This is a genomic window from Glutamicibacter sp. 363, from assembly GCF_052379505.1.
Lineage (GTDB): Bacteria > Actinomycetota > Actinomycetes > Actinomycetales > Micrococcaceae > Glutamicibacter.
In genome coordinates, this window is sequence record NZ_JBQSYR010000001.1 from 113,328 (window position 1) to 170,535 (window position 57,208).

Genomic DNA, 57,208 nt, shown 5'->3' on the forward strand with positions numbered 1-57,208 from the left:
CCCGGCCGACCCGTACAACACCGCGCTGGGCAAGCTGGCGCACCGGCGGATCACCGACTCCAACGAGACCAAGGATCCCACCGAGGCGCTCTTCCAGCGTGCGAGCACCTACCGGGCCGGGGACACCGACCTGGCGTGGACCCGCATCACCCTCTGGCGCGCCCAGCTGGCCAGCATTATCGATTTGATCGGCACCGAGGGCCTGAGCGGAATCACCGTGAAGGGTTCGGAGAACTCTCCGTCCACCTCGCTGCTGGCAGCCTGGCTGACCATGGCCTTGGACGTCCCGGTGACCATCGCGGCGGATAAGTCCACCGGCGGGCTCTCCAGCGTGCGTCTGGCTCGTGAGGATGGCGACGTGGAGCTTTCCCGTCCCTCCGGAGCCGTGGCCCACCTCTACCTGCCGGGCAGCGCGCCGCAGCGCATCTCGCTGCCGCGCCGCTCGGTGGCCGAATGCCTGGCCGAGGAGATGCGCCGCCTGGACGCGGACGATGTCTTCGGCGAGGTCATCACCCGCGGGCTGAACCTGACCAACCTAAGGAGCATCATTCCCAGTGATCGCTAGACAGATTGTCATCCATGAAGACACCGCCGCCACCGCGCACGGGGTCGCAGCCCGGCTGATCACCTCCATCGCCGATGCGATCGCCGCCCGCGGGGTCGCCCACGTGGTGGTGACCGGCGGCACGCTGGGCATCGCGGCGCTGGTGGCCGTGGCGCAGAACCCGGCGAAGGCTTCGGTGAATTGGTCCCAGGTGCACTTCTGGTGGGGAGATGAGCGCTTCGTCGCCGCCGGCAGCACCGATCGCAACGCGGTGCAGGCCGAACCGCTGTTCGCCGCCCTGGACGAGCTGGGCCTTGACCGCGGCACCGTCCACGTGATGGGTGACAGCGACGCCTACGCCAGCGCCGAGGACGCGGCGGCCGCCTACACGCAGCTGCTCGCCGAGGAGGCCGGCGACGGCGCGGCGAACCCGGTCTTCGACGTGCTGATGCTCGGCATGGGCCCGGATTCGCACGTCGCCTCGCTGTTCCCGGACCACACGCGCTCCACCGAGCTCGGGGCGATCGCGGTGCACGACTCCCCCAAGCCGCCACCGCACCGGGTGTCGCTGACCATGAGCACCATCAACACGGCCCGCGAGGTCTGGCTGCTGGTCTCCGGCGCGGAGAAGGCGCCGGCCCTGGCCGCCGCCCAGCACGAGGTCAACGAGGCCAAGGTGCCGGCAAGCGCCGTGCAGGGCACCGAGGCTACCCGCTGGCTGATCGACCGCAGCGCCGCGACGCTGCTCTAAGCCTCACCGCAGACCGGTGCCGCCCAATAACAACGGGCGGCACCGGTCTTTGTGATTTGAAAGGACCCTGGACATGACCGCGCAGCAACAGCCGGCAGAGGCACGGCGCATCACGGTGATCGGTGCCGGAGTGATCGGGCTGTCCACCGCCCACGAGCTGGCCAGCGCCGGCCACCGCGTCACCGTAATCACGGATCAAGAACCATGGCAGACCGTCTCCGCGGTGGCCGCCGCCATCTGGTTCCCCTACCACTCGGAGAACTCCCCCGCCGCGGATTTGCTGCTGGCACGCTCGCTGGCGCGGTTCGAAGAACTGGCGTCCATCCCCGAAACCGGAGTGGATCTGCGTTCGGGCTTGAACGTCGATCATCTGCCCGGGGCCGACCGCTCCTGGACCAGAATCGTTGCGAAGACAATCGAAGCGCCAAAGGCAGATTTGCCCGAAGGCGCCCACGCCGGAGTCTACGCGCGCCTGCCGATCATCGACATGACCACCTACCTTTTGTGGCTGCGCAATGAGGCCGAAGCACTCGGGGTGGTTTTCATCCACGGTACGGTCATGGATCTTAGGGAGCTGCAGGGCGGCGCAGATCTTGTAGTCATCGCCGGCGGGCTGCGCGGTGGACAGCTCTTGGGCGATGATGAGTCCGTCTACCCGATCCGCGGCCAGGTGGTACGCCTGGCCAATACGAAGAAGCTCACCGACTGGCTGTGCGACGACGACTACCCCGGCGGGGTCAGCTACATCATTCCCCGGCGCGAGGACATCATTGTCGGCGGCACCGACACGGCCAATGATTGGAACCGCGAGGTCGAGCCGGACACCGCGGCGGCGATTCTGCGCCGCGCCACCGAGCTGGTGCCAGAACTCGAAGGGCTGGAGGTCCTGGAGCACAAGGTGGGACTTCGCCCGGCGCGCGATGCCATCCGACTCGAACGCGTTGCGGGACACCAGTTTCCGGTGATTGCCGCCTACGGCCATGGCGGCGCGGGTGTCACCCTGTCGTGGGGTACCGCGCAGCGCGTCGTCGAGCTGGTCGGCGAGATTCACTAGCCGCTCGCGTTCCCCGAAGGTCCTCGAAGGCAAATCCCGATTATGCGGTTTGACTTCGGGGATCCATGCTTTACTCTCGATGCTCGATGCACCGGGCGGCCCAATTAGATGAGATGCATATCACGGATTAATACCTTGAAGACAGGCGTAGTATTTCATTCGTTACTCGCGCTCGCGCTTCCGCACGGCGTCACTACGACCAATGTGAAATCATGCTCGCAAAGAAGTCCGGACTCCAAGTGAGCCCTCGCCACAATCCCCTGGCCCGGCCAGCGCAACTGGTCGCCCTGGGGTTCCTAGGCGCCATCCTGATCGGTGGCCTGCTGCTCGCCACACCGTGGGCACACACCGATGGACGATTCACCCCACTGATCGACGCGCTGTTCACCGCCACCTCGGCGGTCTGCGTCACGGGGCTGACCGTGGTGGACACCGCAACCCATTACACGCTCTTCGGCAAGCTCATCATCTTGGCGCTCATTCAGCTCGGCGGGTTGGGCATCATGCTTGTCGCCTCCCTGCTGAGCATGCTGCTCATGGGCAAGATCGGGTTGCTCACCCGGCAGTCCTCCCAGCGCGAAAGCAAGGCCATGAGCGGTCAGGACGTCCGCACAGCCACGAAAACCATTCTGCTCTTCTCCCTGTCCCTCGAAGCGGTCACCGCGGTGCCACTGGCCCTGCGCTTCTGGCTGGGCTACGACTACGATGTGCCCTCGGCCCTATGGCACGCGGTGTTCCATGCGGTGTCCGCGTTCAACAACGCTGGATTCGCGCTCTATTCGGACAGCCTCATGGGTTTTGTGGACGACCCGTGGATCAGCTTGCCGGTCAGCTTCGCGATCATCCTCGGCGGACTCGGCTTCCCGGTACTCGTTCAGCTGCGCCGCTACGGACGCAACACGCTCAAATGGAGCATGAACACCCGACTCGTGCTGCTCATGACCGGCCTGCTGCTGCTCGGCGGTACGGTGTTCATCACCGCCATGGAGTGGAATAATCCCCAAACCCTTGGCACCTTGGACCCGGCGGCACGCGTGCTCGCCGGCTTTTTCCACTCGGTGCAAACTCGTACCGCCGGGTTCAACTCCATCGATATCGGCGCCATGCACCCGGCCTCGTGGCTCGGCATGGATGTGCTCATGTTCATCGGTGCCGGCCCTGCCGGTACCGCCGGTGGCATCAAGGTCACCACCGCGGCGGTGCTCCTATTTATCATTCTCACCGAGCTGCGCGGCGAAACGGCCGTCAATGTGCTGGGCAAACGGCTTTCGCGGTCCATTCATCGCCAAGCGCTGACGGTCACGCTCTTGGGCGCCGCCGCGGTCTTCGCGGGAACCATGGGATTGTTGCTGCTGACGCCGTATTCGCTGGATCGTTGCCTCTTCGAGGCCACCTCGGCCTTCGCCACCGTTGGCCTGTCCACCGGCATCACCCCCGACCTGCCCGATGCCGGCAAGAGCATCCTGATCGCGCTCATGTACTTAGGGCGCGTCGGAGTGCTCTCGCTCGGTTCGGCCCTCGCCTTGCGCGACCGCAAGGCCCTCTACGAACTTCCAAAAGAAAGGCCCGCAATTGGGTAAGCTACTGAATTTCCGCTCAGACTCGAAGCATATTGCCGCCGCCGACTCGGTTGCGGTGATTGGCTTGGGGCGCTTTGGCGCTTCGCTCGCCATGGAATTGATGAAATCGGGCACCCATGTACTGGGCATCGACTTGAACGAGGATAATGTCCAGGCGTTGAACGGTGAGCTGACCCAGGTGGTGCGGGCGGACGCCGCACGCCGCGAGGTGCTCGAGCAGCTCTCAATTCAGGACTTTGACCGCGTAGTGGTCGCCGTAGGCAGCCATCTGCAGTCCTCCATCCTATGCTGCTCGCTGCTGGTCAGCATGGACATTCCATTGATTTGGGCGAAGGCTCAGGATGACCGGCACGGGCTGATCCTCGAACAACTTGGGGTGCACCACATTGTCTACCCCGAAAAGGATATGGGCCGGCGCGTAGCCCATCTGGTGCGCGGCTCGATCATGGATTACGTGGAGGTCGATCCGGGCTACGCCCTGGTGAAGATGACCGCACCGGCAAGCCTGCATGGGATGCGGTTGAGCGAGATGGGAGTCCGGAAGAAGTACCGGGTGACCATCGCAGCGAAGGCCAACGCCTCCGGCATTTGGCAGAATACCGATGCGGACACCGTGCTTGTCGAAGGGGACCGCGTGCTGGTGCTCGGATCCACCGCGGACACCGATCGCTTCGGCCAGCTGCGCTAGGCAGCGCAAGCGAATCGAGGCTTAACTAGGAAAGGGGACCCACTGTCGTGGGTCCCCTTTCCTAGTTGTCTGCTATGACTCGATGCTGAAGCGCATGACCAGGGCTAGGCCAATGATGACCGCGCCCCAGACCAGACCAAGAACAATGGTGATGCGGTTCAGGTTGCGCTCGGCAACACCGGACGAACCCATCGAGCTGGTCATGCCGCCACCGAACATGTCGGACATACCGCCGCCTCGACCCTTATGGAGAAGGATCAATAGGGTGAGCAGGACACTGGTGATACCCAGCAGTACCTGCAGAATGATCTTGATGATATCCAAGTCGACGGTTCCTTAATTAGATTCAGTCGGTGACGAGATGGTGCTCGAACCTAACAATATTAGCAAACTCTTCGGCGTCCAAACTAGCACCGCCGACCAGCAGGCCATCAACATCGCGTTCACGCATGATCTGCGCGGCATTTGCGGCCTTGACGCTTCCGCCATAGAGCAGGCGTGCCTTCTGCGCAATCTCCTCGCCGAAGCGCTCGATCAATGCTCCGCGAATCGCGGCGCACATTTCCTGCGCATCGGCCGGGCCCGCCACTTCGCCGGTTCCGATAGCCCACACCGGCTCGTAAGCGATGACGAGGGTTTCGGCCTGTTCGGCGGTGACGCCTTCCAGGGACTCGGCAAGCTGGTTCAGCGTGTAGGCAACATGCTCGTTCGCCTGGCGCACCTGGAGCCCTTCGCCGACGCAAAGCACCGGGGTCAGCTCGTGGCGGTACGCGGCGGCAAGCTTCGCGGCAATCACAGCGTTGGACTCGTTGTGGTATTCGCGGCGCTCCGAGTGGCCGACCAGCACGTAGCTGCAGCCAAGCTTATTCAGGAACTGGCCGGAGATCTCCCCGGTATAGGCTCCCGAGTCCTGTGCGGACAGGTCCTGTGCGCCGTAGACGACGTCCAGCTTGTCGCCCAGGGTCAGGGTCTGCACACCGCGGATGTCGGTGAACGGCGGGAACACCGCAACCTCGGCACGGTCGTAATCGTGCTGCGCATCCTTCAGCGTCCACGCGAGCTTCTGCACCAGGGTGATGCCCTGGACGTGGTCCATGTTCATCTTCCAGTTGCCCGCGATCAGCGGCTGGCGCACGTAGGCGCCGTTATTCGACATCGTCATAAATTTAGCCTTCCAAAGCGGCAACACCCGGCAGGGTCTTGCCTTCAAGGTATTCGAGCGACGCTCCGCCACCGGTGGAGATGTGGCCGAAGTCGTCCTCCGAGAAGCCCAAGGCACGTACCGCGGCGGCTGAGTCGCCACCGCCTACGACGCTAAACGCCTCGGAACCTGCCAATGCCTGGGCCACCGTGCGGGTGCCCTCGGCGAAGGCCGGGATCTCGAAGACGCCCATTGGGCCATTCCAGAACACGGTGTTTGCGCTCTTGATGTAGCTTGCGAACAGCTCGGCGGACTTCGGTCCAATATCCAGGCCCAATCCGTTCGAGCCGAAGCTGGCTTCTTCGATCTTGTCGGCGGCAAGCACCTCGTGCTCGGCGTCTGCCCCGAACTTGCTGGCCACGACGACGTCCGATGGAACGATGATGTCGCAACCGAGCTTTTCGGCGCGGGCCAGGTATTCCTGGCAAACCGAGATCTGGTCTTCTTCAAGCAGCGAGCCGCCGATGGCGTATCCCTGGGCCTTGAGGAAGGTGAATGCCATGCCGCCACCGATCAGCAGCTGATCGGCCTTGCCTAGCAGGTTGTCGATGACCGCGAGCTTGTCCGAAACCTTCGACCCACCCAGGACGACCACGTAGGGACGCTTTGGCGCTTCGGTCAGGGTCTTGAGAACCTTGACCTCGGTTGCCACCAGGTCACCCTGGTAGCTCGGCAGCAAGGCAGCGATGTCGAATACCGAGGCGTGCTTGCGGTGCACTGCACCGAAGGCATCGTTGACGTAGGCGCCGTTGTCGCCGGTCAGTGCGGCCAGCGCCGTGGCGAATTCTTCACGCTCGGCGTCTACCTTGGAGGTCTCGCGGGCGTCGAAGCGCACGTTCTCGAGGACCAGTACCGCACCCTCGGCCAAGGCGGCGGCGGATTCGCGAGCCGAAGCTCCTACTACATCCGTTGCCACGGTGACATCGAAGTCTGCAAGTTCGTTCAAGCGGTGAGCGGCAGGCTCGATGGAGTACTTCGAATCGACCTGGCCCTTAGGGCGACCCAGGTGTGCCATCACGATGACCTTGGCGCCAGCCTCGGTCAGTTTAGTGATGACCGGAAGGGACGCGCGCACGCGTCCGTCATCGGTTACGGTCGCCCCGTCGAGCGGTACGTTCAGGTCGCTTCGGACCAATACGTACCGCCCGCGGACACCGTCAGCGAGTAATTCGTCGAGAGTGTGAGAAGACATGTCTCTAGGTTATCGACTAGAGGCTTGATCCCACGAATTCAACAAGGTCAACAAGTCGCGAGGAGTAGCCCCACTCGTTGTCGTACCAAGCCACAACCTTGACGGTGTTGCCAATCACGGAGGTCAGGCCGGAGTCGAAAATGGCGGAGTGCTTGTTCGTCACAATGTCGGAGGAAACCAGCGGATCGGTCGAGTACTCGAGGTAGTCGGCCAGCTTGCCTTCGGTGGCAGCCTTTTCGAAGGCGGCGTTGATTTCTTCAACGGTGGCGGTGCGAGCCAGGTTGACGGTCAGATCGGTGGCCGAGCCGGTTGGTACCGGTACGCGCATTGCGTAACCGTTAAGCTTGCCCTTCAATTCCGGAAGCACCACGCCGATGGCCTTGGCGGCACCGGTGGAGGTCGGGATCAGGTTCAGCGCAGCGGCGCGGGCACGGCGTGGGTCGCTGTGCGGTGCATCCTGCAGGCGCTGGTCGGCGGTGTATGCGTGGATGGTGGTCATCAGGCCGTCAACAATGCCGAATTCATCGTTCAAAACCTTGGCCATTGGGGCCAGGCAGTTGGTGGTGCACGATGCGTTCGAAATGATGTTGTGCGTAGCCGGATCGTACTTGTCGTGGTTGGCGCCCATCACGATGGTGATGTCTTCATCGCTGGCCGGAGCCGAGATGATGACCTTTTTTGCACCGGCGGTGATGTGCTTGCCAGCGTCGGCAGCCTTGGTGAAGAATCCGGTCGATTCGATGACAACGTCGACGTTCAATTCGCCCCATGGCAGGTTTGCCGGGTCGCGCTCCGAGAGCACCTTGATGCGGCGTTCTCCGACGACGATGGTGTCGCCATCTACGGATACTGCTTCGCCGACTGGGCCCAGAACGCTATCGAACTTCACCAGGTGCGCCAGTGCATCGATGGAACCGAGGTCGTTGACTGCAACGATTTCGATGTCTGCCTTGTGCGCCAGAGTGGCACGCAGGAAGTTGCGTCCGATACGACCGAAACCATTGATTCCAACACGAGTAGTCATGTGGCTATCTCCTCTAAATGGGATGATTGCGCCACTGCCGTGCTTTTCACGGAAGTGGCCTGCTTATCTAAGAGGACACTCCGTTGTGTCGTGAGTTGCAGACCTCGTGAAACACGAGGTCTGCAACACACCTGATACATCCTACGCGAAATTCGCACAGAATGTGAGCTGAATTACCAGAAGGTTAATTCGGCAATAATTACTTACCTGGAACCACCAGCGAAGCAGCGCCATTGCGAGCGGCTTCGAAGCGAGCCTGGACATCAGCCCAGTTCACGATGTTCCAGAAGGCCTTGACGTAGTCGGCCTTGACGTTGACGTAGTCCAGGTAGAAGGCGTGCTCCCACATGTCCAGCATCAGCAGTGGGATGGTTCCCACTGGGACGTTGCCCTGCTGATCGTACAGCTGCTCGATGACCAGCTGGCCACCTAGCGGCTCGTAGGCCAGAATTGCCCAGCCCGAGCCCTGCAGGCTCATTGCCGAAGCGGTGAAGTGACCGCGGAATCCGTCGAAGGAGCCGAAGAACTCGTCGATGGCCGCTGCCAACTCGCCTACTGGCTTGTCGCCGCCCTCTGGGGAGAGGTTGTTCCAGAAGATCGAGTGGTTGGTGTGTCCACCCAAGTGGAACGCCAGATCCTTCGAAAGCTTCGGAATGTTACCGAATTCGCCCTTTTCGCGGGCTTCTGCCAACTGCTCCAACGCCGAGTTAGCGCCTGCAACGTAGGTTGCGTGGTGCTTCGAGTGGTGCAGCTCCATGATGCGAGCCGAGATGTTCGGCTCCAGTGCAGCGTAGTCATACTGCAGTTCTGGCAGTGAATAGACAGCCATGATTCTCCTCAATCTTCTCAATTGGTTGAATCTCCGCGGAAGGCCTCCCGCGGGGACACTTTTTACTGTTCCAGTTCATCTACTGGAACACTGGACTCGGTTCCAGGTATTCCCAGATCACCAGCTTTTTTATCCGCCATGGCTAAAAGCCGGCGGATCCGGCCGGCAATCGCGTCCTTGGTCATTGGAGGTTCGGCCATGCGGCCCAATTCATCCAGCGACGCTTGCTTGTGCTCCAGGCGAAGCACCCCGGCATAACGCAGGTGCTCAGGCGCCTCGTCGCCAAGAATCTCCAGTGCGCGCTCCACGCGCGCGCCGGCAGCCACAGCAGCTTGGGCGCTGCGGCGCAGGTTTGCATCGTCGAAGTTCGCTAGCCGATTTGCGGTGGCGCGGACTTCTTTGCGCATGCGGCGCTCTTCCCACACCATCAGCGCGTCGTGTGCGCCCATGCGCGTCAAAAGTTGGGCGATGGCATCGCCATCGCGAATCACCACACGGTCCACGCCGCGTACCTCACGCGCCTTGACCGTCAGGTCCAGGCGCCGAGCAGCACCGACTAGGGCGAGTGCGGCCTCTGGGCCGGGGCAAGTAATTTCAAGTGCCGAACTGCGTCCCGGTTCGGTGAGTGAACCGTGGGACAAGAACGCGCCGCGCCAAACCGCTTCGGCATCGGCAGTGGAACCGTTGACGATCACCGAGGGCAGTCCGCGTACCGGACGTCCGCGCTGGTCGAGAAGCCCGGTTTGGCGTGCCAAAACTTCGCCGTCCTTTGCGACGCGCACGATGTATCGGCTGCCCTTGCGGATGCCGGAACCGGAGACCATGACAATCTCCGCGTCGTGTCCGTAAAGCTCGCCAATGGCGACCTTGAGCCTGCGAGCGGTCGCAGCCAAGTCAACCTCGGCCTCGATTACTATTCGCCCGGAGACAATATGCAGTCCGCCGCTGAAGCGGAGCATGGTCGAAACCTCGGCCTTGCGTACCGATGGCTTGCGAATCTCAACCCGCGACAGCTCGTCTTTGACGGAAGCCGTCAATGCCATGAATCAAACTCCCTTACATAGATCCGATCAGGATCCTATTGCGGTAAACACCTCATGATAGGCCGCCGCTAAGCGCAACGGGTCGTGCTCGGCACGACCGTCAGATACACCTACTCTACTAAAGAAGACACGTGCCCCGAGTTTTTGCGCTGCCAGCTCAAATCTCTCCTTGTTACGAACCCGTGATTCATCAGCGATAATCGCGTCAAATTGCACGTTCGGGGCGTAACGTCCTAAAACCTCCAGATGCGCTGCGGCATCCATTCCCGAGGTTTCGGCGGTGTCAACGGATAGATTCATGGTCAGCAGTTTTTTCGCCGTGGTATCAGCAATGGCTTGACGCATATCGGGCAACAGCAGATGCGGAAGCACCGAGGTGTACCACGAGCCTGGGCCCAGAATGATCCAGTCAGCCAATTCGATCGCGTCCAACGCCTCGGGGCAGGCAGGAGCTCCGTCTGGTTCCAAATACACCTTGGAGACCAGTCCCCCACCTCCCGCTGCGGCTAGCTGCGCCTGGCCATCTATCCGACGCTTGATCAGGGTATCGGTGACTTCGTCGGCTTCAAGAACTTCACCGTGGATCGATAGCGGAACGGTGCTCATGGGCAGCACCTGACCGCGGGCGCCAAGCAAGGCGCCGGCCCAGCGCAGTCCGGCTACCGGACTGTCAAGCAGTTCCCAGAGCGCGAGAATCAGCAGGTTGCCCACCGCATGGCCGTTCAGCGGCTCTTCTGGATGCTCGTCGGATTTGAACCGGTGCTGCATGACATCGCGCCAGGTGCGGCCCCAGTCGTTGTCGTCGCACAGCGCGGCCAGTGCCATGCGCAGATCCCCCGGGGGAAGCACATCGAAGGAACCGCGCAGCCTTCCGGAACTTCCACCGTCGTCGGCCACGGTCACCACGGCCGTCAGTTCGGTGGTGAGCCGGCGCAGCGCCGAAAGCGAAGCAGACAGGCCATGTCCACCACCCAGCGCAACCACCGAGGGGTTGCGCATATCATCGGGCCGGGTAAGGCCTTGAATCGGGATTGGTCCCGTTGCGAATGCCATCGAGGACTACTCCCGGCCTAAGTCACGGTGCGTGATGTTCACACGCACATTGGGCAGCTGCGCCAGGCGGCGCCCCAATTCGATGGTCGTGGCTACCGAACGGTGCTTGCCGCCCGTACAGCCAACGGCAATCGTCGCGTAGTGCTTATTCTCTCGGCGGTACCCCTCGAAGACTGGTTCCAGTGCCTTGAGGTAGTTTTCGATAAATTCGTTGGTTCCCGGCTGGCGCAGGACGTAGTCCGAGACTTCCTTGTCCTTGCCGGTTTGCGGACGCAATTCCGGAACCCAGTGCGGGTTCGGAATGAAGCGCACATCGGCCACGTAGTTGGCGTCGGTGGGCAGACCGTATTTGAACCCGAAGCTCATCACGTTGATCCGCAAGATGATCGGGCCCGATTCGGCAAATAGCTCATTCGCCGAACGCGCCAGGTCATGCACCGACATGGATGAGGAGTCCAGAATAAGTTCAGCGGCTTCACGCAACGGTCCGGTCACGTCCCGCTCCCGCTTGATGCCGTCGACGATCCGCCCGTCGCCCTGCAATGGGTGCGGGCGGCGGCCCTGTTCAAAGCGCCGCACGAGGACCTCATCGCTGGCATCCAAATAGACCAGGCGGTATTTCACCCCGCCGCTGGTGAGCAGCGCCAGGGATTCACGAATTTCTGGAAAGAGATCTTTGGAGCGCACATCCATGACCACTGCCAATCGTGGAATGGTTCCCTGGGAACGGCTCATGAGCTCGGTCAGCATACCCAGCATGGAAGGCGGCAGGTTCTCCACCACATACCAGCCCAGGTCTTCGAGTGCGTGGGCCACGGTGGTTCGACCGGCGCCTGACATGCCGGTGACGATCACGAGCTCGGATTCCGGAGGTTTTACAGCTTCATACTCGGTGGTCATACCTCAAGGCTAGTCGAGAATTTCACCGGTAGTCATGTTCACACCCGCACGTGAAGTATCTTCCAAGGATTCTTTGATGGAAGTCGCAAGCTTTTCCCCGACTCCAGACACCGCCATGAGCTGCTCCAAGGACGCGGCCCGGATCTTTTTCATCGATCCAAAGTGCTTGCGGAGCGCTTCTTGCTTCGATTTGCCTAAGCCCGGAATGGCGTCCAAATCCGAGGAAATCATCGACTTCGAACGCTTGGCTCGGTGGAAGGTAATAGCAAAGCGGTGTGCCTCATCGCGCAGGCGCTGCACCAGGTACAACGCCGCCGAGGCACGCGGCAGGATCACCGGGAAGGGGTCCTCCGGCAGCCAGAGCTCTTCGAGCCGCTTCGCCAAGCCAACGACGGGAATATCATCAATCCCCAAGTCATCGAGGGCTTTTTGAGCAGCAACTACCTGCGGCGGGCCACCGTCGACGATCACCAAGGACGGCGGGTAAGCGAATTTCTTGACGTCGCTGGCACCGGGCTCAACCTCGCCGGTATTAAAAGTCTCCGGGTCGATTTTTTCCTTCAGGTACCGGCTGAAGCGCCGGTGAATCACGTCGTACATGCTGGCGGTGTCATCCCGCGCGGCATCACCGGTAATCGAGAATTTTCGGTATTCGCTCTTCTTGGGCAGCCCATCTTCGAAGACCACCATCGAGGCGACGACGTTGGTCCCCTGCGTATGCGACGCGTCGTAACATTCGATGCGCAACAGGGCGGTTTCCGCTCCCAGCGCCTCCTGCAGTTCCTGCATCGCGGCCGATCGGGTCGAAATGTCGCCGGCGCGTTTGGACTTGTGCAGGCGCAACGCCTGTTCGGCGTTCTCCACCACGGTTGATGCCAGCGCCGCCTTGTCACCACGCTGCGCGACGCGCAGGGATACCTTCGAGCCACGCAGTTCGGTCAGCCAGGTGGTCACATCTTCAAGGTCATCGGGCAAGGTGGGCACCAGCACTTCGCGCGGGATCCGGTCGGCATGATCGGCATACACCTGGGTGAGCAGCTGTTCGACGAATTCGGCGTCGGTCAGGTCCGCAACCTTTTCGACCACCCATCCGCGTTGCGAGCGGATACGGCCATCGCGCACGTGGAAGACCTGCACCGCGGCTTCAAGTTCATCGGCGTGAATGCCGAAGATATCCGCTTCGGTGCTCTCGGCAAGCACCACCGCATTGCGCTCGAAAACCCTGTTCAGGGCGGCGATGTCGTCGCGATAGCGGGCCGCCTGTTCGTATTCGAGATCGGCGACGGCAGCGTGCATTTGCGCGGTCAGCTCGCGGGTGAACTTTCCCGCCTCGCCGCCCATGAAGGTGCACAGGTCATCGGCCAATGCCCGGTGGTCTTCCGGCGAGATCCGGCCGACACAGGGCGCGGAGCATTTATCGATATACCCCAGCAAGCACGGCCGGCCCGAGGCTTCGGCACGCTTGAACACCCCGGGCGCGCAGGTGCGCACCGGGAAGACGCGCAGAAGCGTATCGAGGGTTTCACGGATCGCCTTGGCCGGGTAGAACGGGCCGAAATACTTCACGCCCTTGCGCTTGTCCCCGCGCATGACCAGGGCGCGCGGGAACTTTTCGTCCATCGTGATGGCAAGGTACGGGTAGGTCTTGTCATCGCGGAAGACAATGTTGAATCGCGGAGTGTACTCCTTGATCCAGGTGTACTCGAGCTGAAGGGCTTCCAGCTCGGATCCGACGGTTGTCCATTCGACGCTGGCCGCGGTGAACACCATCGTGCGCGTTTTAGCGGTCAGGCGTTCGGGGTTAACGAAATATGAGGCCAAACGATTGCGCAGGACACGGGCTTTACCCACATAGATGACCCGGCCGTGCTCGTCGCGGAAGCGGTAGACACCCGGTTTGGTGGGGATATCCGAGGATTTCGGACGGTAGCTGGCTGGATCTGCCATGGCTACTTCGCGTCCGGCGGCAACTGGTTGTACGAGTCGACACGTTCCTGACCGCTCAGCTCGGCGATCGCGTCAACGATCCGGTCCGTCGCGCGGCGGCGTTCGGGCAGCGGGTGCTTGCGGCCCAGCTGGTCAAAGTACAGCGGCTCCCCGTAATGAATGGAGAACTTCGTCGGGCGAATGCCCTTGGTGTCGGCCGGCTGCAGCTTCTCGGTGCCGATCAGTCCCACCGGGATCACCGGGACGCCTGTGGTCAGGGCCAGCCAGCCCACGCCGGTGCGGCCGCGGTAGAGCTTGCCGTCGCGCGACCTGGTACCTTCCGGATAGATGCCGATTCCACTTCCGCTTTCGACGATGTCCACCAGCGAATCCAGAGCCGCCACGGAGGCCGCCTGTTCACCGCGCTGCACCGGGATCGAACCCACGGATTCGAAAAAGGTCTTCATCGCCTTGCCTTTGAGCCCGGGGGTGGTGAAGTATTCGGCCTTGGCGAAAAACGCGACATCGCGAGGGGTCAACGCCTGGACGATGATCGAGTCGAGGAAGGACAAGTGGTTTGAGGCGACAATGAAGCCACCTTCTTTGGGCACATTATGGATGCCGGTGATCTCCGGACGGCACAAGGTGTGGAGCATGCCGCGGATCGAGGAGCGGGTCATGGTGTAGAGGCTCATTACTTCAGGCCCTCCTGCATCGGCTGTCCGTCTAGCGCAGCGGCGCGTTCTGCGCCCAGCAGCAAGACCGCGAGCTCATGCACGCTATCGGCCAGGTGGTCTGCCGCATCCAGCTCATTGGGAAGCGCAAAACCCCAGCTGACACCAATCGATGCCACCGAGTTTTCACGCGCCGCGTCCAGGTCGTAGTAGCGATCGCCGACGACCACGGTGCGCGCCGGATCCAGGTCGCCCGCTTGCAGTGCGGCCAAGACGATATGCGTTTTGCTCGAGCCCATGGAGCCGTGCTCCGAGGCGTTGCCGAAGATGGCGTCCAGCGAGGAGTCCAGGCCCTGCTTGGCGATCAGCTCCCGCGCAATGGGCTCCGGCTTGGCCGTGGTCACTGCGACGTAGATTCCGGCCGCGCGGAGCGCAGCCAGAAGTTCACGCAGTCCCGGGTACACCCGCGAGGCGGCCATGCCCACCGCGGCGTACCGGGCCCGGTATGCGGCGATGATCTGATCGATATTCTCATCGGTAACACCGTCCAGGGTGCGCAGGCCGATTTGCAGCGGTGGACCCACCAGCGCCTCGACGGCTTCCTCTCCGGGATCGGCGACATCATGCGCCGCGAGGGCATGACGAATTCCGGATGTAATGGAACCTGCGGGGTCCACGAGAGTCCCGTCCAGATCAAAGAGCACGCTTGTTACCGACATATTCACTTAGACATCATCCCATGAAGCGGACTCACGTTAGGAATCCATAACTGAAAACGCATATTCCGCGGGTCCGCCTCGCTCGGGATTTGAGGTTTTAGAGAATTTCGGCCAGGTACTTTCCGGTGTGCGATGCGGAGACCTTCGCCACGGATTCCGGGCTTCCGGTGGCCAAAATCGTTCCGCCGCCCGAGCCGCCTTCCGGCCCCAGATCGATCACCCAGTCGGCCGACTTGATGACGTCCAGGTTGTGCTCGATGGTCAACACGGTGTTTCCCTTGTCCACCAGTCCTTGCAGAACCAGCAGCAGCTTGCGGATGTCTTCGAAGTGCAGACCGGTGGTCGGTTCGTCGAGCACGTAGATGGAGCGGCCGTTTGAGCGCTTCTGCAATTCCGCGGCGAGCTTCACACGCTGCGCCTCGCCGCCCGAAAGCGTGGTGGCCGGCTGCCCCAGGCGCACATAGCCCAGTCCCACATCGACCAGGGTCCTCAGGTGGCGGGCGATCGGGGTGAACGCGGCGAAGAACTCGGCGCCCTCGGAGATCGGCATATTCAGCACGTCCGAGATGTTCTTGCCCTTGTAGAGCACCTGCAGGGTTTCGCGGTTGTAGCGCGCGCCCTGGCAGACCTCGCACGGCACATATACGTCCGGCAGGAAGTTCATTTCGATCTTCAGCGTGCCGTCACCCGAGCAGGACTCGCAGCGCCCGCCCTTGACGTTGAAGGAGAAGCGGCCCGGCTGGTAGCCGCGCAGCTTCGCCTCGTTGGTCTCCGCAAAGAGCTTGCGGATATTGTCGAAAACTCCGGTGTAGGTGGCCGGGTTCGACCGCGGGGTCCGCCCGATCGGCGACTGGTCCACGTGCACGACCTTGTCCAGGTGCTCGAGGCCCAGCACCCGGGTGTGGCGGCCGGGAACCTGCTTGGCGCCGTTGAGCTTATTGGCCAACACCTTGTATAGGATGTCGTTGACCAGCGTCGACTTGCCCGAACCTGAGACACCGGTAATGGCGGTCAGCACGCCCAGCGGGAACTCCACGGTGACGTCCCGCAGGTTGTTTTCCTTCGCGCCCACCAGCTTGAGCATGCGCTTCTTGTCGGCCTTGCGGCGCTTTTTCGGCAGCTCGATCTGCTTGCGCCCGGAGAGGTAGTCTCCGGTCAGCGAACGGGTGTTCTCCTTCAGCCCCTCCAGCGAGCCGGAATGGACCACCTCACCGCCGTGCTCCCCGGCGCCCGGACCGATGTCCACGATCCAATCCGCCTCGGCGATGGTGTCCTCATCGTGTTCGACGACGATCAGCGTATTGCCCAGCGAACGCAGATGCAGCAGGGTTTCGATCAGCCGGCGGTTGTCGCGCTGATGCAGGCCGATGGAGGGCTCGTCCAGCACGTAGAGCACTCCGACCAGCCCGGAGCCGATCTGCGTGGCCAGGCGGATGCGCTGCGCCTCGCCGCCGGACAGGGTGCCCGCGGCGCGTTCCAGGGTCAGGTATTCCAGGCCCACGTCCAGCAGGAACTTCATGCGCGCGCCAATTTCCTTCAGCACCTGGGTGGCGATCTGCGCCTCGCGGTCGCTGAGCTCCAAGGTGGTGAGGAATTCGGCCGCCGCGCGCAGATCCATGGCCGCCACCGCGGCGATCGACTTGCCGCCGATCAGCACCGACAGCGAGGCCGGGTTCAGACGTGCGCCGCCGCAGGTAGGGCACGGAATCTGGCGCATGTACTGCTCGTAGCGATCGCGTGCGTGATCCGATTCGGTTTCCTCATGCTTGCGGTGCACATAGGAGATGACGCCTTCGAACCCGGTGGAGTACTTGCGCTCCCGGCCGAAACGGTTCTTGTACTGCACGACGACCTTGTGGTCTTTGCCGTTCAGGATCGCCTGGCGCGCCGGTGCCGGCAGGTCCTTCCAGGCGGTGTCCATGCCGAAGCCCAGCTCCTTGCCGAGCCCCTCGATCAACCGGTTCCAGTATTCGGTGGTCGCCTTGCCCAAGGACCACGGCGCGATGGCCCCGTCGGCCAGCTTGACCTCGGCATCCGGGACGATCAGGTGCTCATCGACTTCGAGCTTGGTGCCGATGCCGCTGCAGGCCGAACAGGCCCCGAAGGGGTTATTGAAGGAGAAGGTCCGGGGTTCGATCTCATCGATGGCCAGCGGGTGCTCGTTCGGGCAGGCGAGGTTCTCGGAGAACGCACGGACGCGCTTCGGGTCATCCTCCGCCAGATCCACGAAGTCCACCAGCACGCGGCCATCGGCCAGAGTCAGTGCGGTTTCCACCGAGTCGGTCAGCCGCTGGTGCACCGTGTCGTTAATGGCCAGGCGGTCAACGACCACCTCGATGGTGTGCTTGACCTGCTTGGCCAGCTTAGGCGGCTCGGTCAGCTGAATGGTTGTGCCATCGACCCGGGCACGGGAGAACCCCTTGGAGGATAGCTCGGCGAACAAGTCAACGAACTCGCCCTTGCGGGCGCGCACCACCGGGGCCAGCACCTGGAAGCGGGTCTTCTCCGGCATCTCCAGCAGCTGGTCGACGATCTGCTGCGGCGACTGCTTCGAAATGGGCTCCCCGCATTCGGGGCAGTGCGGGCGTCCTACGCGGGCCCAGAGCAGGCGCATGTAGTCATACACCTCGGTGATGGTGCCCACGGTGGACCGCGGGTTGCGGCTCGTGGACTTCTGGTCGATCGACACGGCCGGGGAAAGCCCCTCGATGAAGTCCACATCCGGCTTGTCGACCTGGCCCAGGAACATCCGTGCATAGGCGGACAGGGATTCGACGTAGCGGCGCTGCCCCTCGGCGAAAATCGTATCGAAGGCCAGCGATGACTTGCCGGAGCCGGACAAGCCGGTAAAGACGATCATCGCGTCGCGCGGAAGATCCACATCTACGTTCTTCAGGTTGTGCTCGCGCGCACCCTTGACGATCAGACGGGACAAATCCAGTTTTTTGCTTTCTGCAGTAATAGCCACGAAGCAATACTAATCGAAAACTACTTCGAATAAACGTGGTGCTTGGCACAAATGCGCGTTACTTTCGCGCAGGGCGATATCCCGGGCATTTCCAGCCCTGAAGATTTGCTGGTCGGCGGCCGTTTCGAGCCTCGGACGGATCGAGCAGGAGAAACCAGACGATTAGGCACCAGCGTCGGCAGCGTTCATCCTCTTGGCATGTCCCCATAAAATTTTCTTGACGAGCCTTACTGCTTGCGCGTCTGGGCGAGGTGCTCCAGCCCGGCCACGGAACCCTTGGCCTTCAACTAAATACGGCCACCGGCGTCCGCTGGGATGACTTGCCAGTTCGCTCGGATAATGGGAGGCTGAGCTCCCGCGCCGGCATTGAGGAAATGTATCCACCATGAGCAAAACCATTATCATCACCGGCGGCAGCGACGGCATCGGTGCGGCCGCCGCGCGCACGCTGGTTGGCCGTGGCCATCGCGTCGTCATCGTCGGGCGCTCGGAGGGCAAAACCAAAAGCATCGCCGCAGAGCTGTCTGTGCCTTACTATGTCGCGGATTTCGCGGAGCTGAACCAAGTCAGAAAGCTGGCAGATGATCTGCTGAAGGCATACCCGGAAATCAACGTGCTCGCGAATAACGCAGGCGGGATCATGGGTAAGCGAACCCAAACCGTTGATGGGCATGAAACCACTTTCCAGGTCAACCACCTTGCTCCGTTCCTGCTCACCAGCTTGCTCATGCCAGCGCTATTTGCCGGCAAGGCAACGATTATCCAGACAGCCAGTGCGGCCGCTCGGATCTTCGGGCGGATGGATATCGAAGACCTGCAGAATACCGTGGGCTACGCCCCGCAGAAAGCCTATGGCAACGCGAAACTCGCTAACATCCTCTTCACTCAGGAATTGCAGCACCGGTTCGGACCACGAGGCGTCGCTGCCGTTGCTTTCCATCCGGGTATCGTCGCCAGCAGCTTTGCCAGCGAAACTACGCATTTCATGCGGCGCATTTACCACGGGCCACTCAAACGACTATTTACGGTCACTCCCGAAAAAGGGTCAGATCAGCTTGTTTGGCTCGCGGAAGGGACTCCTGGAACGACTTTCCTGCCGGGTTCCTACTATGAATCCCGCAGGATAGCGACAAGGGTAAGTGCCGAAATGCACAACCCGAAGTTCGCAGAACAGCTCTGGAAGAAGTCGGCTTCACTGCTCCGAACCGCCAACTGACAGGATTTGCCCGAGTTATCTGAGCGTGGCGCAGAATCTGCCGATGGTTCTGGTGCAGTGCGGTTTGGGCCCAACTTGCATGAACCAACCTCTAGGGACACTCAAATCGCGTTTCGGGTTAGCTCGCCTCGCACAGCCCGGTGCCCCATGGCCCGAAGGCCACTAATTAACGGGGCAGCGAGCTGAAAGCGGCGCGCAGGTATCTGACCGCGGTTTCTTCGTCCACCGACCAGGTCTGGGCAACGCGTGCCAGATCGGCTGCGGCATCGCTGACTTCTTGCTGGGCACGATCCTCGGCCGCTTGCACGATGGTTCCGTGCCGCCCGCGGGTCACGACCGCGCCTTGGGCTTCCAGCTCCTTATAGACCTTAGCCACCGTGTTCACCGCAAGATCCAGGTCACCGGCGAGCGCCCGCACCGAGGGAAGCTTGGTTCCGGGTGCCAAATCTCCACCCGCAATACGTGCCAGGATTTGCTCTCGTACCTGCTGGTACGGTGCGACAGCCGATTTCGAGTCGATACGGATGAAATCCAGATTGGCCATGGGCGCTCCATTCGGTGCAATGCTTTAGTTGATTCACTGAGCCTATCGCGTTCAAGCCAGTCGCCACCGTAGGGTAATGGGTATGAGTGAACTTCTATTAGCCGACGTCACGATTCGGTCGGTGAGCGTCTCGGAAATGAACAACAACGTTTACTTGGTCACCGAACGGGCCAGTGGCAAACAACTACTGATCGATGCGGCCGACGAAACTCCTGCGATTCTTGAACTCGTGGCCAGCGCCGCCAAGGATGGCCCCGAACCAGAGGTCGTTGGCATCGCCACGACCCATGAGCATTGGGACCACGTGCGGGCCCTGGCCGAGGTCGTCGAACGCTTCACCGTTCCCACGTACGCAGGCGCCGAAGATATCGACGGTATCGCCAAGGAGTCCGGCGTGAAGATTAGCCACGGGTTGACCCATGGCGATCGAATTTCCGTTGGCGAGATGGAGCTTGAGGCCATTCACCTTCGCGGGCACACCGCGGGCTCGATCGCCTATGCATTGCACGACTCCTCGGGACAACAGGTCATCTTCAGCGGAGACAGCCTATTTCCCGGGGGTGTAGGCAATACCTGGGAGGACCCGGAGCGGTTCGAGTCGTTGCTCAACGACGTATCCGAACGTATCTTCGAAAAATTCCCAGATGAAACCGCCGTCTTACCTGGTCACGGCGGCTCCACCACCGTAGGCACCGAGCGCCCGCACCTCGATGAATGGCGCCAGCGCGGCTGGTAGTCCATACTTTGAAGAATTGCCCGTCAGGCTACGGCCCGGTGGGCAATTCTTGCAGGTAGAGCAGCATCCGCCACTCACTGCCCGGTGCGTGGTTCACAAACCCGCGGTCCTCGTAAAAGCGACGAGTCTGCGCATCGTCTTCATCCACGTTGATGTGCATTTCGCTGCCCCCGCGCGCGGCCAGCTGGATCAGGACATGATCAAGGATGGCGCCGCCGATGCCTTGGCCGCGCAGTGGAGGGCGCACATACAGCTCATCAAGCACCGCGAGCGGTCCGTCGGAATAGATGGTTGGCCGCAGGGTAACGATGGCGTGACCCGATGGTTGAGATGCAGGACCGGCGAGCACTGCATAACAGTGCGGGCCAGCGAGCATGCCCCGCAACCGCCTGGCTAGTATCTGCTCCGCGGGGCAGGGAGAACCGAACTCCGCATTAAAATCAGCCTGCAGCTTGGCCAGCTGCGCGCAATCTTCCGCCGTAGCCAAGTGGGTGCGCCGCTTTTCCATGCGGCCATTGTCCTCCATGTCCAGCGGCGGCACCAGTGATTCAGCCCTGCTTGCGTGCCACCATAAAGATGCGCCGGAAGGGAAAGTTCGTCAGCTTGGCACCGTCCGGTGCCGTGAATGACGGGTAATGCTCGGCGACGGCAGCGGAGTAGTCCGCTTCGAAATCCAGGTATTCGTCCTCGGGCAGTGTTGCCTTGATGGGCAGCAACGCGGTGCCTCGCACCCAGTCAAGGATCGGGCTCTCCCCCACCATCACCTGGTGGTAGGTCGTCTCCCACACATTTGCCTGGAACCCTGCCTCTAGCAATAGCCGCTGGTACTCTTGTGGTTCGCCCACCACGTCTTCGTGCCGCAGCACGCCGCCGAGCCTGCCTGCCCACTTCTGAGAGTCGGCCACCTGACGCATCACCGCATGGGAGGCAGCGCCGAAGTTTCCCGGCATCTGGATTGCGACGTAGGCGCCGGCCTTCAAATCACCCAACCAGTTTTTGAGCAGTTCGCGGTGTTCGGGGAGCCACTGCAGCATGGCGTTGGAAAAGAGCAGGTCGATCTCGGGTCCCGGGTGCCAGTGGCGTGCGTCGAGCAGCTCGAAGCCCAGATTCGGCTGCTGCACCGCGCCGTTGGCTTGGGCGATCATCTCCGGGGAAGAATCCAATCCGGTCACCTGCGCCTGCGGCCACCGCTCGGCCAGCAAGCTCGTCTTGTCTCCCGGCCCGCAGCCCAGATCGACAATCTGCTTGGGGATGATTCCGCCTAGCTGGCCCAGCAGGTCTTCGTAGGGTCGTCCGCGGTAATCCGCGAATTCGGCGTATTTGTTCGGGTTCCACTTCATATTTCCGAGCCTAGTACCACGGCTCAGCGTTCAGCTAGCCTCCGGTCGCAGTTCTCAACGGATAGGCTTAGAACATCATGTTGCTCACCGATTACCTGCCTGCAGATGCGAAGAACGTTTCCGACGACGAGATTTACGAGTCCTTTGGCCGCTGGGTAACCACCCGCGGCATCGACCTATACCCTGCCCAGGACGAGGCTTCGATGGCCTTGGCCGCCGGAAGCAACGTCATTTTGGCGACGCCCACCGGCTCGGGCAAGTCGCTGGTCGCCATTGCCGCGCACTTCTACGCGATGTCCCGCGACCAGATCAGCTTCTATACCGCCCCGATCAAGGCCCTGGTGTCGGAGAAGTTCTTCGACCTGTGCAAGATCTTCGGCGCCGAAAACGTCGGCATGGTCACCGGCGATTCCTCGGTGAATGCCGACGCGCCGATCATCTGCTGCACCGCCGAGATCCTGGCCAACATCGCCCTGCGCGAAGGCTCGCGCGCAGATGCGGGTGTGGTCATCATGGACGAGTTCCACTTCTACGCAGATCCGCAGCGCGGCTGGGCCTGGCAATTGCCGCTCATCGAGCTGCCGCAGTCGCAGTTCCTGCTGATGAGCGCCACCCTGGGCGACGTCAGCCGTTTCGAGAAGGAGCTTGAAGACCGCACCGGCAAAACCACCGTGACGGTGGCGCACTCCGAGCGTCCCATCCCGCTGCACTTCTACTACTCGATGGAACCGGTCCAGGAAGCCGTCGAGGAACTGATCAAAACCCAGCAGGTCCCGATCTACATCGTGCACTTCTCCCAGCTGGACGCCATCGATCGCGCCACCGGCTTGATGAGCGTCAACGTGTGCACCCGCGAGGAAAAGGACCGCATCGCCGAGCTGGTGGCCGGATTCCGCTTCGCCGCAGGGTTCGGCAAGACGCTGAACCGGCTGGTGCGCCACGGCATCGGCGTGCACCACGCCGGCATGCTGCCCAAGTACCGCCGGCTGGTCGAACAGCTCGCCCAGGCCGGACTGCTCAAGGTCATCTGCGGCACCGACACCCTGGGTGTGGGCATCAACGTGCCGATCCGCACGGTGCTGATCACCGCGCTGTCCAAGTTCGACGGCACCCGCACCCGCACCCTCAACGCCCGCGAATTCCATCAGATTGCCGGCCGCGCCGGGCGCGCCGGCTTCGACACCGCCGGCACCGTGCTGGTCCAGGCCCCCGAGCATGCGATCGAAAACCACAAGGCCATGGAAAAGGCCCTGAAGAAGCACGGCGAGGGCTCCTCAAAGCTCAAGCAGATCCCGAAGAAGAAGCCGCCGCAGAACTTCGTCACCTGGGGCGAGAAGACCTACGACAAGATCGTGCATGCCGATCCGGAAACGCTGAAGTCCTCCTTCCAGGTCTCCCACTCGATGCTGCTGAACCTGCTCGAACGCGAGGACAATGCCTTCGAAGCGGCCATGCGCCTGCTCACCGAGAACCATGAGACCCCCGCCTCGCAGCGCAAGCTGAAGCTGCGCGCCCTGGGCATTCTGCGCGAGCTGATCGCCACCGGCGTGGTGGTGCGGCGCGCGGAACCCGATGAATACGGCAACTACTACGAGCTGACCGTGCATCTGCAGCAGAACTTCGCGCTGAACCAGCCGCTGTCGCCATTTGCCCTGGCGGCCTTGGAACTCTTCGAACCAGAATCCCCCAGCTACGCGTTGGATGTCGTCTCGGTGATCGAGGCGACCCTGGAGAAGCCGCGCCAGGTACTTTCGGGCCAGGAGAAGAAAGCCCGCGGCGAGGCAATTGCCGCGATGAAGGCCGACGGCCTGGACTACGACGCGCGCATGGCGGCCCTGGATGAGGTCACCTACCCGCAGCCGCTGGCGGAGAAGCTCGAGGCGGCCTTCGAACAGTACCGTTCCGGTGCCCCCTGGTTGGCGGACTTCGAGCTTCAGCCCAAGTCCGTCGTGCGCGACATGTACGAACGCGCCATGGGATTCTCGGACTTCGTCCAGTACTACCAGCTGGCTCGTTCCGAAGGTGTGCTGCTGCGTTACCTCACCGACGCGTACAAGGCCCTGCGCCAGACCGTGCCGCAGGATTCGCTGCGCGAAGACCTCGAAGACCTCATCGAATGGCTGGGCGAGCTGATCCGCCAGATTGACTCTTCGCTGCTCGACGAATGGGAGGAGCTCTCCCGCGGCGAACTGCACGAGGAAACCGAGATCGCTCCCCCCGCCCCGGAGAAGTTGACCACAAATATGCGTGCCTTCCGGGTGATGGTGCGCAATGAGATGTTCCGCCGGGTCAAGCTCTTCGCCGATGAACAAGATCAGGCCTTGGGCGAACTCGATGGGCATAGCGGTTTTGCTGCCGAGGCGTGGGCCGAGGCCATGGATGACTACTTCGAGGAACACGAGGACATCGATGACGGCCCGAACGGGCGCGGCTCGAACCTTTTTGTGGTCACCGAGAAGCCGAACCGGATCTGGGAGGTCCGCCAGATCTTCGCCGATCCGGAAGAGCACCATGACTGGGGAATCAACGCCACCATCTCCTTGGACGACTCCGATGAACTCGGCGCCCCGGTAGTTACGGTCACCGCGGTCGGACGAATGGACTAGTTCTCCTCGGCAGTCGATTGCCTTGTCTTTAGCTCACCTAGTGGCGGTTGTCATACACCTGATTCAGGTGCATGAGAACCGCCACTTTTGTGGCAGCAGGGTTTTTCATATCTCCTAGTCCGACTGGTTATTAAACAAGGCTGGCCGGCTCTTGCCCCAGGGCAAACGCAGCCGATAAAAGTTTGGTGAAAATTAACCCGTCACGGCTAACCTTTTACGTGGATTCGACGGTATTGTTTGTCCCATGAATCCAATCAGGCTGCGCAAGATCGGCAGTTTCGTCATGTTCCTCGCATGGCTGAGTCTCATTAGCAATCACGCGGTGATGTTCACCGCCGAAGGTCTGCTGGCCACAGTGCTGCAGGTGGCGTTGACCGCGGCGGGTACGTGGCTGCTGTACCAGAGCTGGAAACCACGGTCCCAGGCGCAAGCGTTGCCTCAGCCCTAAACCGGCGAACCGCCCCCGTCCGGGGAAGAAATATTTCGTGGTTCGCTACGGCGCCTGGCCTAGCGGCTGGTTCCGCGCGCGGCGGCAGCCAAATTTTCCAGGACGCCTGCCTCCTCTTCACGGCTCAGACCGGTCCGTGCGCGGTCGGTTCCGTTGAGCCATTGAAGCGTGTCAAGACTCGTCCGCGCCAAAGGCCGGGTGCGCAGCCCCGCTTGCCGAGCCGGACGATGATCGCGATCAAGCATGCCGGCCACCGCCGGATCCGGGAGCCACAGCGGAAGCGAGTGTTCCCCGCTCCATGGCACGACGCCCTGCTCGTGCAGCAACGCAGCGTCGGCCCAGTGCACCCTTGGTTCGCCTTCCAGCGCCTCGAAGATCTGTGTGATGAATTCGCGGCGCGAGGTTGCCGGGCCCACCGCGTCAATGGTTCCGGTGCATTTATTCTCGGCGAGCTCGATGAGCCAGGTGGCCAGATCGCGCGCGTCCAGCACCTGCACCGGGTCTTCGGCGGCAAGCGGCACCAATAGTTCCAAGCCGTCCGCTAGGCTGCGCGCCGCATGCTCTGGCCAATAGCTGAACCTGCCGGTGGGATCCTTGGGCCCGATGAGCAGTCCCGGCCGGATGATCGCGGCCGGCGCGTGAAGTTCTCCAATGAGTTGCTCGCAGGCAACCTTCATCGCCCCATAGGACTCGGCCGTTGATTGCCCTCCGTCGCTTTCCAGCGGATCGAGCAGCTTGGTGTCGGCTGGTGTTCCGCCGGGGTGCGACAGATCGGCATACGCGGAAATGGTGGACACGAAGACCCAATGATCGGCGCGGAGCTCTTGCGTGGCCCGGCGCACGTGCGCCGGAATCCGCGACACATCGATCACCGCATCGTATTGCCGGGAGGCAAGTTCGGCTGGCGCCGGGTCGTTCCGGTCCCAAAAAATGAACTCGCTGCCCTGCGGAGCCACCCCGCTTTCCCCGCGGGCCGCGCAAGTCACCTGGTGCCCGGCATCCAACGCGAATTGGGCTACGTACTGCGATAGGAACATCGTTCCGCCAAGCACAAGAAGTTTCATGCTCCCAAGTACAGCAGTGGCAGAGACCACAACCAAGGGCTTTCACTCTGGGCACACCGCCAAGGCCCAGCTCCCTAGCCTCCGTATACCGTGCGTGTTAACATGTGAAAATTACCGGGCCGAGAAATGGTTCGCAGGAGGGTGTGCGCGATGAGTCGAAAGCTTGTTTATTATGTGGCGGTGAGCCTGGACGGTTTTATCGCGGCGCCCGATGGAGACTTTGCGGCGTTTCCCACCGAGGGAGACCACATGCAGACGATCCTTGGCGAATACGCCGACGCGGTACCCGCACATATTCACCGCGCCCTTGGTACCAGCGCTCCAGGCACCAAATTCGACACCGTGCTGATGGGCTGGAATACCTACAATCCCGAAATCTACGGCGGCCTCGACAGCCCCTACACCCATCTTCACCAGATTGTGGCGTCTCGTTCCGCGCGCTCGGTCCCGGAGCACATTGAACTCACCGGCGACCCGGTGGGCAAGGTACGCGAATTGAAACAGGAAGCCGGGCTGGACATCTACCTCTGCGGCGGCGGGCAATTGGCCGGAGCGCTCAGCGAGGAAATCGACACGCTCATCCTCAAGCGCTATCCGCTGGTCTTCGGCTCGGGAATTGCGGTGTTCGGCGCCGCCGGCTACGCAGCCTTGCCCTTTAGCCCGGTGCACACCCGGAGTTTCGACTCGGGCGTGAGCATCACCGAGTACGAGCGCAGGCGCTAAGCCAAGATCACCGCGACGGCTACATAGGAAGTCATCAGGCTGGCAAGGATCCATTCGGCTTTCGAACCGGTTTCGGCGAGGATCGGCAAGGCGACCCGCCCGTTGGCTTTCCAGCAGTCCCCGATGACCGGTATTCTGCGGAACCAACGCGGGGCACCGATCTTGATCGGCCACAACAGATTGCACCCGCCGATGGTGAGCATATCCCCCAGAATGTGCACGATCACCCCGGCGGTGACCGCCAGCGGGAACCAGGCCCGTTCGAGCGGAGCATTCATGCCGACGAACGCCCCGGCGGCCAGGGCAATCACCCAGCAAAGCAAGGGAGGCATGAATTTCACGCTTTTCACGGCGAAGGAAATCAGCAGGATCGCAAAGAGCGCTGCGCCGGGATACACCACCCCGAGCTGGGCGACGTCCATCGACCACGAGTCGGCCAGCCAGGCCACAAAAATGAAGAACAAGATGCCCAGGATCGAGTGCGTCCCGTTGCGGTGTCCGCCGGCGACCTTCCCGATGATCCGCGTGAGGATATTGGAGATCGGCGGCAGGGAACGGGCGATCGTGGCGTTGTGATGGTCGGCGTCGGGCAGCAGGGCCGCCCCGGCGCAGACGATCGCCCCCGCGAGGGTTTCCCACCGCTCCATGTGCAATGTGCCGAATCCCAGGTTCACGGATCCTACGGTCACCGGAGTTGTTATTGCTAGCCATGCGGCTGCGCCGCTCATGGCGTGGTGTCCACCCATCATGGATTCCACCTTAGGACTGGTCACCGACGTTATAGCCGCACGACGGCGGTAAGCTTAAGCACATGTCACGAATCAGAGAAGCGCGCCTCGCGGACTGCCCGCGAATCCTCGACTTGATCCACGAGCTGGCGGTGTATGAAAAAGAACCGGATGCCGTGAAGAACACCGTCGCGGACTTGGAAGAACACCTCTTCGGCGCGGATCCAAAGGTCTTCACCCACGTCGCCGAGGACGAGTCCGGGCAGCTTGTCGGAATCGCGATGTGGTTCCCGACCTACTCCACCTGGGAAGGACGCCACGGCATCCACCTGGAGGATCTGTACGTGCAGGAAAGCGAGCGCGGCAAGGGCACCGGCACCGCGCTGCTCAAAACCTTGGCGCAGATCTGCGTGGCGCGCGGCTACCGCCGGCTGGAGTGGGCGGTACTTGACTGGAACGCCCCGGCGATCGCCTTCTACGATTCGATTCTTTCGTCCACCATGGACGGTTGGAGCACCCGCCGCCTAGACGGCCCCGCACTAGAGGAGATGGCCCGATGATTCACTACCGAGGCATGGACGTCACCGAGCACCGCATCGAAGTCCCGCTGGAGCATGGGACCGCAGGCGGGGAGAAGATCACCGTCTTCGCCCGTGAAATCAGCACCGATGCGGGCAAGCCATGGTTGCTGTTCCTGCAGGGCGGCCCGGGCGGGAAAGCCCCGCGCCCCGGCTCCCTGTCCGGCTGGCTGGCCGAAGCGACCAAGCACTTCCGGGTGCTGCTGCTCGATCAGCGCGGCACCGGCCTGTCCACCCCGGCGACCCACCAGACGCTGGGTTTGCGGGGCGACGCGGCCGCCCAAGCGCGCTACCTCACGCACTTCCGCGCCGACTCGATCGTGCGCGACGCCGAGGCGCTGCGTGAGCAGCTGGGCATCGAGAAGTGGAGCACCTTCGGGCAGAGCTACGGCGGGTTCTGCACGCTGACCTACCTGTCGATGTTCCCCGAATCCCTCGAACGCAGCCTGGTCACCGGCGGGCTCGCCTCCCTGGATGCCGATGCGCAGACCGTGTACCGGGCCACCTACCAGCGCATGGCCGAACGGAACCGCGAATACTTCTCCTGGTACCCGCAAGACTTCGAGACCCTGCACAAGATCTACGAGCACCTGCGGCACAATGACGACGAGCTGCTGCCTGACGGGCGCAAGGTCACCGTGCAGCTAGTGCAAATGCTCGGCATGTTCCTAGGCGGCAACACCCGCGTACACCTGCTGCACCACGTCTTCGAGGAGGCCTTCGCACCGACTCCGGGAGGCCCCCGGCTCTCGGATGCCTTCCTGTCGACCCTGTACGCCCAGGCCTCCTTCGCCGCCAATCCGCTCTACGCGCTGATGCACGAAACCATCTACGCCCAAGGTTCGGCGACCCATTGGGCCGCGGAACAGGTGCTGGAGGAGTATCCGGACTTCGCCGAGCAGGCGGACACCCCGCTGCTCACCGGTGAGATGGTCTACCGCTGGCATTTCACCGAAGATCCCGCGCTGCGCCCGCTCGAAGAGGTGGCGCGGATTTTAGCCGAGCACGAACATTTCGGCCCGCTCTACGACCTCGATGTGCTGGCGCGCAACACCGTCCCGGTCGCTGCCGCCGTCTACCACGATGACGTCTATGTCGACCGCGAGCTGTCCTTGCGCACCGCTTCCCAAGTCAAGGGGCTGCAACCCTGGGTCACCGAGGACTTCCACCATGACGGAATCGGCGATGACGGTCCGGCCATCTTCCGTCGGCTGCTGGCGATGACCAACGGCGAAGATCCGGAAGCCGCAGCGGCCAGCGACTGAGCACTATCGCCGGTGCTCCGCGGTGGCTAGACTGGCACACAAGCAAAGGCGCCAACCAACCTCGAAGTTGCTTGGCGCCGTTGCTTTGGCGGGCCTTGGCGCAATTGGTGTGGCGGATGCTGTTCGCGCACACCGCGCGTGCTAGGTTTTCGCTCAAGGGCAACTAGCCCGATGTAAAGGTCGAAAGGAACACTATGGGAAACAGTACTAATGGTGTCGATGTTCCAGACGATCTGGTCTCGAAGGTCGAAGAATTTGACGGCATCATCGCAGCCGCACACCTGCCATACAACATGACGATCGATCGCGCCGATGAGGACGCGTTGGTCTACAAGTTCGTCGAGTCCGAGATTGACTTCGCCCTGGTTCTGCACGGTGAAGCAATTTTCGCCACGACCTCCGCACTGGATGATTCGGACGCTGATTTCGAGCCAGTTTATACCTTCGACCCGGAGTTCCCGCTCACCGCCGAGGACTTCGCCGAACGGCTCACCGACTTCGTGAACCTGGCGCAGAATTGGCAGGAAGTTTCCGAACTGCCTTTCGTGGCCGAGCACCCCGAGTACTTCGGCCCCTCGGACAAGCCGAACAGTGTGCTGCTCTACGAGGATGGCTACCGCTACGAGCTGCTGTTCGTTGAGAACGGCGACCATTTGGTTCTGGCACGTCCCATCGATACCGAGGCCTACGAAGTGGACCCCGAAGAGGACGAAGATGAAATCCCGTTGATCTACACCAACCACCACATGCTGCACCCCACCATGGGCGGAGCATTCATCGTGATGTTGGCGGAGACCTTCGGGCTGCCGGCCGAGGAAGAGGCGCTGCTCGCGCCACTGCGCATCATCCTCACTCCGACGAACTAAGTATCAGCTAAACACGGCTGGGGCCTGAGTTACCTTAAGTGGTAAGTCAGGCCCCAGCATCGTTTTAAGCCCGGCTAGCGGGTCGAACCGGTGGGAGCCACCGTATCGGCGGCGGCTATTTCCTCGGGCCCCGTGTGCGCCCCGGCACCGAGGTGGGACAGATGCCCACCGAGCAGTCCCAGCACCAGGATCGAGGCGAACACGGCGGCGGCGCCGAACCAGTAGGGCGCGCCGGCCCCCATGGCCGCGGCGATCGGCCCGGCCACCGCAGGGGCGATCGCGCCTCCCAGGAAACGCACTCCCGAGTAGGTGGAGCTTGCCACGTTGCGCGGCAGCTCGGTGGCTTCCATCACCGCCTCGGTCAGCGCGGTGTTGAGGATGCCCAACACCAGGCCGGCGACGACGATCAGCGCGATGAGCGCGCTCAGCTGCGTGTGCAACACCGCCATCGAGGCGAGCAGCAGTCCCAGCAGGCTCAACGCGGCAAACATGATGGGGCGCAGGCCGAAACGCCGGGTCAGCAACGGGGCGACGAGCACCGAGGTGATCGCCAGCGACAGTCCCCAGCCGAAGAACACCCAACCAAGCTCCGCGGCGCCAAATTCGATTCCCTGCGTCTTGGCGGCGGCCTCCAGCGGGTAGGGCGAATAGGCCAGCAGCACGAAGAACCCGAAGTTGTACAGCACCGCGGTGAGCGCCATGGTGCGCAGGGCGGGATTCCGCAGGGCCGCAAAGCTTGCCCACGGGGAGATCTTCAGCTGGCCCGCGGGCTTGTCCGGCAAGCTGAGGAACGCGAGGATCGCGATGAGTCCGATCGCCATCAGCGTGGCGGTGCCGAAGAACGGTCCGCGCCAGGACAGGCTGCCGAGCACCCCGCCCAGCAGCGGCCCCACCGCCATACCCACGCCCAGCGCCGCCTCGTAAAGCACGATCGCCTGCCGGCTGCCACCGCTGGCGGCGCCGACGATGGCGGCCAGGGCCGTGGAGATGAATAGCGCATTGCCCAGTCCCCAGCCGGCGCGGTAGGCGAGGATCTGGTTGATCGAGCCGCTGGCCCCGGCCAGCGCGGCGAAGAGCACGATCAGCACCAGTCCGCCGAGCAGGGTCTGCTTCACGCCGATCAGCGTGGAGACCCAGCTGGTGAAGAACATCGCCAACCCGGTGATGAACAGGTAGCTGGTGAACAGCAGCATGGTTTGCGAGGCCGTGGCGTCCAGGTCCCGGCTGATCGCCGGAAGGATCGGATCGACCAGCCCGATTCCCATGAACGAGACCATGCAGGCGAAGGCGATGGCCCACACGGATTTTGGTTGGTGCAACAGCGGATTGCGCGGTTGAGTATTTTTCGTCATAAAGCCAGCTTCTGCGAATTATTAGTTGTTTTGGCAGGTGCGGCGCGGGGCTAGCGATCCAGGTTTTCGGCCAGTTCCAGCACCATGCGCTCGAGCAGCGGCAGCGCCCGGTTGAGCGTCTCCCGCTCCGGCTCGGTCATCGCTTCGATGCTGCCGGTCAACGCGTTGATCGCCCGTTGCCTATACGCCGTGAGCTCTTCTACCCCGAGCTCGGTCACCGAGACAAGCGAGGCGCGGCCGTCTTGCGGATCGGCGGCACGCTGCACCAGTCCGTCCTTTTCCAGGCGCATCACCAACCCGGTCATGCTCGGTTGGGCGATGCGCTGCTGCACGGCCAGATCCCCCACGCGCTGCGGTCCCTGCCGGTGGAGCACCGAGAGCACCCGCCATGCGGTGACCGACCGCCCGTCGCCAGCGGCCTGGCCGAGCAGCCGGGACATCGCCCCGGAAAAGAGCGTCAGGCCTCCCGCGAGGCCGGCCAGGGGATCTTCTTCGCTTGTCATAAGTACAACCTAGCAGATTTACATAGGCCACCTATGTAAATTGCGGCTTTATGTTACCCAGAGAACAGAAAACCCGCCGTATTCCATCGGTGAGGATGGAATACGGCGGGTGATTTCCCGATTCGGGTTCGGACTACTTGCCCGAGTCCTGATCGCGTTCGATCGAAGCATGGGAAGCAGCCTTTTCGGCCTCCGCAGCCTCGGCCTTGGCGGCCGCGTTGCGGCCCAATGGGGTCCAGAGCGAGAGCACCGTGGCAATAACGATGGTCGCCAGGATGACGATCAGCGACAGCGAGGTGCTGATGTCGAGCCATGGCAGGTCGATGTGCTGGCCGCCGTTGATGAACGGCAGCTCGTTCTCATGCAAGGCGTGGAATACGAGCTTGACGCCGATGAAGGCCAGGATGAAGCTCAGTGCGTGCTTCAGGAAGACCAAGCGGTTCATCAAGCCGCCAAGCAGGAAGTACAGCTGGCGCAGGCCCATCAGCGCGAAGATGTTCGCGGTGAAGACGATGAATGCCGAATCGGTCAGCCCGAAGATCGCCGGAATGGAGTCGACCGCGAACAGCAGGTCGGTCATGCCGATGGTAATGAAGACCATGACCATTGGAGTGAACAACTTCTTGCCGTTTACCACGGTGCGCAGCTTGTTGCCGTCGTACTCCTTGGCGAATGGCATCTTGCTGGTCAGCTTCTTGACCAGGCCGTTTTCGCTGCCCTCATCCTCATCGTCGTCCTTGAGCTGGTGCCAAGCGGTCCAGAGCAGGAAGGCGCCGAAGATGTAGAAGACCCAGGAGAAGTGCTCGATCATGGCCGCGCCGGCGAGAATGAAGATCGCACGCAGCACCAGTGCGATGATGATGCCGAACATCAGCACCTCTTGCTGGTACTTACGCGGCACCGCGAAGCGGGTCATGATGATGATGAAGACGAACAGGTTGTCGATGGACAACGAGTACTCGGTAATCCAGCCGGCGTAGAACTCCTGGCCGATCTGGGAGCCAGCCTGCCACCAGACAATGCCGCCGAAGATCAGCGCCAAGGTGATGTAGAAACCGACAAAAAGCCCGGCTTCCTTCATCGATGGTTCGTGCGGTCGACGCACGACGTACAACAAATCAAGCAGCAGGATGACGCACAGCGCCACCAAGGCAATGATTTCAAATTGGATAGTTAACCCTGTAGTGCCCACAGAAGAGCAGCCTTTCGTCGTAAGGGTAGGACAAAGATTCGCAAGTCTCTCCGCCGTCACAAATCAATTCGTGTTCGGCTGCTGCGCCCGGCGAAACTTCGATGGTCCGCGTGTTGACGTTCACAGCATTTGGGATACTCCCCTACGTACGAGATTCAATTGTAGCCTACAGGCGGTCTAGCGCGCGCCCCGGGCGGGGCACCCCACTGCCGCGCCACCACCCTTCCTGCACCTCCAGCGCCTGCATCCACGCTAGTCAGAGGGTACACGGACGGCGCTGATTAACATTGTGTTAAGCGTGCCCGGCGTCCTTCATCTGGCGTAGTTCCTTCTTCAGCTCCCCCACCTCGTCGCGAATGCGCGCGGCCAGCTCGAACTGCAGCTCGGCGGCCGCCGCATGCATCTGCTCGGTCATCTGCTCGATCTGCCCGAGCAGGTCTTCCGCCGGCGCGGCGGCCAGACCATCCTTGCGGATCGGCGCGGCCTTGCGCTTGGCGTCCTTGGCCAACCGGTTGTTGCTCAGCAGCTCCTGGGTGTCGGCATCCTCGCGGGCCAGCTGATCGGTGATATCGGCGATCTTCTTGCGCAACGGGGTCGGGTCGATCCCGTGCTTCTCGTTGTGCGCCCGCTGGATCTCCCGGCGCCGGTTGGTTTCTTCGATGGCCTTTTCCATCGCATCGGTGACCTTGTCCGCGTACATGATCACCTGGCCGGACACGTTGCGCGCGGCACGGCCGATCGTCTGGATCAGGCTGGTCGCCGAACGCAAAAAGCCCTGCTTGTCCGCATCCAGGATCGTCACCAGCGACACCTCGGGAAGGTCCAGGCCCTCGCGCAGCAGGTTGATGCCCACCAGCACGTCGAAGGAGCCCATGCGCAATTCGCGCAGCAGCTCCACGCGGCGGATCGTATCCACATCCGAGTGCAGGTACTGCACGCGGATCTGGTGCTCGGTGAGGTAATCGGTCAGGTCCTCGGCCATCCGCTTGGTCAGCGTGGTCACCAGCACGCGCTCATTGCGGGCCACGCGCACGCGGATCTCGTCAAGCAGGTCATCGATCTGCCCCTTGGTGGGCTTGACGATGATCTCCGGGTCGATCAGCCCGGTGGGACGGATGATCTGCTCCACGAAGCCATCGGCCTTGCCCAGCTCGTACTTGCCCGGGGTCGCCGAAAGATACACGGTCTGCCCGACGCGCTCGAGGAATTCATCCCACTTCAGCGGGCGGTTGTCCATGGCCGAGGGAAGCCGGAAGCCGTGCTCCACCAGGTTGCGCTTGCGCGACATATCCCCCTCGTACATGGCGCCGATCTGCGGCACCGTCACATGCGACTCGTCGATCACCAGCAGGAAGTCATCGGGGAAATAGTCGATCAGGCAGTGCGGGGCGCTGCCCGACTCGCGGCCGTCGATATGCCGCGAATAGTTCTCGATGCCGTTGCAGAAGCCCATCTGCTCCATCATTTCCAGGTCATAGGTGGTGCGCATGCGCAGCCGCTGGGCCTCGACGAGCTTATTCTGCGACTCCAGCTCCTTCAGCCGCGCCGCCAGCTCGTCCTCGATGGTCTTGATCGCCTTGTGCATGCGCTCGGCGCCGGCGACATAGTGGCTGGCCGGGAAGATGTACATTTCGGTTTCCTCGCGGATGACCTCCCCGGTCACCGGGTGCAGGGTGTAGATCGCTTCCACCTCGTCGCCGAAGAACTCGATGCGCAGCGCCTGCTCCTCGTACATCGGGATGATCTCCACGGTATCCCCGCGCACCCGGAAGGTGCCGCGGTGGAAGTCCATGTCATTGCGGGTGTACTGCATGGCCACAAACTGGCGCAGCATCGCGTCGCGGTTCAGCTCCTCGCCGCGGCGCACCGTGACCATGCCCTCCACGTACTCCTCCGGGGTGCCCAGGCCGTAGATGCAGGACACCGTGGCGACGACGATCACGTCCCGGCGGGTGAGCAGCGAGTTGGTCGCCGAGTGCCGCAAGCGCTCGACCTCCTCGTTGACCGAGGAGTCCTTTTCGATGAAGGTATCGGTCTGCGCGACATAGGCTTCGGGCTGGTAGTAGTCGTAGTAGGAGACGAAGTACTCGATCGCGTTATTCGGCATCAGCTCGCGGAACTCGTTGGCCAGCTGCGCGGCGAGCGTCTTGTTCTGCACCAGCACCAGGGTGGGGCGCTGCACCTGTTCGACCAGCCAGGCGGTGGTCGCCGACTTGCCGGTACCGGTGGCGCCGAGCAGCACAATGTCCTTCTCGCCGCCGTTGAGCCTTTGGGTCAGCTCCGCGATGGCGGTGGGCTGATCACCGGCGGGGGTGTATTCGCTGACGACTTCGAAGGGGGCGACGACGCGCTTGATCGGCTGTGCAAGGCTCATGCCTCCAGCATAACGAGGCGCACCGGCACTCGCCTACGCTCGGGGGCATGCCGATCGCGAAATTACTTGCCGCGGCCCAGCCGGGTGCCGGTGCGCACCGCATTGCGCGCCGCGGTCCGGCGGATCTGCGCGCCGAAGAACCCGACGGTCAGCGTGGTGGCGGCGATCAGCCCGAGCAGGGCGATCCAGCCGGAGAGATACACCACCGGCGAGTAGGGGCCCGCAGATCCGACGTATTCCGCCCGGCCTCCGAAGCCCAGCCAGAGCACCAGCGCGAGGGCGAAGCTCGCCAGCATCGTCCACTTCGAAATTTTCAGCATCAGCGGCGCAGTTCCTTCTCAAATAGTTCGGTCACCCGGGCGTTGAGCTCTTCGAGTGTCCCCTCATTATGCAGCAGATGGTCGGCGATCGCCGCGCGCTGCGCGTCACTGGCCTGGGCGGCCATCCGGGATTCGGCCTCCGCCTCGCTCCACCCGCGGTCCTCGACCATCCGGCGGATCCGCTCCGCGCGGGGGGCCTGCACAACGATGACGGTGTCGAAATCCTGTGCCTGCCCGGATTCGGCGAGCAGCGGAATGTCCTCCACCACGATCGCCTGCTGCCCCGCGGCCGCCCGCAGCTCCTGCGCCCGGGCGCGCACCAGCGGGTGCACGATGGCGTTGAGCTTGCGCCGCTGGGCCTCGTCGCCGAAGACCAGCGCACCGAGCGCCGCACGGTCCAGCGTCCCGTCGGCGGCGAAGACCGCGTCCCCGAAGGCCTCCAGGATCGCCTCCAGGCCCGGGGTTCCGGGCGCAACAACCTCCCGGGCGAGCTTGTCCGCGTCGATCAGCACCGCGCCGAGTTCGACCAGGCGCGCCGCCACTGCCGATTTGCCGGAAGCCACGCCGCCGGTCAGTCCCACATGGATCATGTCTACCACCCTATAAACTAAGTACGATGAACACCAACGACTCGGCCGCCACCCGCTACACCACGCTCGGCGGCGACAGCGTGCACGAGGTCGAGATCAAGCGATCCCGGTTCATCACCTACCTCTTCCGCGTCGAGTCCGAGGCCGCCGCCCGGACGCATCTCGCGGCGCTGCGCAAAACCCATTTCGACGCCCGCCACCACTGCAGCGCGTTCATCATCGGCCCGGATCGGATGACCCAGCGTTCGAACGACGACGGGGAGCCCTCGGGCACCGCCGGAATCCCGATGCTCGAGGCGCTGGCCAAGCGCGATACCGGCCACGGCGCTGACCTCTCCGATGCCCTGGCCGTGACCGTGCGCTACTTCGGCGGCATCAAGCTCGGCACCGGCGGCCTGGTCCGCGCCTATTCCGACTCCGTCTCCCAGGCGCTGAACCACGCGGCCCTGCGCACCCGCCAACGGCTGCGCCTCTTCGAGCTGCCCGCCGCGCATGCGCTGGCCGCCCGCTGGGAAAACGAGCTGCGCTCCGCCGGCTACCAGCTGGGCGACACGCTCTGGCGGGAGACCGACGCGGTGCTGCGCATCGGCATCAACGACGAGCCCGGTGACGCCCAGGCGCTGCGCACCGCCATCGCCACACTGACCTCCGGCGCCGGAATGCTGCGCCCGATCGACACCAGATGGGTGGACCTATGAGCCGCGAACTCCTGGCGCAGCTGCGCCGCTGGCCCGATATCGAGGCGGAGAACCTCTTCGCCGCCGATGCCGCGGACCGGCTGATCCTGGACACCGTCACGCACTGGCCGGAGACCGTGGCCGTGATCGGGGACCACTACGGCGCGCTGGCCCTCGGGGCGCTGGCCTCCGGCGCAACCCGGGTACAGGTGCACACCGACTCGCTGACCTCCGCGCGGGCGATCAGCGCGAACCTGCAACGGCTGGCCCCGGACTGGGAGGACCGTCTGGAATTCCGCGCGCTCGATGAGGTTGCCCGCGGCGCGGGCCTGGTGCTGCTCTGCCTGCCGCGCGGGCTGGACGTGCTTGACGAGCAGGCCGCCGCCATCGCCGCGCAGTGCGACGCGCACACCATCGTGCACGCCGGCGGCATGCTCAAGCATATGAACCGCACGATGAACGAGCTGCTGGCCAAGCGCTTTGCCGCCCTGGAGGTCTCGCACGCCCGGCAGAAGGCCCGCGTACTCACCGTGCATACCCCCTTGCCCGGGGCACCGTCGGGCGTCTACCCGCTCTCGGCCACGCATTCGGTGAACGGAACCGAATTCACCCTGCGCGCCGGGGCGGCCACCTTCGGCGCGCAACGCCTGGACCCGGGCACCCGGCTGCTGCTGGAAAACCTGCCGGACCTCTCCGACCATGCCACGCTGCTCGATCTGGCCTGCGGCAACGGCTCCATCGGGGTGTACGCCGCACTCACCCACCGCGCGCTGCGCGTGGACGCCTCGGACCATTCGGCCTCCGCGGTCGCCTCCACCGCGCTTTCGGCCGCGGCCAACGCGCTCGAAGAGCGGATCAGCGCCGTGCAGGACGACGGCCTGGCCCGCCACGCCGCGGCCAGCGCCACGCTGGTCACGCTCAACCCGCCCTTCCACATCGGGAACACCGTCCACGCCGGCATCGCGCTGAAGTTGATCGACGAGGCCGCCCGCGTGCTGGCCGAGGGCGGGGTCCTGCTCTGCGTCTTCAACTCGCACCTGCGTTACCGCGGCGAGCTCACCCGGCGCATCGGCCCCACCGAGCAGCTCGCGCGCAACTCCACATTCACCGTCACCCGCTCCGTTCGCCGCCGCTGAACTTATCCACACCCCGGACCCGGGCCGCGTGCTTCGGGCCGCGCCGAAGGCACACTGGAGCCATGAGCACGAGGATCGAGCAGACCGTCGCGGATCTGCAAGCGCAGCTGGCCGGCTCGGGGGAACTTTCCACCCCCGAGCTGCTGGCCCTGTCCACGCTCGCCGCCGACATCCAGCCCGCACTGCGCACCGCCAGCATCACGCTCACCGACCCGCGGGCCGCGCTGGCCCTGAGCACGCACGCCGAACGGCTGGCCCATGAGGCGGTCCGCACCCAAACCCACTGTGCCCACTTGGTCGAAGCCAGCGGCGCGCACCGCTTGGACATCGCCATCCTCGACGCGCTGCGCGCGCAGGCCATCGACTATGCCACCGCCCCGCCCTTCGCCGCCTCCCGCCCCAGCTACAAGGGCGCGGCGGAACTCCTCGCCGCCTGGCTGAACCTCGACATTTTCGAGGCCCGCCGCCGGGTGGACGACGCGCACCTGGTCATCTGCCAATTCGACCAGCAGGGAAACCGCTGCCCGGCGCAATTCCCCCGCCTCGCCCAACGCTTCGGCACCCGCGGCACCGACCCGCGCGAAACGCTGAGCGCCGCCCGCCGGCTGCATAAGCTCGAACCGGCTCCGGGCGAATTCGAGACACCCGGCACGGCCTGCGCGCAGGATGCCAGCGGGCAACTGGTCGAAGAATCCGCCATGGAACTGCTGGAGGAGCCGGAACCGAAAACCCGGTCCAAGAAATTGAATCAGCTGATCAAGTCCGCGAAGGCCACCGCTGCCGAGCTCGAGCCGGAGTCCGCTGCCGGAATCTACCGCCAGGGCGAAAAAGACGGGCTCATCGTCTATCACATCCGGCTCTCCCCCTTGGACGCCGATGCCTTCGAATCGCTGCTTTCGCAGGCGGACAATCCGCGCACCGAGGCCGGCGCCGCCAGCCGCCAAGTCGAATCGGCCCACGCACCGGGCGCCGTCCCGGAGCACCCGGATTTCGTCACCGACGAACAGGCCTCGGCAAGCACCTGGAACCCGCTGGTGGAGGCGACCGTCGCCCGGCGGCGCCTGCAGGGGCTGATGAACCTATTGAAGGTCAATAGCAAGAAGCTCAGCCGGCTGCTGTCCGATCGCACCGCAAAAAAGCCCTCCGACGGCACACCCAACACAATGCTCGCCGAGGCGGAACCCGAGATCCCGGTGGTTCAGCCCACCGTCATGGTCCACCTGACCTTGGCCGAACTGACCGGATTGGCCAAAACCCACGGGGTGACCGACAGCGGATTTGAAATGCGGCCCACCGATCTGAGGCAGGCCCTGGCCAGGGCGAAGATCATTCCGCTGGTGCTCGGCGGCCGCGGAGAAATCCTGGATATCGGCCGCGAACAACGCAACTTCCCCAAATACATGCGCCGGGCGATCAAATCCCGGGACCGTGGCTGCATTGTGCCCGGTTGCACCGTGCCGCCAGAGCACTGCGAACTCCACCACATCTGGTGGTGGTCGAACGGCGGACCCACCGCCGTCTTCCTGGGTTGTTGCCTGTGCACCAGGCATCATCACGACGTGCATGCCGGGGTGCTGAAAGTGGTGTCCAACGGCGGGCTCCCGCAGATCATCCTGCCCAAATTCATCGATCCGTCGCAGCGGCCGCAACGCAACAGCATCAACGCCCTTCGCGCGGCCTAGCGCGCCGGGTGCTCGCAGATGAATGGCCGCCTGCTGCGCACCCGCACCGCATAGCCGTCGATCCCGGCGCCAGCCAGGGAGATCCGCTCGAACTCCGGCATCGTGTCCGGGTTGAACCGCTCGACCTCAATAGTGGAATCCGCCCCATCGCGCCATCGCAGACCTCGCGTCGCACGTTTGCGCGGTTCCGCGGCCCGGCGCGGCAGGTAGTTCGCGGCCGCTTGGCGGCCCTGGGCGAATACCGTGCGCACCTCCAAACGCACCGGTATCGAGTCCCAGCCGCTGAGCCCGGCGATCACCATCCGGTCCCCGCCCCGCACCAGAGCGTCGTTCACATGCTCGCCCCAGACCCATGGCTGATCGGCTACCCGCAAGAATTCGGCGGGGCTCAAGCTGTTGACCGCCGCGATCCCATGCACCCGGCAGCTGTCCAGGCATTCGACGAATTGCTCGTATTCAAGCGTCTTGGACTCCCGGTCCGGATTCGTGCAGTCGCATCCGCCCCCGGGCAGCGGCTCGGCCGGCACCACCTTGCCCACCGCGGTGAAGCTCAGCGGTCCATATCCCCGGGCCAGCGGGATCTCCAGTGCAAGGTTCCCGGCCAACTGTTGTTCGATGAAGCGCACGAGCACCACGACCAGGCACAAAGCCAATGCCGCGACTCCGATGACCAGGGAGTCGATGCGGTCTCGATCCAGCGCGTTGAACACCTGCTTCGCATCGGTGAAAAACTGCCAGGCCAGTTTCAGCATGGGGTAGATCATCGAGCCCAGCGCCAAATACCACAAGGATTTCGGCAATTGCCGGTAGGCGTGCAACCGCGCGCGCTGTTCGGGCGGAATCTCGACCGTGGAGGACGAAAGGGCACGCCAGCGACGCAACCGGGCGATGAAGCGCAGCTGATTGCACAGGCCCGTCAGCGCCAGCAACCCGAAGAAGGCGCCGCAGCCCAGCAGCACCAGCTGCGGCACACCTTCTGGCTGCAGGATCAGATACAGCGCGGCCGTCGCCGTCAAAGCCAGCCAGGGCGCGATCCGGCAGGCGGCCCACATCACCGCAATGCATGCGGCGATCACCGAAAAGGTCAGCAGTCCGCCCAGTTCGAGCTCTTCGCGATCGGGGTAGGCGAAGCGGAACAGATAAACGTTCAGCGCGATCAGCGGCAGCCAGCTCGCGAGCAGGACCATCACATTGGGGATGTCGCGCGGAATGCTGCGCCACTCTTCCTCGCTCACCGAGTAGAACGGCACAGGCTTGCTGTCCGCCGCCCGCGCACCGTCCGCGGCGTATCTCGCCTTCAACTGTTCCATTGCTTGTCCTCACGGCCTCGAGCACCCACTGACAATGGTTTAGTCTATAGGCCGGACTTTATGCTTGCACTCCACCTTTGGGTTGATTTTCAATAGGCACCCTACGCAGCATGAAGCGCATCTGGAAAAGAGCGGTTAAATGAAGGAAAGGCCCAACCCAAAGCGGGTTGGACCTTTCCTCTCAGTGCTTACCTAGCTTGACGCTAAGCTCAGCGCAGCAACAGAAATTAGTTGCCGGTCAGCTTCTCGCGCAGGGCAGCCAGTGCTTCGTCCGAAGCCAGGGTGCCTGCATCGGTGGCTGGAGCCTCCGAGGAGTACGATGCTGGAGCAGCAGCTGCGGCAGTTTCGCCGGCAGCAGCAGGCTCTGCTTCTGCATCGGCAGCGATTGCGGCAACAACCTGCTTCTTGTGAGCTTCCCAACGCTCCTGAGCGGCAGCGTACTGTGCCTCCCAAGCGGCGCGCTGGGTGTCGAAGCCCTCGAGCCATTCGTTCGACTCTGGGTCGAAGCCCTCTGGGTACTTGTAGTTGCCCTCTTCGTCGTACTCTGCGGCCATGCCGTACAGAGCTGGATCGAATTCGGTACCCTCTGGGTCGACGCCCTCGTTGGCCTGCTTGAGCGACAGCGAGATGCGGCGGCGTTCCAGGTCGATGTCGATGACCTTGACGAACAGCTCGTCGCCCACGGAGACAACCTGCTCGGCCAGCTCAACGTGGCGCACTGCAAGCTCGGAGATGTGCACGAGGCCTTCGATGCCGTCTTCGACGCGAACGAACGCACCGAATGGAACCAGCTTGGTGACCTTGCCCGGTACAACCTGACCCAGTGCGTGGGTGCGGGCGAAGGTCTGCCAAGGATCTTCCTGGGTAGCCTTCAGCGACAGGGAGACACGCTCGCGGTCCAGGTCGACCTCGAGAACCTCGACGGTGACTTCCTGGCCAACTTCGACAACCTCGGATGGGTGGTCGATGTGCTTCCAGGACAGCTCGGAAACGTGGACGAGACCGTCTACGCCGCCAAGGTCCACGAATGCACCGAAGTTGACGATGGAGGAAACGACGCCCGGACGAACCTGGCCCTTTTCCAGCTTGTTGAGGAAGGTCGAGCGGACCTCGGACTGGGTCTGCTCGAGCCATGCACGGCGGGAAAGCACAACGTTGTTGCGGTTCTTGTCCAGCTCGATGATCTTGGCTTCGATTTCCTGGCCGATGTACGGAGCCAGGTCGCGCACACGGCGCATCTCGACGAGCGATGCTGGCAAGAAGCCACGCAGGCCGATGTCCAGGATGAGGCCACCCTTGACAACCTCGATGACGGTACCGGTAACGACGCCGTCTTCTTCCTTGATCTTCTCGATGTCGCCCCAGGCACGCTCGTACTGAGCGCGCTTCTTGGACAAGATCAGACGGCCTTCCTTGTCTTCCTTGGTCAGGACCAAGGCTTCGACGTTGTCGCCAACGGTGACAACTTCACCTGGGTCAACGTCGTGCTTGATGGAAAGCTCGCGGGAAGGGATGACACCTTCGGTCTTGTAACCGATGTCGAGCAGAACTTCGTCGTGGTCAACCTTGACGACGGTGCCTTCGACGAGGTCACCATCGTTGAAGTACTTGATGGTGGCATCGACTGCGGCCAAGAAGTCCTCAGCGGATCCGATGTCGTTAATTGCGACAACTGGTGCGCTGCTGTTCTCGTTCGAGGTGATGGTCATGTAGTAGGGACTCCGATGTGGATAGATTTGATCAGTCGAAACCCCGGAAGTCCCGGAATTTCGAGCGGGTAACGTTTACCAGCGGACACAGCAAAGCCGTGACACGCCTTCCTAAGTCTACGCGTCTAGCAGAGTTCGGGTCAAAGCAGAACCCGCCAACATCCTCGCAAGCATTTTGTGAACTTCGTCATATCCGCCGGTTAATGCGACCCGTCCCACTAGAAACCGTGCGGAGTGAATCCCTCGCAAGCCGTGCTGAATAAGTCCAGCCACGGTCCTGCTATTCCTCCGCCTTCCAGTTCAGCGCGACCTGACGCAAGCAGGCGGTCCAGCTGAACAGTGCCCAGATACAGTCCTGCCAGATCCCGTTCGGACAATTTCACCGTAGGGACCGAGGCCGGAGCGTGTCCTGTTGCAACCCGGCTCACCGCAGCCTGGGAATCGGACACGTCGAACAGGTAGGTTCCGGAGATCAGGTTCATCGGATCATTCACGCACAACAGCAGACGGCCGTCACGCTGGTAGCCGCGGGCTTCGAAGGCAGCGGCAACGTCAAGCACCCGAAGCCACAGCACATCATCGATCGAACGCACCTGGTAGTCCCGCACGTTATCCAGTACATTGCGCAGCGGGTCCGCCACAGGGCCTTGGCCGTGCACTTCCTCGACCAGGTCATGGTTGCCCAGGTACTCGAAGAGCTTGAAGCGGGCGGCGTCGCTCGTGGCCACCAGCTTTTGCACGACCAGCTTTGCCTTGGGCTCATCCCATCCGCCGAACTTGTAGGCGGCGAAACCACCGAGCTGGCCGGCGCCGTCGTAATAAGCGGCGAAGCGCAGGTTCTTCGGCTTATCCAAGGTCTCCCAAGTGTCCCAGCGTCCCAGGGCGAAGCCGTTGTCGTACTCGGTGCTGTCCACGGAACCGAAGGTTTGCTCCAGCGCACGCACGGCCAGCGCAGCATACTCGGCTCCGAACTGCTTCGGATCGATGTCGATCACCTGTCCAGGCACCTGCACCCGCAGCTTGACCCCGTGGGCGCACTTGAGCGTGAATCGGCTTTGGTAGGTGGCCGGTTCGAAGCCGTACCGCCCGTAAATGGTCGCCTCCGACGCGGTCAACGCCGCAATCGGGAATCCCGCCTGCTGGGCATAAGCCAGGTCGGCAGTGATCTGCCTCGACAGGATTCCGCGCCGCCGATAGCTCGGAGCGACCGTGACCGCAGTAATCTTGTGCGCTGCAACGGGCGCCTGGCCGCCGGCATTGAGCAGCCCTGGGAACGCGCCATAGGTGTGCACCGGGTGCGCGGCATGTCGCGAGTGCGGCTCCGCAGCTGGATCGAAGACCAGCGAAAAGCGCATTTTCTGCGCGTAGGTCAGATCCAGGTAGTTCGACCACTGGTTCTCCTCGGGCAGCTGCTCATAGAAGCCGATCCCGGTGCCCTGGTGGAACAGCTTGATCGATTCGTCGAGCTCGGGGCTGCGGACGGTGGCCTGGTAGGTCCGGGTTTCCAGCTTCGGCTGGCTTGCTAATTCCATAGCGCTCCTGAGCAGGGAATATGTCTCTGATCACAGTCTATGCTAGCGCCGGTGCGGCGCAAGGGGTTCACCAGGTTTCGGAGAGCTTAACGAACTCCAGTCCGTCCTGAAAGGCACCAGCCAGTCCGCGGGCGATCCCCTGGGCCGTGCCTGACGCCGGTTGGTTGAAATGCCCGATCCCCACGCCGCCGTCCTTCAGCAACTGAAATTGTGCGGCCACCGTTGCTGCCGGGAAGGTCGCGCCCGCATCCAGATTCACCGTGAAGTTCATCGGGATCAGTCCCAGCTGGCGGCACAGCGCCGCTGACACCTCATCCATATGCGCGGTGCCCGATCGGAAAAACCGCGCCGTCACCCCGAACTCATCGTTCAGATACCGCTGGTTGCCCATGACCTCGTCGTAGGCTTCGCCCACCGAACGAGTTCCGGATATTCCGTAGGCCGCTTGCCCGTGTGTGGTCAGTGGAACATGCGAGGTTCCATGATTTGCGATTTCAAACAATGGATCGTCCACCAGCTGCCCCAAGTATCGGCCGTTGCTCCTGGCCCATCGCTGGTTGACGAACAATGTTGCGGGCACCTCGCGCTCGCGCAAGGCATCGATCAGGGCATGGTCGATAGCCGAACCGTGCGCTCCCCCGCAGGCGTCAAAGGTCAGCGCCACCCTATTTTTCCCGGTGGGCATCGCCAGTTCGATCCCCTTGGCCTCCAAACCGAACTCGCCTGCCGGAGCATTCTTGAATTGCTCGATGATCTGCGCGCGCGTGGGGTACTGCTGCGCGGGGCTGGCAACGGACGAGGGCGCGTTGGTTGCAGGGGTACTGGTTGTCGAAGCAGGCGAGGATGCAGTCATCGATCCCGACGCACCCTTGGGCACCTGTGCAGCGCAGCTGCTAAGCAGCCCCGCTGCTGCTGCCCCGAAGCCCCAGGCTCCGGCCTTCAAAGCCCAGCGGCGCGAGCGCTGTTCCATGTTCGTCTCTTCCATCATGCACAGTGGTTCGCACCGAGGGGCAGGTGCACCATTAGATGCCCCTGCCCCTCGGTGTTTGCTTCGCTTCGGGAGCAGGGCTCCTAGTGCTCGGCCTCATGCCAGGACTTGCCGATGCCCGGCTGCACGTCCAAGGGGACCTTCAGCTCGGCGGCCCGGCTCATCTCGCCCGTCACCAGTTCCTGCACCGCGTCGAGTTCGCCGGCGGCAATTTCCAGCACCAGCTCATCGTGCACCTGCAACAGCATCCGGGATTTGTACTTCCCCTCGGCCAGCAGCTCGGCAATGTTCAGCATCGCGACCTTCAGCAGATCCGCGGCGGATCCCTGGATCGGCGCGTTCAGCGCGGCGCGTTCGGCGATATCGCGCAACCTGCGATCGGAGCTGTTGAGCTCCGGCAGGTAGCGCCGGCGGCCGAAGATCGTCTCGGTGTAGCCGTCCTTGCGCGCCTGGTCGACGACGGAACGCAGATAGGTGCGCACCGCGCCAAAGCGTGCGAAGTAGTCCTTCATCAGCGTGCGCGCCTCGTCGACGGAGATCTTCAGCTGCTTGGACAGCCCGAAGGAGCTCAGCCCGTAGGCCAGGCCGTAGCTCATCGCCTTCACCTTCGAACGCATCTCGCTGGTGACCTCTTCGGGGGCCACGTCGAAGACATGCGAACCGACGAACCGGTGCAGGTCCTCGCCGCTCTGGTAGGCCTCGATCAGCCCCTCGTCGCCGGACAGGTGCGCCATGATGCGCATTTCGATCTGCGAGTAGTCCACGGTCAGCAGGGTTTCGTATCCCTCGCCGACGACGAACACGTCGCGGATGCGCCGGCCCTCTTCGGAGCGGATCGGGATGTTCTGCAGGTTCGGGTTCAGGCTGGACAAGCGTCCGGTCGCGGCCACCGTCTGCGCATAGGTGGTGTGGATCCGGCCATCGTCGCCGATCGATTTGAGCAGCCCATCAACGGTCTGGCGCAGCTTGATCGCCTCGCGGTACGCCATCAGCGCCACCAGGAACGGGTGCTGGGTCTTGACCAGCAGATCCTGCAGGGATTCGGCATCGGTGGTGAAACCGGTTTTGATCTTCTTCGTTTTCGGCAGGTCAAGCTCTTCGAAGAGCACCACCTGCAGCTGCTTCGGGCTGGAGAGGTTCACCTCGTGCCCGATGGCGTCGTAGGCCTCCTTGGTGGCCTGGTCCACCTGCGAGGTGAAGTGCGCGTGCAGCTCGTCCAGGCGTTCGCGGCTCACCGCAATGCCCGCACGCTCCATCCCGAAGAGCACGTCGATCAGCGGCAGCTCCATGTCCTTGGCCAGCTCCGCGGCATGCTTTTCGGCGAGCTTGGTGGCCAGGAACGCGGACAGATCAAAAACCGCCTGCGCCTGGGCCAGCGTCGGCTCGGCCAGGTCCGCGGTGAGGCCCAGATCCAGTTCGCCCTTCTTCGCCGGCTTGAGCACCGGCACCGTGTACTTCAGGTGGTACTGCACCAGATCCACCAGCTCGTGGCTGCGCCGGTCCGGCTGGATCAGGTAGGCGCTGATCAACGTGTCATCGCCCAGGCCGGAAACACGGAAACCACGCTCGTAAAGCCGATGCATGGCGAGTTTCGCGTCGTGGAAGATCTTCGGCGCCTGCGCGTCCGCCAGGAAGTCGGCAAGCACCTTCTCGCTGTCTTCGCCCAGGCTGGACAGCTCCAGCCAGAGCGCCTTGCCCTCACGGAACAGCGCCACCCCGACGGCTTCGCCGGCGGCCACCGCCACTTGCACCGCAATCGGCGCCCCCTGGCCTTGGGCGATGAATTCGCCCAGCGCCTTCGCATCCTGCGCTTCAAGCCGCTCGAACGCCGCCGCTTCGGGCTGTTCTTCATCCTCCTGCGCGGCAAAGAGATCGAAGAGCCGCTTGCGCAGGGTGTTGAATTCCAGGGCGTCAAAGAGGTTTTCGATCTCGTCGCGGTTCGGCGCGACCAGTTCGGCCTCGTCCAGGCTCACCGGCAGTTCCAGATCGTGGCGCAACTGGTTCAGCCGCCGGTTGCGGGTGACATTGTCCAGGTGGGCGCGCAGGCTCTCGCCGACCTTGCCCTTGATCGCGTCGGCGTTTTCCAGGATGCCGTTGAGGTCGCCGTAGAGGTTCAGCCATTTCGCGGCGGTCTTCGGCCCCACCCCGGGCACGCCCGGCAGGTTGTCGGCGGTCTCCCCCACCAGCGCGGCCAAGTCCGAGTAGCGCTCGGGGCGCACGAAGTACTTGGTCTCTACCGCTTCGGCATCCATCGGCGGGATATCGCTGATCCCCTTCTTCGGGTAAAGCACCATGGTCTTGTCGGTGATCAGCTGGAAGGCATCGCGGTCGCCGGAGACGACAAGAACTTCGAAGCCCTGTTCTTCGCCCTGGGTTGCCAGGGTGGCCAAGATGTCGTCGGCCTCAAAGCTTTCAAGGGTGATGCTGGGAATGTTCATCGCCTTCATGACCTCTTGAATCAGGTCGATCTGGCCATAGAATTCTTCCGGAGTCTTATTTCGTCCGCCCTTGTATTCGGTGTATTCCAGGGAACGGAACGTTGGGGTGTCCAGGTCGAAGGCCACCGCAACGTGCGTAGGCTTCTGCTGGCGGATCATCGTCAACAGCATGGAGACGAATCCGTGGACGGCATTGGTGTGCTGGCCGGTGCTTGTCGCAAAGTTTTCGGCTGGCAGCGCATAGAACGCGCGGAAGGCCATCGAGTGTCCGTCGATGATCAGAAGTTTCTTGTCCGACGTGAATGTCGTTTTGGTAGTTTCGCTCACACCTGAAAGCCTAGTTGCCATGAGCGACAATTTCACTTCTCACGACGAGCAATCTTCAGCACACCCCTTTGCCCAGCAATTGACCAGGCATGGTGTCCCGCAGGCGATGTGGCCTTTTCTCCACGGGCACGGGGTGGGCACGCTGGTCGAAAAGCTTGATATCCACTTCACCGAGTTTGGCGCCGACCGAGTCTGCGCGACCATGCCGGTAGCAGGAAACGCTCAGGTGGTAGGCATCCTGCATGGCGGGGCGTCTGCCGCGCTGGCCGAGACCTTGGGCTCGATGGCTGCGGCCCTGCACGCGCAGGGCAAGGCAAACCCGGTAGGAGTCGACCTGAATGTCACCCACCACAAGGCCGCGCGCCAGGGGCTGGTCAGCGCCGTGTGCACGCCGCTGCACTTGGGCCGGCGCATCACCACCCATGAGATCGTCATCACCAACGAGGCAGGCCAACGCGTGGCCACGGCCCGGATCACCAATATGCTCCTGCCCATCGAGGGCTAGCCGAGAGCTAGGAGACGGCGTAGCTTGAGGCGAAGATATCGTCGCCGAGTTCACGGATTCTCAGCCCGGATAGCTGCGCGTTGGTGTCGCGGCCGAAAATGTTCACCCCGCCGCCGAGGAACACCGGCACCGTCACCACGGTGAGTTCGTCGAGCATTCCGGCCTCGATGAAGCCGCCGGCCAGATCCGCACCGCCAACGAGCCAGACATCCCCGGCGCCGGCGCTTTTGGCAATGTCGCGGCTCCAGAAGCTGATTTCACCGCGGATGAAGGTCAGGTCCGTGTCCGGCAACGAGGGAAGCTCGTGGTGGGTGAAGATCCACACCGGCTTCGCGCCGAATGGCCATTGCAGGCGCCCTTCGCCGATATCCCGCACGATCGTGTCGTAGGTTTTGCCGCCGATGACCACCGCGCCGATGCTGTCGAAGAACTCGCGGAGGTCGGCCTGGTAGCCGGGCAGCTCGGTGAACGGGCGTAGCCAATGCGTGTCGCCCGAATGATCGGCCACAAAGCCGTCGATGGAGGCACCCACGTAGTACTTGAAGCTAGTCATAGCTCCAGTCTAGGGGTGCCTCCATCGAAGGCAATATCTAGTTTTTGCCGCCCACCGGGCGTGCCGGATGCTTAGAGGCCCAAGATCGCTTCGCTCAGCTGCGGAACGATGAGCACCACGCCGAAGAGCACGATCAGCCCGCACAGGCCGAAGCACAGGTAGGCGCCGTACTTATTAGCCTGGGTATTGCTGTGTTCGTCGCGGGCCACCGCCAGCAGGCGAACGCCGAAGGAGTATGCGACCACGATGCACATGGCAGCTACCCAGCTGACCAGTGCGACGATGAGAAAAGCTGACCAGTCGATCATGAGATATCCGCTTCCTTGTCCATGGCTTCCTGCGCAAGCTTCTGGGCGGTCTTTGCTTCGGCCTTGGCGCGGGCGCGACGCTCCTTCTTCGAAAGGATATTGACCGCCGCTCCCGAATTATCGATGTCGGACATCGCGGTATCGTGCCCTACATGGTCCTTGCGGGACATGTACCAGAACAGCAGCAGCGTTCCCACGCCGACCACGGCGACGATCCCGACGCCGACCGGGCCGATGTGGGTCAGCGCCGCGGCGGCACCGCCAACGATGGCGGCCGCCGGAAGGGTGAACAGCCACCCCAGGGCAATGCGGCCAGCGGTGCCCCAGCGGACTTCGGCGCCCTTGCGTCCCAGGCCGGAACCGATGACCGAGCCGGATGCCACCTGCGTGGTGGACAAGGCGAAGCCCAGGTGCGATGAGGTAAGAATCGCCGAGGCGGTCGAAACCTCGGCGGCGAAGCCCTGCGCGGGTTTCACATCGGTCAGCCCCGAACCCATGGTTCGGATAATGCGCCAGCCACCGGTGTAGGTACCCAAGGCAATGGCCACCGCACAGGTAGCAACGACCCAAAGGTGCGGGCCTGTCCCGGCGCTCTGCATCCCCGAAGCGACCAGAGTCAGGGTGATAACACCCATGGTCTTCTGCGCGTCATTGGTGCCGTGCGCCAGCGCCACAAGCGAGGAAGAGAAGATCTGTCCGTAGCGGAAGCCGCCACGTTTAGGCGAGGCACCGTTCTGCCGCTTCGTGATCGAGTACGCAAGCTTCGTGCAGAGGTACGCGGAAATACCCGCAATCAGCGGGGCGCACAATGCCGGCAGAAGCACCTTGGAGAGCAGCACACCGTAGTCGATGGCGCCGAACCCGGCACCGACGATCGCGGCGCCAACCAGCCCGCCGAACAGTGCGTGGGAGGAGCTTGATGGCAGGCCGAGCATCCAGGTGAATACGTTCCAGATCACCGCGCCCATAAGTCCCGCGAAGATCATTTCCGGCATGATCTGCACGCCGGTCGTGGGATCTTCGTTGATAATGCCGCCAGAAATGGTCTTGGCTACCTCCGTAGAGAGGAACGCGCCGACGAGGTTCAAGACCGCAGCGAGAGCTACGGCCTTTTTTGGAGTGATTGCTCCGGTTGCGATTGGGGTGGCCATCGCATTGGCCGTGTCATGAAAACCATTGGTGAAGTCGAAAAACAACGCCAAGGCGATGACTAGGACGACGATTAGCGTCAAATCCATTGAATACCAGCCTGAGGGTCGAACGGCAAGGAAAAAGAACTTGGGCCGAGAGCTGCGAAATCCAGCGAAGATAATGGCGTGCGGGATTGGGCTCAAAGCGCAATTTCAATCTTATGCCCCTGAACAGATACGTCAATCCGGCCAGTCAACCTACAGAAGGCAAATTCCACATGAACTTTTGGTGTCCAAGTAGGCAATTACCGCGTTCATGCCGGATCGCCCATTTGCGGGCATAGAAAATGTGCGCCAAACCATAGGTGGCTTGACGCACATTCACGCGGCTCGCTGCGCCGCAGGCAATGGTGGGAGGTTACTTAACCTGATCGATCACGGTGTCCGCGACCTGCCGCATGCTCAGCCGACGGTCCATCGAGGTCTTCTGGATCCAGCGGAATGCTTCCGGTTCGGTCAACCCCATCTTGGTGATGAGCAGTGATTTGGCCCGGTCTACGAGCTTTCGAGTCTCGAACTGCTCGGCTAGGTTGCTGACCTCGGACTCCAGCGCACGCAGTTCGTCGTTGCGCGAAATCGCGATTTCAATCGCCGGGGTCAGATCGGCCGGGGTGAAGGGCTTGACCACGTAGGCCATGGCGCCGGCTTCGCGCGCCCGCTCCACCAGTTCCTTTTGGCTGAAGGCGGTGAGCAGCACGACGGGGGCGATGCGCTCCTTGACGATCGATTCGGCGGCGGTAATGCCGTCCATCACCGGCATCTTGACATCCATCAGCACCAGATCCGGCTTCAGCTCACGCGCCTTCTCCAGCGCGCTCTGGCCGTTGTCGACCTCGGCCACCACGTCATAGCCTTCGGAGCGCAGGATCTCAACGATATCCAGGCGGATCAGCGTCTCATCTTCGGCTACGAGCACGCGTCGCGCCGCGGAGGGCGCTTCGGAAGGGATTTTGGTAATTTCTGGTAGCTCGCTCATAGGGCGCCTTCCTTAGTGGTCTGCGTACCTGCCTCGTTAGCCGGCAGAATTCAAGATGTATTTCGCGGCGAGCCGCGCTGCTCCCGTTTCGTATCTAAGCCTACTTGCATGTACTCTTATTAGGGCGATGACGCGAGGTTATCGATTAGGAAATCTACGAAACCTCTAGTAAACTCGTCAATGTGCTCGCCCAAGTGGCGGAATCGGTAGACGCGCCGCACTCAAAATGCGGTATCGAAAGATGTGTGGGTTCGAGTCCCACCTTGGGCACATCATGAATGTCGTCGGGGAAAGTGAGAGCTTTCTCCGGCGACATTTTTCGTTTAACTATTCACCCAACTGTGATGCATCTCGCAGCGAAGAAAAATTGGCTCCGAACGCGAATGAGCCTGCCCGCAGGGTCGATGACACGACCTTGCGGGCAGGCTCATTTTTGTTGGCTAAAAGCTACGGCTTAGAGATCCTTGGGCGTCGAAACGTTCGCAGGATCCCATGGCCCGACAACTTCGCGCGTCGGCATTGGCTTGCCGTCGACCAGCTGACCGGCATCGGCCAGGTCTCCGACCTTATGCACGCGCAGCGAATTGGTCGATCCTGCTTGGCCCGGAGGGGAACCGGCAGCGATGCAGACCAGATCGTTGATCTGGGCCAGGCCTTCGCTGAGCAGCTGCTCATCGACCTGTGCGGTCATCTTGTCGGTGTGATCCGCATAGGCCACCAGGCGTGCTTGCACTCCCCACATCAAAGTCATGATGTTGTAGGTCTGCTGCAGCGGGGTGAAGGCCAGCACCGGGCGCTTCGGGCGCAGGCGGGAAAGACGTCGAGCGGAGTCACCGGACTGGGTGAAGGCGACGATGTATTTCGCGTCGAGCTGATCGGCGATCTCCACGGCGGCACGGGTAATGGCTCCGCCTCGGGTCTTCGGCTGCGAGCCGAGACGTGGAATGCGATCCAGGCCGTGCTGCTCGGTGGAGGAAATAATGCGCGACATGGTTTCCACGGTCTCCACCGGGTAGGCGCCCACCGAGGTCTCCCCCGAAAGCATCACCGCGTCGGCGCCGTCGAGCACCGCGTTGGCGCAGTCCGAAGCCTCGGCACGGGTTGGGGTCGGCGATTCGATCATCGATTCGAGCACCTGGGTGGCGACGATGACCGGCTTGGCCCAGCGGCGCGCGAGCTCCACCGCACGCTTCTGCACGACCGGAACCTCTTCCAGCGGCAATTCCACGCCCAGGTCGCCACGGGCAACCATGATCGCGTCGAAAGCGTTGATGATTTCTTCCAGCGCGGCGACTGCCTGAGGCTTTTCGATCTTGGCGATCACCGGCAGGCGGCGGCCTTCCTCGTCCATGATTTCGTGCACACGCTCGATATCGCTGGCATTGCGCACGAAGGACAACGCAATCATGTCGACGCCGGCACGAATGGCCCAGCGCAGATCGTCCTCGTCCTTTTCGCTCAGCGCAGGCACATTGACCGCAACGCCGGGCAGGTTGATGCCCTTGTTATTGGAGACCTCGCCCCCGACCACAACCTCGGAGCGCACCGCGGTGTCGGTGACCTCGATGGCTTTGAGCTTCACCTTGCCGTCGTTGATCAGCAGGAAGTCCCCGGGCTTCACATCGGTTGGCAAGCCCTTGAAGGTGGTCGAGCACAGGTTGCGCGTACCCTGGATGTCCTCGATGGTAATGGTGAATTCTTCGCCGACTTCCAAGATGTACTTGGCGTCGTCCTTAAAACGTCCCAGTCGGATCTTCGGTCCCTGCAGATCGGCGAAAATGCCGACCGCGCGCCCCACCTCGGTCGCCGCGTTGCGGACGTTTGCCAAGGATTGAGCATGCATGGAGTAGTCTCCATGGCTCATGTTCAGTCGGGCGACGTCTACGCCCGCTTGAAGTACCGCTACGGTGTTTTCATAGCTCGCTAGGGCCGGGCCCCATGTTGCCACAATTTTTGCGCGTCTCATACCGTCAGCCAAATGCCTTTCATGTTTGCATAGGCAAAATGCGGCGAACCCGTTCGGGTTCGCCGCATCAAAGCTTATGCCACTCAAATGATGCTGATGGCTCTATCTGTTGGAGCAACTGGTGCAGGAAGGTTCGTCGTTTCCATCAGGAACTTATCGACTCCGGCGGCGCAAGCGCGGCCTTCGGCGATAGCCCAGACGATCAGCGACTGCCCCCGACCGGCATCTCCGGCGGCGAACACCGATTCGGAGTTCGTCATGTAGTAGCCATCTCGGGCGACGTTGCCCCGGTTGTCGAATTCGATGCCGAGCTGCTCATCGAGCCCGGAAGGTTCCGGACCGGTGAAGCCTAGAGCCAGGAGAACCAGATCCGCTTTGATAACGCGTTCGGTTCCAGGCTTCGGCAGGCGCTTGCCAGCAACGAATTCTGTCTCTGCAACTGTAACACCGATCACCTTATTCTGCTCGGTTCCCGCGCCGGAAACGAAGTTCACGGTCGAGGCGAGATAGCTGCGTTCGCCACCCTCCTCATGCGAGGACTGCACCTCGAAGAGCAGCGGCATCGTCGGCCACGGCTGGGCGTCGGCGCGTTCGGTCGGCGGCTTCTGCCCGATGGCCAAGGTGGTCACCGAGGCGGCTCCCTGGCGCAGTGCGGTGCCGATGCAGTCCGATCCGGTGTCGCCGCCGCCGAGCACGATCACGTGCTTGCCCTTCGCATCGATGCGCGCAGCGTCCAGCGTTCCGGCCACCACGCGGTTGTTCTCGGTGAGGAACTCCATGGCGTGGTGCACCCCATCCAGGTCGTGGCCTTCAATGGGAAGCTCACGCGGGATGGTGGCGCCGGTGGCGACAATCACCGCGTCATAATCGCGACGCAATTGATCCCAGCTGATCTCCTTGCCGATCTCGATGCCGGTGCGGAAGATCGTGCCCTCCTCACGCATCTGGGCCAGCCGGCGGTCGATGACCTGCTTCTCCAGCTTGAAGTCCGGGATGCCGAAGCGCAGCAGGCCGCCGATCTGCTCATCGCGCTCGTAGACCGCCACGGTGTGGCCCACCCGGGTCAGCTGCTGGGCGGCAGCCAGTCCGGCCGGGCCGGAACCGACGATGGCCACGCGCTTCTCGGTGTGGCGCGCCGGCGGCTGCGCGACGAAGTCCCCGGCGTCCATCAGGTGCTCGGCCAGCTCGGCCTCGACCTGCTTGATGGTGACCGCGGGCTGGTTGATGCTCAGCACGCACGCCGCCTCGCAGGGGGCCGGGCACAGCTTTCCGGTCAGTTCCGGGAAGTTGTTGGTGCTCAGCAGCCGGGCCGCGGCATCGTCCATCCGCCCGCGATAGGTCAGGTCGTTGAACTCCGGGATCAGGTTGCCCAGCGGGCAGCCCTGGTGGCAGAACGGGATGCCGCAGTCCATGCAGCGCGAGGCCTGCTGCTGCAGCGTGCCGGCCTGCTGGCGCTCAAGGACCTCCTTGTAGTCCATCAGGCGCACCGGCACCGGGCGCTTGGGTTGGGTGACGCGTTCGGTCACCTTCAAGAATCCGCGTGGATCAGCCACGGGTCACCTCCAAAATCTTGTCCCATACCTGCGGCGAATCCGGATTCTCTCCGGCGGCCGCCGCTTCGGCACGGATATTTTCAACCGCGGCGAAATCGCGCGGGATGATGCTGGTCAAGCGCTGGCGCGTCTGCTCCCAATCCAGGATCAGGCGCTGCGCCTGCGGCGAGGCGGTCAGCGCGATGTGCTCGGTGAGCAGCGCGTGGATCGCCTGCGCCTCGGCCTCGTCGATTCCGCGGACCAGCAGATCGCCGGCCGCGGCGGCCAGCGGATTCAGGTTCCTCTCCTCGAAGTCCAGCACCCAGGCCATGCCGCCGGACATCCCGGCACCGAAGTTGCGTCCGGTGGCGCCGAGGATCAGCACCCGGCCGCCGGTCATGTATTCGCAGCCGTGTTCGCCGATGCCTTCGGTGACGATCGTGGCGCCCGAGTTGCGCACCGCGAACCGTTCGCCGACCATGCCGTTGATGAACATCTCGCCGCTGGTCGCGCCGTAGCCAACCACATTTCCGGCGATCACTTGGTCCTGCGGGCTGGACAGGGTGGTGCGCGGCGGGTGGATAGCGATCCGTCCGCCGGAGAGCCCCTTGCCGACGTAGTCGTTCGCGTCGCCGGAGAGCCCGAGGGTGATGCCGGCGGGCAGGAAGGCGCCCAGGGACTGGCCCGCGCGCCCGGCCAGGTTCACCCGGATGGTGTCCGCGGCCAGTTCTTCGAGCCCGAAGGTCTTGGTCACGTGGTGGCCGAGCAGCGTGCCCACCGAACGGTCGGTGTTCACGATGTCCGCGTCGATCACCACCGGGATCCGGTCCGCCAGGGTCTGCGCGGCGGCGGCCAAGAGCCGCTGGTCCAGATGCTTGTCAAGACCGTGGTCCTGGCCGATCCGGCGGCGGCGTGCGGTGAGTTCCACGTCGGGCACGTGGGTGATCGCGCCCAGGGCCAGGGACTGGACCTTGTCGTGGGCGCCGTCCTGCGCGCCGCTGAGCAGCTCCACCCGGCCGATGACCTCCTCCAGGGTGCGCGCACCCAGGCTGGCGAGCAGTTCGCGGACCTCTTGCGCGATGAACTCGAAGAAGTTCACCACGAATTCGGCCTTGCCGCTGAAGCGTTCGCGCAGCGCGGGGTTCTGCGTGGCCACGCCCACCGGGCAGGTGTCCAGGTGGCACACGCGCATCATGATGCAGCCCGAAACCACCAGCGGGGCGGTGGCGAAGCCGAATTCCTCGGCGCCGAGCAGCGCGCCGATGAGCACGTCGCGCCCGGTTTTCAGCTGGCCGTCCACCTGCACGGTGACGCGGTCGCGCAACCCGTTGAGGATCAGCGTCTGCTGCGCCTCGGCCAGGCCGAGCTCCCACGGGGTACCCGCATGCTTGAGGGAGTTCATGGGGCTCGCGCCGGTGCCACCGTCATGCCCGGAGATCAGCACGACGTCGGCCTTCGCCTTGGCCACACCGGCTGCGACGGTGCCGATGCCGGACTCGGAGACCAGCTTCACATGCACGCGGGCGGCCGGGTTGGAGCACTTCGCGTCGTGGATCAGCTGGGCCAGGTCCTCGATCGAGTAGATGTCGTGATGCGGCGGCGGGGAAATGAGTCCCACGCCCGGGGTGGAGTGCCGGGTCTTGGCGATCCACGGGTAGAGCTTCTGGCTCATCAGCTGGCCGCCCTCGCCGGGCTTCGCTCCCTGGGCCATCTTGATCTGGATGTCGTCCGCGTTGGTCAGGTACAGGCTGGTCACCCCGAAGCGGCCCGAGGCGATCTGCTTCACCG

At 63.0% G+C, this 57,208-nt stretch carries 52 protein-coding genes and 1 tRNA gene (2 of these 53 only partly in view); 18 read left to right on the forward strand and 35 right to left on the reverse strand.

Annotation, left to right across the window (positions count from 1 at the left end; genetic code table 11):
- From ACT3UA_RS00560 to ACT3UA_RS00580, 5 genes are all read left to right on the forward strand, one after another.
- On the forward strand, positions 1-565 hold the 3' portion of the coding sequence (locus ACT3UA_RS00560; RefSeq protein ID WP_444615308.1) for a glucose-6-phosphate dehydrogenase assembly protein OpcA. It extends 377 nt beyond the left edge of the window; the window shows 565 of its 942 coding nt (coding positions 378-942); its start codon lies beyond the left edge, outside the window; it ends in the stop codon at positions 563-565.
- Complete coding sequence (pgl, locus tag ACT3UA_RS00565; RefSeq protein ID WP_096285140.1) at positions 555-1,295, forward strand: 6-phosphogluconolactonase; 741 nt, start codon at positions 555-557, stop codon at positions 1,293-1,295. Before ACT3UA_RS00560 ends, pgl begins: the two co-directional genes overlap by 11 nt.
- 73 nt (positions 1,296-1,368) lie before the next feature.
- Positions 1,369-2,349 (forward strand): FAD-dependent oxidoreductase, encoded by a 981-nt coding sequence (locus ACT3UA_RS00570; RefSeq protein ID WP_444615309.1) that lies wholly within the window; start codon positions 1,369-1,371, stop codon positions 2,347-2,349.
- A gap of 212 nt (positions 2,350-2,561) precedes the next feature.
- A complete protein-coding gene (locus tag ACT3UA_RS00575; protein WP_096285144.1) occupies positions 2,562-3,929 on the forward strand; it encodes a TrkH family potassium uptake protein in 1,368 nt (455 codons plus the stop codon).
- A complete protein-coding gene (locus ACT3UA_RS00580) occupies positions 3,922-4,617 on the forward strand; it encodes a potassium channel family protein (RefSeq protein WP_217990360.1) in 696 nt (231 codons plus the stop codon). The genes ACT3UA_RS00575 and ACT3UA_RS00580 overlap by 8 nt, the downstream gene beginning before the upstream one ends.
- Before the next feature lie 72 nt (positions 4,618-4,689).
- Here ACT3UA_RS00580 and secG read toward each other — a convergent pair whose 3' ends face one another.
- From secG to uvrA, 12 genes are all read right to left on the reverse strand, one after another.
- Positions 4,690-4,941 carry a preprotein translocase subunit SecG gene (gene secG, locus ACT3UA_RS00585; RefSeq protein WP_096285146.1) on the reverse strand — a complete coding sequence of 84 codons (252 nt, stop codon included), beginning with the start codon at positions 4,939-4,941 and terminating at the stop codon, positions 4,690-4,692.
- Positions 4,942-4,963: 22 nt separating this feature from the next.
- The gene (gene tpiA / locus ACT3UA_RS00590; protein ID WP_096285148.1) at positions 4,964-5,779 is read right to left on the reverse strand and encodes a triose-phosphate isomerase; all 816 of its coding nucleotides are present in this window, start codon (positions 5,777-5,779) and stop codon (positions 4,964-4,966) included.
- 4 nt (positions 5,780-5,783) lie between these two features.
- Positions 5,784-7,010: a phosphoglycerate kinase gene (locus tag ACT3UA_RS00595; protein WP_444615310.1), complete on the reverse strand. Its 1,227-nt coding sequence runs from the start codon at positions 7,008-7,010 to the stop codon at positions 5,784-5,786.
- 16 nt (positions 7,011-7,026) lie between these two features.
- On the reverse strand, positions 7,027-8,034 hold the full coding sequence (gene gap, locus ACT3UA_RS00600; RefSeq protein WP_096285152.1) for a type I glyceraldehyde-3-phosphate dehydrogenase: 1,008 nt from the start codon (positions 8,032-8,034) through the stop codon (positions 7,027-7,029).
- A 199-nt stretch (positions 8,035-8,233) separates the two neighbouring features.
- On the reverse strand, positions 8,234-8,863 hold the full coding sequence (locus tag ACT3UA_RS00605) for a superoxide dismutase (protein WP_096285154.1): 630 nt from the start codon (positions 8,861-8,863) through the stop codon (positions 8,234-8,236).
- Between the two features lie 62 nt (positions 8,864-8,925).
- Complete coding sequence (whiA, locus tag ACT3UA_RS00610; RefSeq protein WP_096285156.1) at positions 8,926-9,906, reverse strand: DNA-binding protein WhiA; 981 nt, start codon at positions 9,904-9,906, stop codon at positions 8,926-8,928.
- Between the two features lie 27 nt (positions 9,907-9,933).
- Positions 9,934-10,959, reverse strand: a complete 1,026-nt coding sequence (locus tag ACT3UA_RS00615; protein ID WP_096285158.1) for a gluconeogenesis factor YvcK family protein — start codon at positions 10,957-10,959, stop codon at positions 9,934-9,936.
- 6 nt (positions 10,960-10,965) lie between these two features.
- Positions 10,966-11,859 carry an RNase adapter RapZ gene (gene rapZ / locus ACT3UA_RS00620; RefSeq protein ID WP_096285160.1) on the reverse strand — a complete coding sequence of 298 codons (894 nt, stop codon included), beginning with the start codon at positions 11,857-11,859 and terminating at the stop codon, positions 10,966-10,968.
- Positions 11,860-11,868: 9 nt separating this feature from the next.
- The gene (uvrC, locus tag ACT3UA_RS00625) at positions 11,869-13,806 is read right to left on the reverse strand and encodes an excinuclease ABC subunit UvrC (RefSeq protein ID WP_444615311.1); all 1,938 of its coding nucleotides are present in this window, start codon (positions 13,804-13,806) and stop codon (positions 11,869-11,871) included.
- A 2-nt stretch (positions 13,807-13,808) separates the two neighbouring features.
- Positions 13,809-14,480, reverse strand: a complete 672-nt coding sequence (locus ACT3UA_RS00630) for a lysophospholipid acyltransferase family protein (protein ID WP_096285164.1) — start codon at positions 14,478-14,480, stop codon at positions 13,809-13,811.
- Positions 14,480-15,178, reverse strand: coding sequence for an HAD hydrolase-like protein (locus ACT3UA_RS00635; protein WP_255248397.1), 699 nt, complete (start codon positions 15,176-15,178; stop codon positions 14,480-14,482). Before ACT3UA_RS00635 ends, ACT3UA_RS00630 begins: the two co-directional genes overlap by 1 nt.
- A gap of 97 nt (positions 15,179-15,275) precedes the next feature.
- Positions 15,276-18,146: an excinuclease ABC subunit UvrA gene (gene uvrA / locus ACT3UA_RS00640; protein WP_096285168.1), complete on the reverse strand. Its 2,871-nt coding sequence runs from the start codon at positions 18,144-18,146 to the stop codon at positions 15,276-15,278.
- A gap of 385 nt (positions 18,147-18,531) precedes the next feature.
- Between uvrA and ACT3UA_RS00645 the strand changes: the two genes are divergently transcribed.
- Positions 18,532-19,362 carry an SDR family NAD(P)-dependent oxidoreductase gene (locus tag ACT3UA_RS00645; RefSeq protein ID WP_444615312.1) on the forward strand — a complete coding sequence of 277 codons (831 nt, stop codon included), beginning with the start codon at positions 18,532-18,534 and terminating at the stop codon, positions 19,360-19,362.
- A gap of 166 nt (positions 19,363-19,528) precedes the next feature.
- Here ACT3UA_RS00645 and ACT3UA_RS00650 read toward each other — a convergent pair whose 3' ends face one another.
- Positions 19,529-19,906, reverse strand: coding sequence for a GntR family transcriptional regulator (locus tag ACT3UA_RS00650; RefSeq protein WP_096285172.1), 378 nt, complete (start codon positions 19,904-19,906; stop codon positions 19,529-19,531).
- Positions 19,907-19,988: 82 nt separating this feature from the next.
- Here ACT3UA_RS00650 and ACT3UA_RS00655 point away from each other — a divergent pair, with 82 nt between their 5' ends.
- On the forward strand, positions 19,989-20,642 hold the full coding sequence (locus ACT3UA_RS00655; protein ID WP_444615313.1) for an MBL fold metallo-hydrolase: 654 nt from the start codon (positions 19,989-19,991) through the stop codon (positions 20,640-20,642).
- Between the two features lie 28 nt (positions 20,643-20,670).
- Here the strand turns inward: ACT3UA_RS00655 and ACT3UA_RS00660 are convergent, their stop codons facing one another.
- Both ACT3UA_RS00660 and ACT3UA_RS00665 read right to left on the reverse strand, forming a co-directional pair.
- Entirely contained in the window at positions 20,671-21,150 is a 480-nt protein-coding gene (locus tag ACT3UA_RS00660; protein ID WP_444615314.1) for a GNAT family N-acetyltransferase, read from the reverse strand.
- A 40-nt stretch (positions 21,151-21,190) separates the two neighbouring features.
- Positions 21,191-21,982: a methyltransferase domain-containing protein gene (locus ACT3UA_RS00665; RefSeq protein ID WP_444615315.1), complete on the reverse strand. Its 792-nt coding sequence runs from the start codon at positions 21,980-21,982 to the stop codon at positions 21,191-21,193.
- A 77-nt stretch (positions 21,983-22,059) separates the two neighbouring features.
- Between ACT3UA_RS00665 and ACT3UA_RS00670 the strand changes: the two genes are divergently transcribed.
- Positions 22,060-24,588 (forward strand): DEAD/DEAH box helicase, encoded by a 2,529-nt coding sequence (locus ACT3UA_RS00670; protein WP_096285178.1) that lies wholly within the window; start codon positions 22,060-22,062, stop codon positions 24,586-24,588.
- A gap of 244 nt (positions 24,589-24,832) precedes the next feature.
- A complete protein-coding gene (locus tag ACT3UA_RS00675; protein WP_096285180.1) occupies positions 24,833-25,036 on the forward strand; it encodes a hypothetical protein in 204 nt (67 codons plus the stop codon).
- A 59-nt stretch (positions 25,037-25,095) separates the two neighbouring features.
- Here ACT3UA_RS00675 and ACT3UA_RS00680 read toward each other — a convergent pair whose 3' ends face one another.
- Complete coding sequence (locus ACT3UA_RS00680; protein WP_141393507.1) at positions 25,096-26,100, reverse strand: NAD-dependent epimerase/dehydratase family protein; 1,005 nt, start codon at positions 26,098-26,100, stop codon at positions 25,096-25,098.
- 150 nt (positions 26,101-26,250) lie between these two features.
- Between ACT3UA_RS00680 and ACT3UA_RS00685 the strand changes: the two genes are divergently transcribed.
- The gene (locus ACT3UA_RS00685) at positions 26,251-26,823 is read left to right on the forward strand and encodes a dihydrofolate reductase family protein (RefSeq protein ID WP_096285184.1); all 573 of its coding nucleotides are present in this window, start codon (positions 26,251-26,253) and stop codon (positions 26,821-26,823) included.
- Here the strand turns inward: ACT3UA_RS00685 and ACT3UA_RS00690 are convergent.
- Positions 26,820-27,572 carry a metal-dependent hydrolase gene (locus ACT3UA_RS00690; RefSeq protein ID WP_096285186.1) on the reverse strand — a complete coding sequence of 251 codons (753 nt, stop codon included), beginning with the start codon at positions 27,570-27,572 and terminating at the stop codon, positions 26,820-26,822. The genes ACT3UA_RS00685 and ACT3UA_RS00690 overlap by 4 nt on opposite strands.
- Before the next feature lie 62 nt (positions 27,573-27,634).
- On the opposite strand from ACT3UA_RS00690, the gene ACT3UA_RS00695 reads away from it, so the two are divergent.
- From ACT3UA_RS00695 to ACT3UA_RS00705, 3 genes are all read left to right on the forward strand, one after another.
- Entirely contained in the window at positions 27,635-28,111 is a 477-nt protein-coding gene (locus tag ACT3UA_RS00695) for a GNAT family N-acetyltransferase (RefSeq protein ID WP_096285188.1), read from the forward strand.
- On the forward strand, positions 28,108-29,394 hold the full coding sequence (locus ACT3UA_RS00700) for an alpha/beta fold hydrolase (RefSeq protein ID WP_096285190.1): 1,287 nt from the start codon (positions 28,108-28,110) through the stop codon (positions 29,392-29,394). The genes ACT3UA_RS00695 and ACT3UA_RS00700 overlap by 4 nt, the downstream gene beginning before the upstream one ends.
- Positions 29,395-29,588: 194 nt before the next feature.
- Complete coding sequence (locus tag ACT3UA_RS00705) at positions 29,589-30,260, forward strand: hypothetical protein (RefSeq protein ID WP_096285192.1); 672 nt, start codon at positions 29,589-29,591, stop codon at positions 30,258-30,260.
- A gap of 74 nt (positions 30,261-30,334) precedes the next feature.
- Here the strand turns inward: ACT3UA_RS00705 and ACT3UA_RS00710 are convergent, their stop codons facing one another.
- The 6 genes from ACT3UA_RS00710 to coaE form a co-directional block, all read right to left on the reverse strand.
- The gene (locus tag ACT3UA_RS00710) at positions 30,335-31,612 is read right to left on the reverse strand and encodes an MFS transporter (RefSeq protein ID WP_096285194.1); all 1,278 of its coding nucleotides are present in this window, start codon (positions 31,610-31,612) and stop codon (positions 30,335-30,337) included.
- Positions 31,613-31,662: 50 nt separating this feature from the next.
- Positions 31,663-32,115 (reverse strand): MarR family winged helix-turn-helix transcriptional regulator, encoded by a 453-nt coding sequence (locus ACT3UA_RS00715; RefSeq protein ID WP_096285196.1) that lies wholly within the window; start codon positions 32,113-32,115, stop codon positions 31,663-31,665.
- Positions 32,116-32,248: 133 nt separating this feature from the next.
- On the reverse strand, positions 32,249-33,307 hold the full coding sequence (locus tag ACT3UA_RS00720; protein ID WP_096285198.1) for a TerC family protein: 1,059 nt from the start codon (positions 33,305-33,307) through the stop codon (positions 32,249-32,251).
- A gap of 292 nt (positions 33,308-33,599) precedes the next feature.
- A complete protein-coding gene (gene uvrB, locus ACT3UA_RS00725; RefSeq protein WP_096285200.1) occupies positions 33,600-35,681 on the reverse strand; it encodes an excinuclease ABC subunit UvrB in 2,082 nt (693 codons plus the stop codon).
- 62 nt (positions 35,682-35,743) lie between these two features.
- Positions 35,744-36,001: a hypothetical protein gene (locus ACT3UA_RS00730; RefSeq protein ID WP_096285202.1), complete on the reverse strand. Its 258-nt coding sequence runs from the start codon at positions 35,999-36,001 to the stop codon at positions 35,744-35,746.
- Complete coding sequence (coaE, locus tag ACT3UA_RS00735; RefSeq protein ID WP_096285204.1) at positions 36,001-36,591, reverse strand: dephospho-CoA kinase; 591 nt, start codon at positions 36,589-36,591, stop codon at positions 36,001-36,003. Before coaE ends, ACT3UA_RS00730 begins: the two co-directional genes overlap by 1 nt.
- Before the next feature lie 80 nt (positions 36,592-36,671).
- Between coaE and ACT3UA_RS00740 the strand changes: the two genes are divergently transcribed.
- The 3 genes from ACT3UA_RS00740 to ACT3UA_RS00750 all read left to right on the forward strand — a co-directional run bounded on the left by ACT3UA_RS00740 (position 36,672) and on the right by ACT3UA_RS00750 (position 40,086).
- Positions 36,672-37,289 carry an IMPACT family protein gene (locus ACT3UA_RS00740; RefSeq protein WP_444615316.1) on the forward strand — a complete coding sequence of 206 codons (618 nt, stop codon included), beginning with the start codon at positions 36,672-36,674 and terminating at the stop codon, positions 37,287-37,289.
- Complete coding sequence (locus tag ACT3UA_RS00745; RefSeq protein WP_176484133.1) at positions 37,286-38,404, forward strand: class I SAM-dependent methyltransferase; 1,119 nt, start codon at positions 37,286-37,288, stop codon at positions 38,402-38,404. The genes ACT3UA_RS00740 and ACT3UA_RS00745 overlap by 4 nt, the downstream gene beginning before the upstream one ends.
- Positions 38,405-38,466: 62 nt before the next feature.
- Entirely contained in the window at positions 38,467-40,086 is a 1,620-nt protein-coding gene (locus ACT3UA_RS00750) for an HNH endonuclease signature motif containing protein (RefSeq protein WP_096285210.1), read from the forward strand.
- Here ACT3UA_RS00750 and ACT3UA_RS00755 read toward each other — a convergent pair.
- From ACT3UA_RS00755 to polA, 5 genes are all read right to left on the reverse strand, one after another.
- Positions 40,083-41,387 (reverse strand): hypothetical protein, encoded by a 1,305-nt coding sequence (locus ACT3UA_RS00755; protein WP_444615317.1) that lies wholly within the window; start codon positions 41,385-41,387, stop codon positions 40,083-40,085. The genes ACT3UA_RS00750 and ACT3UA_RS00755 overlap by 4 nt on opposite strands.
- Positions 41,388-41,623: 236 nt before the next feature.
- Positions 41,624-43,105, reverse strand: coding sequence for a 30S ribosomal protein S1 (gene rpsA, locus ACT3UA_RS00760; RefSeq protein WP_096285214.1), 1,482 nt, complete (start codon positions 43,103-43,105; stop codon positions 41,624-41,626).
- Between the two features lie 218 nt (positions 43,106-43,323).
- Entirely contained in the window at positions 43,324-44,637 is a 1,314-nt protein-coding gene (locus ACT3UA_RS00765; RefSeq protein ID WP_444615318.1) for a GNAT family N-acetyltransferase, read from the reverse strand.
- Positions 44,638-44,704: 67 nt separating this feature from the next.
- Complete coding sequence (locus ACT3UA_RS00770) at positions 44,705-45,607, reverse strand: polysaccharide deacetylase family protein (protein WP_096285218.1); 903 nt, start codon at positions 45,605-45,607, stop codon at positions 44,705-44,707.
- 101 nt (positions 45,608-45,708) lie between these two features.
- Entirely contained in the window at positions 45,709-48,411 is a 2,703-nt protein-coding gene (gene polA / locus ACT3UA_RS00775; protein ID WP_444615319.1) for a DNA polymerase I, read from the reverse strand.
- On the opposite strand from polA, the gene ACT3UA_RS00780 reads away from it, so the two are divergent.
- Positions 48,410-48,895, forward strand: a complete 486-nt coding sequence (locus tag ACT3UA_RS00780; RefSeq protein WP_444615320.1) for a hotdog fold thioesterase — start codon at positions 48,410-48,412, stop codon at positions 48,893-48,895. The two genes, polA and ACT3UA_RS00780, sit on opposite strands and share 2 nt — an antisense overlap.
- A 7-nt stretch (positions 48,896-48,902) precedes the next feature.
- On the opposite strand, the gene ACT3UA_RS00785 is transcribed toward ACT3UA_RS00780, so the two are convergent.
- From ACT3UA_RS00785 to ACT3UA_RS00800, 4 genes are all read right to left on the reverse strand, one after another.
- Entirely contained in the window at positions 48,903-49,448 is a 546-nt protein-coding gene (locus ACT3UA_RS00785; protein WP_096285224.1) for a dihydrofolate reductase family protein, read from the reverse strand.
- A 71-nt stretch (positions 49,449-49,519) separates the two neighbouring features.
- A complete protein-coding gene (locus ACT3UA_RS00790) occupies positions 49,520-49,756 on the reverse strand; it encodes a hypothetical protein (RefSeq protein WP_096285226.1) in 237 nt (78 codons plus the stop codon).
- Positions 49,753-50,994, reverse strand: coding sequence for an inorganic phosphate transporter (locus ACT3UA_RS00795; RefSeq protein WP_096285228.1), 1,242 nt, complete (start codon positions 50,992-50,994; stop codon positions 49,753-49,755). The genes ACT3UA_RS00790 and ACT3UA_RS00795 overlap by 4 nt, the downstream gene beginning before the upstream one ends.
- Positions 50,995-51,304: 310 nt before the next feature.
- The gene (locus ACT3UA_RS00800) at positions 51,305-51,922 is read right to left on the reverse strand and encodes an ANTAR domain-containing response regulator (protein ID WP_096285230.1); all 618 of its coding nucleotides are present in this window, start codon (positions 51,920-51,922) and stop codon (positions 51,305-51,307) included.
- A gap of 188 nt (positions 51,923-52,110) precedes the next feature.
- On the opposite strand from ACT3UA_RS00800, the gene ACT3UA_RS00805 reads away from it, so the two are divergent.
- Positions 52,111-52,192, forward strand: a tRNA-Leu gene (locus ACT3UA_RS00805).
- Between the two features lie 184 nt (positions 52,193-52,376).
- Here the strand turns inward: ACT3UA_RS00805 and pyk are convergent.
- The 3 genes from pyk to gltB form a co-directional block, all read right to left on the reverse strand.
- Entirely contained in the window at positions 52,377-53,888 is a 1,512-nt protein-coding gene (gene pyk, locus ACT3UA_RS00810; RefSeq protein ID WP_096285232.1) for a pyruvate kinase, read from the reverse strand.
- Between the two features lie 83 nt (positions 53,889-53,971).
- Positions 53,972-55,441 carry a glutamate synthase subunit beta gene (locus ACT3UA_RS00815; protein WP_096285234.1) on the reverse strand — a complete coding sequence of 490 codons (1,470 nt, stop codon included), beginning with the start codon at positions 55,439-55,441 and terminating at the stop codon, positions 53,972-53,974.
- Positions 55,434-57,208, reverse strand: partial view of a glutamate synthase large subunit gene (gene gltB, locus ACT3UA_RS00820; protein WP_444615321.1) — the final stretch only. Its footprint extends 2,839 nt past the window's final position; 1,775 of the gene's 4,614 nt are visible here — the last part of the coding sequence; its start codon lies off the right edge, out of view; its stop codon occupies positions 55,434-55,436. Before gltB ends, ACT3UA_RS00815 begins: the two co-directional genes overlap by 8 nt.

Coding starts and splice junctions, on each gene's coding strand:
- ACT3UA_RS00570 (WP_444615309.1), top strand. CDS start 1,369: ATGACCGCGCAGCAACAGCCGGCAGAGGCACGGCGCATCACGGTGATC.
- ACT3UA_RS00575 (WP_096285144.1), top strand. CDS start 2,562: ATGCTCGCAAAGAAGTCCGGACTCCAAGTGAGCCCTCGCCACAATCCC.
- tpiA (WP_096285148.1), bottom strand. CDS start 5,779: ATGACGATGTCGAATAACGGCGCCTACGTGCGCCAGCCGCTGATCGCG.
- ACT3UA_RS00595 (WP_444615310.1), bottom strand. CDS start 7,010: ATGTCTTCTCACACTCTCGACGAATTACTCGCTGACGGTGTCCGCGGG.
- gap (WP_096285152.1), bottom strand. CDS start 8,034: ATGACTACTCGTGTTGGAATCAATGGTTTCGGTCGTATCGGACGCAAC.
- ACT3UA_RS00605 (WP_096285154.1), bottom strand. CDS start 8,863: ATGGCTGTCTATTCACTGCCAGAACTGCAGTATGACTACGCTGCACTG.
- whiA (WP_096285156.1), bottom strand. CDS start 9,906: ATGGCATTGACGGCTTCCGTCAAAGACGAGCTGTCGCGGGTTGAGATT.
- ACT3UA_RS00615 (WP_096285158.1), bottom strand. CDS start 10,959: ATGGCATTCGCAACGGGACCAATCCCGATTCAAGGCCTTACCCGGCCC.
- rapZ (WP_096285160.1), bottom strand. CDS start 11,859: ATGACCACCGAGTATGAAGCTGTAAAACCTCCGGAATCCGAGCTCGTG.
- uvrC (WP_444615311.1), bottom strand. CDS start 13,806: ATGGCAGATCCAGCCAGCTACCGTCCGAAATCCTCGGATATCCCCACC.
- ACT3UA_RS00630 (WP_096285164.1), bottom strand. CDS start 14,480: ATGAGCCTCTACACCATGACCCGCTCCTCGATCCGCGGCATGCTCCAC.
- ACT3UA_RS00635 (WP_255248397.1), bottom strand. CDS start 15,178: ATGTCGGTAACAAGCGTGCTCTTTGATCTGGACGGGACTCTCGTGGAC.
- ACT3UA_RS00645 (WP_444615312.1), top strand. CDS start 18,532: ATGAGCAAAACCATTATCATCACCGGCGGCAGCGACGGCATCGGTGCG.
- ACT3UA_RS00650 (WP_096285172.1), bottom strand. CDS start 19,906: ATGGCCAATCTGGATTTCATCCGTATCGACTCGAAATCGGCTGTCGCA.
- ACT3UA_RS00655 (WP_444615313.1), top strand. CDS start 19,989: ATGAGTGAACTTCTATTAGCCGACGTCACGATTCGGTCGGTGAGCGTC.
- ACT3UA_RS00660 (WP_444615314.1), bottom strand. CDS start 21,150: ATGGAAAAGCGGCGCACCCACTTGGCTACGGCGGAAGATTGCGCGCAG.
- ACT3UA_RS00665 (WP_444615315.1), bottom strand. CDS start 21,982: ATGAAGTGGAACCCGAACAAATACGCCGAATTCGCGGATTACCGCGGA.
- ACT3UA_RS00670 (WP_096285178.1), top strand. CDS start 22,060: ATGTTGCTCACCGATTACCTGCCTGCAGATGCGAAGAACGTTTCCGAC.
- ACT3UA_RS00675 (WP_096285180.1), top strand. CDS start 24,833: ATGAATCCAATCAGGCTGCGCAAGATCGGCAGTTTCGTCATGTTCCTC.
- ACT3UA_RS00680 (WP_141393507.1), bottom strand. CDS start 26,100: ATGAAACTTCTTGTGCTTGGCGGAACGATGTTCCTATCGCAGTACGTA.
- ACT3UA_RS00685 (WP_096285184.1), top strand. CDS start 26,251: ATGAGTCGAAAGCTTGTTTATTATGTGGCGGTGAGCCTGGACGGTTTT.
- ACT3UA_RS00690 (WP_096285186.1), bottom strand. CDS start 27,572: ATGATGGGTGGACACCACGCCATGAGCGGCGCAGCCGCATGGCTAGCA.
- ACT3UA_RS00695 (WP_096285188.1), top strand. CDS start 27,635: ATGTCACGAATCAGAGAAGCGCGCCTCGCGGACTGCCCGCGAATCCTC.
- ACT3UA_RS00700 (WP_096285190.1), top strand. CDS start 28,108: ATGATTCACTACCGAGGCATGGACGTCACCGAGCACCGCATCGAAGTC.
- ACT3UA_RS00705 (WP_096285192.1), top strand. CDS start 29,589: ATGGGAAACAGTACTAATGGTGTCGATGTTCCAGACGATCTGGTCTCG.
- ACT3UA_RS00710 (WP_096285194.1), bottom strand. CDS start 31,612: ATGACGAAAAATACTCAACCGCGCAATCCGCTGTTGCACCAACCAAAA.
- ACT3UA_RS00715 (WP_096285196.1), bottom strand. CDS start 32,115: ATGACAAGCGAAGAAGATCCCCTGGCCGGCCTCGCGGGAGGCCTGACG.
- uvrB (WP_096285200.1), bottom strand. CDS start 35,681: ATGAGCCTTGCACAGCCGATCAAGCGCGTCGTCGCCCCCTTCGAAGTC.
- ACT3UA_RS00730 (WP_096285202.1), bottom strand. CDS start 36,001: ATGCTGAAAATTTCGAAGTGGACGATGCTGGCGAGCTTCGCCCTCGCG.
- coaE (WP_096285204.1), bottom strand. CDS start 36,591: ATGATCCATGTGGGACTGACCGGCGGCGTGGCTTCCGGCAAATCGGCA.
- ACT3UA_RS00745 (WP_176484133.1), top strand. CDS start 37,286: ATGAGCCGCGAACTCCTGGCGCAGCTGCGCCGCTGGCCCGATATCGAG.
- ACT3UA_RS00750 (WP_096285210.1), top strand. CDS start 38,467: ATGAGCACGAGGATCGAGCAGACCGTCGCGGATCTGCAAGCGCAGCTG.
- rpsA (WP_096285214.1), bottom strand. CDS start 43,105: ATGACCATCACCTCGAACGAGAACAGCAGCGCACCAGTTGTCGCAATT.
- ACT3UA_RS00765 (WP_444615318.1), bottom strand. CDS start 44,637: ATGGAATTAGCAAGCCAGCCGAAGCTGGAAACCCGGACCTACCAGGCC.
- ACT3UA_RS00770 (WP_096285218.1), bottom strand. CDS start 45,607: ATGGAACAGCGCTCGCGCCGCTGGGCTTTGAAGGCCGGAGCCTGGGGC.
- ACT3UA_RS00780 (WP_444615320.1), top strand. CDS start 48,410: ATGAGCGACAATTTCACTTCTCACGACGAGCAATCTTCAGCACACCCC.
- polA (WP_444615319.1), bottom strand. CDS start 48,411: ATGGCAACTAGGCTTTCAGGTGTGAGCGAAACTACCAAAACGACATTC.
- ACT3UA_RS00785 (WP_096285224.1), bottom strand. CDS start 49,448: ATGACTAGCTTCAAGTACTACGTGGGTGCCTCCATCGACGGCTTTGTG.
- ACT3UA_RS00790 (WP_096285226.1), bottom strand. CDS start 49,756: ATGATCGACTGGTCAGCTTTTCTCATCGTCGCACTGGTCAGCTGGGTA.
- ACT3UA_RS00795 (WP_096285228.1), bottom strand. CDS start 50,994: ATGGATTTGACGCTAATCGTCGTCCTAGTCATCGCCTTGGCGTTGTTT.
- ACT3UA_RS00800 (WP_096285230.1), bottom strand. CDS start 51,922: ATGAGCGAGCTACCAGAAATTACCAAAATCCCTTCCGAAGCGCCCTCC.
- pyk (WP_096285232.1), bottom strand. CDS start 53,888: ATGAGACGCGCAAAAATTGTGGCAACATGGGGCCCGGCCCTAGCGAGC.